General features: G+C 70.9%; 38 protein-coding genes, 6 tRNA genes, 1 rRNA gene and 1 riboswitch (1 of these 46 running past the window's edge). Of the genes, 21 read left to right on the top strand and 24 right to left on the bottom strand.

What is annotated here, in order from left to right; translation table 11 throughout:
* Both ACZ4N5_RS00005 and ACZ4N5_RS00010 read right to left on the bottom strand, forming a co-directional pair.
* Window positions 1–88 (bottom strand): 16S ribosomal RNA (locus tag ACZ4N5_RS00005); the annotation flags it as partial.
* Between the two features lie 657 nt (window positions 89–745).
* Window positions 746–1,294 carry a MarR family winged helix-turn-helix transcriptional regulator gene (locus ACZ4N5_RS00010; RefSeq protein ID WP_467754886.1) on the bottom strand — a complete coding sequence of 183 codons (549 nt, stop codon included), beginning with the start codon at window positions 1,292–1,294 and terminating at the stop codon, window positions 746–748.
* 184 nt (window positions 1,295–1,478) lie between these two features.
* Between ACZ4N5_RS00010 and ACZ4N5_RS00015 the strand changes: the two genes are divergently transcribed.
* Entirely contained in the window at window positions 1,479–2,753 is a 1,275-nt protein-coding gene (locus tag ACZ4N5_RS00015; RefSeq protein ID WP_467754887.1) for an MFS transporter, read from the top strand.
* 98 nt (window positions 2,754–2,851) lie between these two features.
* On the opposite strand, the gene ACZ4N5_RS00020 is transcribed toward ACZ4N5_RS00015, so the two are convergent.
* The 3 genes from ACZ4N5_RS00020 to ACZ4N5_RS00030 all read right to left on the bottom strand — a co-directional run bounded on the left by ACZ4N5_RS00020 (window position 2,852) and on the right by ACZ4N5_RS00030 (window position 6,955).
* The gene (locus ACZ4N5_RS00020) at window positions 2,852–3,667 is read right to left on the bottom strand and encodes a class I SAM-dependent methyltransferase (RefSeq protein WP_467754888.1); all 816 of its coding nucleotides are present in this window, start codon (window positions 3,665–3,667) and stop codon (window positions 2,852–2,854) included.
* Window positions 3,668–3,792: 125 nt separating this feature from the next.
* A complete protein-coding gene (locus ACZ4N5_RS00025) occupies window positions 3,793–5,460 on the bottom strand; it encodes an ATP-binding SpoIIE family protein phosphatase (RefSeq protein ID WP_467754889.1) in 1,668 nt (555 codons plus the stop codon).
* A 130-nt stretch (window positions 5,461–5,590) separates the two neighbouring features.
* The gene (locus ACZ4N5_RS00030; protein WP_467754890.1) at window positions 5,591–6,955 is read right to left on the bottom strand and encodes an NAD(P)/FAD-dependent oxidoreductase; all 1,365 of its coding nucleotides are present in this window, start codon (window positions 6,953–6,955) and stop codon (window positions 5,591–5,593) included.
* A 374-nt stretch (window positions 6,956–7,329) separates the two neighbouring features.
* On the opposite strand from ACZ4N5_RS00030, the gene ACZ4N5_RS00035 reads away from it, so the two are divergent.
* Both ACZ4N5_RS00035 and ACZ4N5_RS00040 read left to right on the top strand, forming a co-directional pair.
* The gene (locus ACZ4N5_RS00035; protein WP_467754891.1) at window positions 7,330–8,109 is read left to right on the top strand and encodes a TetR/AcrR family transcriptional regulator; all 780 of its coding nucleotides are present in this window, start codon (window positions 7,330–7,332) and stop codon (window positions 8,107–8,109) included.
* Window positions 8,110–8,549: 440 nt separating this feature from the next.
* Complete coding sequence (locus ACZ4N5_RS00040; RefSeq protein WP_467754892.1) at window positions 8,550–10,676, top strand: sigma-70 family RNA polymerase sigma factor; 2,127 nt, start codon at window positions 8,550–8,552, stop codon at window positions 10,674–10,676.
* A 3-nt stretch (window positions 10,677–10,679) separates the two neighbouring features.
* Here the strand turns inward: ACZ4N5_RS00040 and ACZ4N5_RS00045 are convergent, their stop codons facing one another.
* The gene (locus ACZ4N5_RS00045; RefSeq protein ID WP_467754893.1) at window positions 10,680–14,417 is read right to left on the bottom strand and encodes an AfsR/SARP family transcriptional regulator; all 3,738 of its coding nucleotides are present in this window, start codon (window positions 14,415–14,417) and stop codon (window positions 10,680–10,682) included.
* Window positions 14,418–14,847: 430 nt separating this feature from the next.
* Entirely contained in the window at window positions 14,848–16,941 is a 2,094-nt protein-coding gene (locus ACZ4N5_RS00050) for an asparagine synthase-related protein (protein WP_467754894.1), read from the bottom strand.
* 1,106 nt (window positions 16,942–18,047) lie between these two features.
* Between ACZ4N5_RS00050 and ACZ4N5_RS00055 the strand changes: the two genes are divergently transcribed.
* The 4 genes from ACZ4N5_RS00055 to ACZ4N5_RS00070 all read left to right on the top strand — a co-directional run bounded on the left by ACZ4N5_RS00055 (window position 18,048) and on the right by ACZ4N5_RS00070 (window position 23,209).
* Window positions 18,048–19,469, top strand: coding sequence for an MFS transporter (locus ACZ4N5_RS00055; protein ID WP_467754895.1), 1,422 nt, complete (start codon window positions 18,048–18,050; stop codon window positions 19,467–19,469).
* 126 nt (window positions 19,470–19,595) lie between these two features.
* The gene (gene lhgO, locus ACZ4N5_RS00060; protein WP_467754896.1) at window positions 19,596–20,801 is read left to right on the top strand and encodes an L-2-hydroxyglutarate oxidase; all 1,206 of its coding nucleotides are present in this window, start codon (window positions 19,596–19,598) and stop codon (window positions 20,799–20,801) included.
* Window positions 20,802–20,935: 134 nt separating this feature from the next.
* On the top strand, window positions 20,936–21,772 hold the full coding sequence (gene trmB, locus ACZ4N5_RS00065) for a tRNA (guanosine(46)-N7)-methyltransferase TrmB (RefSeq protein ID WP_467754897.1): 837 nt from the start codon (window positions 20,936–20,938) through the stop codon (window positions 21,770–21,772).
* Window positions 21,773–21,862: 90 nt separating this feature from the next.
* Window positions 21,863–23,209, top strand: a complete 1,347-nt coding sequence (locus ACZ4N5_RS00070) for a PrsW family intramembrane metalloprotease (protein ID WP_467754898.1) — start codon at window positions 21,863–21,865, stop codon at window positions 23,207–23,209.
* Between the two features lie 112 nt (window positions 23,210–23,321).
* Here ACZ4N5_RS00070 and ACZ4N5_RS00075 read toward each other — a convergent pair whose 3' ends face one another.
* The 5 genes from ACZ4N5_RS00075 to ACZ4N5_RS00095 all read right to left on the bottom strand — a co-directional run bounded on the left by ACZ4N5_RS00075 (window position 23,322) and on the right by ACZ4N5_RS00095 (window position 28,742).
* The gene (locus tag ACZ4N5_RS00075; RefSeq protein ID WP_467754899.1) at window positions 23,322–24,266 is read right to left on the bottom strand and encodes an aldo/keto reductase; all 945 of its coding nucleotides are present in this window, start codon (window positions 24,264–24,266) and stop codon (window positions 23,322–23,324) included.
* A gap of 223 nt (window positions 24,267–24,489) precedes the next feature.
* Window positions 24,490–25,524: a M23 family metallopeptidase gene (locus tag ACZ4N5_RS00080; RefSeq protein WP_467754900.1), complete on the bottom strand. Its 1,035-nt coding sequence runs from the start codon at window positions 25,522–25,524 to the stop codon at window positions 24,490–24,492.
* Between the two features lie 12 nt (window positions 25,525–25,536).
* Window positions 25,537–25,693: riboswitch (cyclic di-AMP (ydaO/yuaA leader) on the bottom strand.
* 305 nt (window positions 25,694–25,998) lie between these two features.
* A complete protein-coding gene (locus tag ACZ4N5_RS00085) occupies window positions 25,999–27,096 on the bottom strand; it encodes a PP2C family protein-serine/threonine phosphatase (RefSeq protein ID WP_467754901.1) in 1,098 nt (365 codons plus the stop codon).
* Between the two features lie 309 nt (window positions 27,097–27,405).
* A tRNA-Met gene (locus tag ACZ4N5_RS00090) sits at window positions 27,406–27,479 on the bottom strand.
* A 123-nt stretch (window positions 27,480–27,602) separates the two neighbouring features.
* Window positions 27,603–28,742: a dihydrofolate reductase family protein gene (locus tag ACZ4N5_RS00095; RefSeq protein ID WP_467754902.1), complete on the bottom strand. Its 1,140-nt coding sequence runs from the start codon at window positions 28,740–28,742 to the stop codon at window positions 27,603–27,605.
* A 79-nt stretch (window positions 28,743–28,821) separates the two neighbouring features.
* Here ACZ4N5_RS00095 and ACZ4N5_RS00100 point away from each other — a divergent pair, with 79 nt between their 5' ends.
* Both ACZ4N5_RS00100 and ACZ4N5_RS00105 read left to right on the top strand, forming a co-directional pair.
* On the top strand, window positions 28,822–29,331 hold the full coding sequence (locus ACZ4N5_RS00100; protein ID WP_467754903.1) for a MarR family winged helix-turn-helix transcriptional regulator: 510 nt from the start codon (window positions 28,822–28,824) through the stop codon (window positions 29,329–29,331).
* Between the two features lie 121 nt (window positions 29,332–29,452).
* A complete protein-coding gene (locus ACZ4N5_RS00105) occupies window positions 29,453–30,106 on the top strand; it encodes a GTP cyclohydrolase II (RefSeq protein WP_467754904.1) in 654 nt (217 codons plus the stop codon).
* Window positions 30,107–30,240: 134 nt separating this feature from the next.
* Here ACZ4N5_RS00105 and ACZ4N5_RS00110 read toward each other — a convergent pair.
* The 5 genes from ACZ4N5_RS00110 to ACZ4N5_RS00130 form a co-directional block, all read right to left on the bottom strand.
* Window positions 30,241–30,313, bottom strand: a tRNA-Lys gene (locus ACZ4N5_RS00110).
* Window positions 30,314–30,434: 121 nt separating this feature from the next.
* Window positions 30,435–31,970: an amino acid permease gene (locus ACZ4N5_RS00115; RefSeq protein ID WP_467754905.1), complete on the bottom strand. Its 1,536-nt coding sequence runs from the start codon at window positions 31,968–31,970 to the stop codon at window positions 30,435–30,437.
* A gap of 248 nt (window positions 31,971–32,218) precedes the next feature.
* Window positions 32,219–34,429: a DEAD/DEAH box helicase gene (locus tag ACZ4N5_RS00120; protein WP_467754906.1), complete on the bottom strand. Its 2,211-nt coding sequence runs from the start codon at window positions 34,427–34,429 to the stop codon at window positions 32,219–32,221.
* Window positions 34,430–34,947: 518 nt separating this feature from the next.
* Window positions 34,948–35,466: a hypothetical protein gene (locus tag ACZ4N5_RS00125; protein ID WP_467754907.1), complete on the bottom strand. Its 519-nt coding sequence runs from the start codon at window positions 35,464–35,466 to the stop codon at window positions 34,948–34,950.
* 192 nt (window positions 35,467–35,658) lie between these two features.
* The gene (locus ACZ4N5_RS00130; RefSeq protein ID WP_467754908.1) at window positions 35,659–36,756 is read right to left on the bottom strand and encodes a serine hydrolase domain-containing protein; all 1,098 of its coding nucleotides are present in this window, start codon (window positions 36,754–36,756) and stop codon (window positions 35,659–35,661) included.
* A gap of 321 nt (window positions 36,757–37,077) precedes the next feature.
* Between ACZ4N5_RS00130 and ACZ4N5_RS00135 the strand changes: the two genes are divergently transcribed.
* From ACZ4N5_RS00135 to ACZ4N5_RS00180, 10 genes are all read left to right on the top strand, one after another.
* On the top strand, window positions 37,078–37,428 hold the full coding sequence (locus ACZ4N5_RS00135; protein ID WP_467754909.1) for a metallopeptidase family protein: 351 nt from the start codon (window positions 37,078–37,080) through the stop codon (window positions 37,426–37,428).
* Window positions 37,429–37,770: 342 nt separating this feature from the next.
* On the top strand, window positions 37,771–39,354 hold the full coding sequence (locus tag ACZ4N5_RS00140; protein WP_467754910.1) for a metallophosphoesterase family protein: 1,584 nt from the start codon (window positions 37,771–37,773) through the stop codon (window positions 39,352–39,354).
* A gap of 80 nt (window positions 39,355–39,434) precedes the next feature.
* Window positions 39,435–39,507: transfer RNA gene (locus ACZ4N5_RS00145), tRNA-Glu, on the top strand.
* A 49-nt stretch (window positions 39,508–39,556) separates the two neighbouring features.
* A tRNA-Asp gene (locus tag ACZ4N5_RS00150) sits at window positions 39,557–39,631 on the top strand.
* 24 nt (window positions 39,632–39,655) lie between these two features.
* Window positions 39,656–39,729 (top strand) — tRNA-Phe (locus ACZ4N5_RS00155).
* 208 nt (window positions 39,730–39,937) lie between these two features.
* Window positions 39,938–40,309, top strand: coding sequence for a hypothetical protein (locus ACZ4N5_RS00160; RefSeq protein ID WP_467754911.1), 372 nt, complete (start codon window positions 39,938–39,940; stop codon window positions 40,307–40,309).
* A gap of 258 nt (window positions 40,310–40,567) precedes the next feature.
* A complete protein-coding gene (locus ACZ4N5_RS00165) occupies window positions 40,568–41,953 on the top strand; it encodes an FG-GAP repeat protein (RefSeq protein ID WP_467754912.1) in 1,386 nt (461 codons plus the stop codon).
* Between the two features lie 93 nt (window positions 41,954–42,046).
* On the top strand, window positions 42,047–46,024 hold the full coding sequence (gene hrpA / locus ACZ4N5_RS00170; RefSeq protein WP_467754913.1) for an ATP-dependent RNA helicase HrpA: 3,978 nt from the start codon (window positions 42,047–42,049) through the stop codon (window positions 46,022–46,024).
* Between the two features lie 95 nt (window positions 46,025–46,119).
* Window positions 46,120–46,194: transfer RNA gene (locus ACZ4N5_RS00175), tRNA-Asp, on the top strand.
* Window positions 46,195–46,534: 340 nt separating this feature from the next.
* Window positions 46,535–46,726: a DUF6274 family protein gene (locus tag ACZ4N5_RS00180; RefSeq protein WP_467754914.1), complete on the top strand. Its 192-nt coding sequence runs from the start codon at window positions 46,535–46,537 to the stop codon at window positions 46,724–46,726.
* Window positions 46,727–47,192: 466 nt separating this feature from the next.
* On the opposite strand, the gene bldC is transcribed toward ACZ4N5_RS00180, so the two are convergent.
* Window positions 47,193–47,399 carry a developmental transcriptional regulator BldC gene (gene bldC, locus ACZ4N5_RS00185; RefSeq protein ID WP_003949541.1) on the bottom strand — a complete coding sequence of 69 codons (207 nt, stop codon included), beginning with the start codon at window positions 47,397–47,399 and terminating at the stop codon, window positions 47,193–47,195.
* A gap of 609 nt (window positions 47,400–48,008) precedes the next feature.
* A complete protein-coding gene (locus ACZ4N5_RS00190; RefSeq protein WP_467754915.1) occupies window positions 48,009–48,857 on the bottom strand; it encodes a DUF8083 family protein in 849 nt (282 codons plus the stop codon).
* Window positions 48,858–49,079: 222 nt separating this feature from the next.
* Between ACZ4N5_RS00190 and ACZ4N5_RS00195 the strand changes: the two genes are divergently transcribed.
* Both ACZ4N5_RS00195 and ACZ4N5_RS00200 read left to right on the top strand, forming a co-directional pair.
* On the top strand, window positions 49,080–50,174 hold the full coding sequence (locus tag ACZ4N5_RS00195) for a Leu/Phe/Val dehydrogenase (protein WP_467754916.1): 1,095 nt from the start codon (window positions 49,080–49,082) through the stop codon (window positions 50,172–50,174).
* A 301-nt stretch (window positions 50,175–50,475) separates the two neighbouring features.
* Entirely contained in the window at window positions 50,476–50,730 is a 255-nt protein-coding gene (locus ACZ4N5_RS00200) for a DUF3073 domain-containing protein (RefSeq protein ID WP_037615441.1), read from the top strand.
* Between the two features lie 180 nt (window positions 50,731–50,910).
* Here the strand turns inward: ACZ4N5_RS00200 and purM are convergent, their stop codons facing one another.
* The 5 genes from purM to purL form a co-directional block, all read right to left on the bottom strand.
* Window positions 50,911–52,011: a phosphoribosylformylglycinamidine cyclo-ligase gene (gene purM / locus ACZ4N5_RS00205; protein WP_467754917.1), complete on the bottom strand. Its 1,101-nt coding sequence runs from the start codon at window positions 52,009–52,011 to the stop codon at window positions 50,911–50,913.
* A 42-nt stretch (window positions 52,012–52,053) separates the two neighbouring features.
* Window positions 52,054–53,580: an amidophosphoribosyltransferase gene (gene purF, locus ACZ4N5_RS00210; protein WP_467754918.1), complete on the bottom strand. Its 1,527-nt coding sequence runs from the start codon at window positions 53,578–53,580 to the stop codon at window positions 52,054–52,056.
* 61 nt (window positions 53,581–53,641) lie between these two features.
* Window positions 53,642–54,433, bottom strand: a complete 792-nt coding sequence (locus tag ACZ4N5_RS00215; protein WP_467754919.1) for an META domain-containing protein — start codon at window positions 54,431–54,433, stop codon at window positions 53,642–53,644.
* Window positions 54,434–54,491: 58 nt separating this feature from the next.
* Entirely contained in the window at window positions 54,492–55,286 is a 795-nt protein-coding gene (locus ACZ4N5_RS00220; RefSeq protein ID WP_467754920.1) for a maleylpyruvate isomerase family mycothiol-dependent enzyme, read from the bottom strand.
* Window positions 55,287–55,726: 440 nt separating this feature from the next.
* On the bottom strand, window positions 55,727–57,671 hold the 3' portion of the coding sequence (gene purL, locus ACZ4N5_RS00225; protein WP_467754921.1) for a phosphoribosylformylglycinamidine synthase subunit PurL. The gene runs 332 nt beyond the window's last position; only the last 1,945 of its 2,277 coding nucleotides appear in the window; its start codon lies beyond the right edge, outside the window; it ends in the stop codon at window positions 55,727–55,729.

Raw genomic sequence — 57,671 nt, forward strand, 5'->3', positions numbered from 1 at the left:
TCCACCCCGAAGGGCTTCATCGTTCGACTTGCATGTGTTAAGCACGCCGCCAGCGTTCGTCCTGAGCCAGGATCAAACTCTCCGTGAATGTTTACCGGTAATCCGGTTTACATCACGAGAGCGGAACAACCGGTCGGAATAGGACCGGTCGTTCACAGCGTCCTCGCTGATGCGCCTGCCGGAACAATGCCCGGCAGGACTTTTTCAAAGGAACCTCGTCCCGACCGATCGGCCGGAGACGGGGTATCAACAAATCTGGCGTTGATTTTTGGCACGCTGTTGAGTTCTCAAGGAACGGACGCTTCCTTTGTACTCACCCTCTCGGGCTTTCCTCCGGGCGCTTCCCTTCGGTCTTGCGTTTCCGACTCTATCAGACCGTTTCCGTATCCGATTTCCTCGGCGCTTTCCAGGTTCCCGCTTCCGCGTTTCCCTTTCCGGCGAGTCCGACTCTATCAGAACCTTTCGGGCCTGACTCCCAGTCAGCGGGGCTTGTCTTCGTGGCTGTTGGGCCGTTCCGACGTCTCAAACTTTAGCGGATCTTCCCGGCAGTTCCTAATCGGGCTGCCGTGCCCGAATCGAATTGAATTCGGGCACGCCGAATTCGCCCCGGTCGGGAGATCGTGCTGGTGGTTTGAATGCCGCATCAGCGGCGGAGGTGTCGTCGCAGAACCGTTCCGGCCCCGTGGCAACTCGAAGAACCTTACGGATCCGCCAGGGCAGTGTCAACCTCCCCTGTCAAGATCTTTTAATCGAGGTCGCTGAGCCGGCCACCAGCGTCCGGCTGGGCGTCCTCCACCCGGCGCAGCAGGCGGGTCAGGACCTCGCCGAGGACACCCCTGTCCTCGGCGGAGAGGTCCTGGAGCAGGTCCTCCTCGAAGACCGTGGCGAGGCGCATCGCCTCCAGCCACTTCTCGCGGCCCTCGGCGGTCAGCTCGACGATGACCCGCACACGGTTCGACTCGTCGCGCTCCCGGGTGACCAGCCCCTCCGCGAGCATGCGGTCGATGCGGTGGGTCATGGCGGCCGGGGTGAGGCCGAGGCGCTTGGCGAGCTCGCTCGGGCCGAGGCGGTACGGGGCGCCGGCGAGGACCAGTGCCTTGAGGACCTCCCATTCGGCGTTGCTGATGCCGAGTGCGGCTGTCTGGCGGCCGTAGGCGACGTTCATCCGCCGGTTGAGGCGGGACAGCGCCGAGACGATCTTCTCGACCTGGGGGTCGAGGTCCTGGAACTCGCGCTGGTAGGCGGCGATCTGTTCTTCGAGTGCCGGCTCACTGACGCCGGGAGTGTCGCCCATGGCCCGAGTATCGCATGACGCCGCTTGGTGTCGAAGTCCTTCGAGGTGTAGAGTTCAAGCTCTAACTTTAGCTTCGAAGTCTTCAAGCTTGCATCCATGCGCAGGGAACGTGTCACGGACACGGGCCCGGCACGGACGGGCCGGCACGGCTTCACGACCAAGGCAGGTGAAAGTGACCAGGGCGATGGGCGCAGCGATGCGCCGGATCCACGTGGGCAACGCACTCAGCGCGTTCGGGCTCGGCTTTACCGTCCCCTTCCTCTACGTCTATGTGGCGCAGGTGCGGGGACTCGGCTCCATGACGGCGAGCATCGTGCTCGCCGTCTTCGCCGTGGCCGCTCTCGTCGTGCTGCCGCTCGCCGGGCGGGCGATCGTCCGGCGCGGCCCGCTGCCGGTTCTGCTCGCCGCCCTGGTGACCGCCGCCCTCGGTGCGCTGAGCCTCGGTCTGGCGAACAGCGCGACGACCGTGGTGCTGTCGGCGGCGGCGCTCGGTGCCGGTCAGGCCGTGATGCAGCCGTCGCTCGCGACGATGATCGTGGACTGCTCCTCGGCCGACACCCGGTCGCGCGCCTTCGCGACCCAGTTCTTCCTGCAGAACCTGGGCCTCGGTGTCGGCGGTCTCATCGGCGGTCACATCGTCGACCCCGACCGGGCGAGCTCCTTCACGCTGCTGTTCGCGATCGAGGCGGCGATGTTCCTCGTGCTCGTCGTGATCATGGCGACCGTGCGGATGCCGCACGCGCCGCGGATCAAGGGGGACACTCCGCAGTCCAGGGGCGGCGGCTGGAAGCAGCTCCTCGGCAACCGGGCCATGGTGCAGCTGTCCGTGCTGGGCTTCGTGCTGTTCTTCGCCTGCTACGGGCAGTTCGAGTCGGGGCTGTCCGCGTACGGCGTCGAGGCGGCCGGGATCTCCACGTCCGCGCTCGGTACGGCGATGGCGGCGAACACGGCGATGATCGTGGTCGCGCAGTTCGCGGTGCTGAAGTTCGTCGAGCGCCGCAAGCGGTCCCGGGTGATCGCCGCGGTCGGACTCATCTGGGCCGTCGCCTGGCTGACGGCCGGGTACGCGGGCCTCGGGCACGGCAGCCAGACCATGGCAACGGCGGCCTTCGTCTCGACGTACGCGCTCTTCGGGCTGGGTGAGGCGATGCTGTCGCCGACGGTGGCTCCGCTGGTCGCCGATCTGGCGCCGACGGGCATGGCGGGTCAGTACAACTCCGCCTTCGCCCTGGTGAAGCAGCTCGCGCTGGCGATCGGTCCTGCGGTGGGCGGTCCGATGGGGGCCTCGCTGCACGGCCCGTACATCGCGACGTTCCTGTTCTTCTCGCTCGGCATCACCGTCCTGGCCGTGCGGCTCGGGCGGCAGCTCACCCCCGTACAGAATCAGCCGTCGCTCGCGCGGAGCCGGGTGGTCGCGCAGGGCGGGGCTGCGGCGGAGCCGGTGTCGGCGAGCGCCTGACGGTCGGGCGGACAGGCACGGAACACGGACGGACGGACGACGGCCGCCATCACGTCGCGACGTGGGGGCGGCCGTTTCGTGTGGGCGGTCGCGGGGTGTCAGCGGATGCCGGTCAGCACGTTGGCGGTGAAGGGGAGGGTCGCGCTGCCGTCGGGGGCGGTGCGGTCGGCGAGGCGGCTGTGGACGGCCCGGCCCGCGCGAAGGAGGGCGTCCTCGCCCGCGGTGCCGACGATCGCCTGTCCCCAGGATGTGGACGAGAGCTGACCGGGGGCGTACGCGGCGAGGGGCGGGAAGGCGATGCCGAAGCCGACCTGGCGGACGGCGACGTCGTGGAAGCCGGCGCCGCGCAGGGCGGCGGAGAGACGTTCGGGGGTGCCGGAGAAGGCGCCCTCGTAGTCCGTGGCGATCTCCGGGCCGCCGTATTCCGCGACGGCCTCGTACTGGGCGACGAAGTACGGGATCAGTTCCCGGTCGACCCACGCGGTGGCGGCGAAGCGGCCGCCGGGGCGGGTCACGCGGGCCGTCTCGGCGAAGGCCGTGTCCAGGTCGGAGAAGAACTGGACGCCCTGCTGGCAGACGACCGCGTCGAAGGTCGCGTCGTCGTAGGGGAGCTTGTCCGCCGGGGCCACGGTGAAGTCGATGTCCGGATACATGCGGGGCGCGCGCTCCATGGCCACCTTGATCATGCCCGCGTTGACGTCCGCCCCCGAGACCCGGCCCGCCGGGCCGACCCGGGCCGCCGCCGCGCGGGCCGCGAACCCGGTGCCGCAGGCCAGGTCGAGCACCTTGGCGCCGGGGAACAGATCGACTGCGTCCAGGATCGCGTCCACGAAGGGCGTCATGAACGGCGCGGCGTACCGCTCGTAGCGCTCGGGGGCACTTCCTTTGAGCTGAAAGCCCGATTCGTCTGCCATGGGGAGCTCTTAGCACCGGGCGGCGCGCTCGGCCAGGGGACGCGCGGAGTGCGGCCAGGAGACACCCGGGGTCCGGGGTCCGGGGCCCGGCCGCATGAGGCCCGGAGGCGGGGCGTCGCCCGGAGTCAGCTCCCCGCGCGCGGGAGCGCGAACTCGCACCACACCGCCTTGCCGCCGCCCGGTGTGCGGCGGGAGCCCCAGTTCGAGGCGATCGTGGCCACGATCGCGATGCCGCGGCCGGCTTCGTCGCCGGGTTCGGCGCGGCGGCGGCGCGGGAGGTGGTCGTCGCCGTCGGTGACCTCGATGATCAGGCGGCGGTCGGTGCGGCGCAGGCGCAGCCGCATCGGCGGGATGCCGTGCTGGAGGGAGTTGGCGACGAGTTCGCTGGCGGCCAGGACACCGAGGTCGTGCAGATCGCCGGGGAAGCGCCAGCTGGCCAGTACGCCGGAGGCGAAGGCACGCGCGCGTGGGGCCGCCTCCATGCCGCCGAGCAGTTCCAGGGCCGCGTTGCGGAAGAGCTCGCCCTCGGGGCCCGTACGGGAAGGGTGCTGGATGACCAGGACGGCGACGTCGTCGTCGTGGTCGGCGGTGACGCCGGCCGCGCGGACCAGTCGGTCGCAGATCACCTGGGGGCTGCCCGTGGCGCCTGCCAGGGCGCGCTCCAGGGAGGCGATGCCCTCGTCGAGGTCCTCGTCGCGGCGCTCGACCAGACCGTCCGTGTACAGGACGGCGGTGGAGCCGGGGCCCAGGGGCACCGAGCCGGAGGCGTGCAGCCAGCCGCCGGTGCCGAGCGGCGGCCCGGTCGGCTCGTCGGCGCGGTGGATGATGCCGTTCTCGTCGCGGACCAGGATGGGCAGGTGGCCGGCGGAGGCGTACACCAGCCGGCCCTCGTTCGGGTCGTGGATGGCGTACACGCAGGTGGCGATCTGGTTGGCGTCGATCTCGGTGGCGAGGCCGTCGAGCAGTTGCAGGACCTCGTGCGGCGGCAGGTCGAGACGGGCGTACGCGCGAACGGCCGTGCGCAGCTGGCCCATGACGGCCGCCGCGCGGACCCCGCGGCCCATCACGTCGCCGATGACGAGCGCGGTGCGTCCGCCGCCGAGGGTGATGACGTCGTACCAGTCGCCGCCGACCGCCGCCTCCGTGCCGCCGGGCAGGTAGGTGGCGGCGATGCGCAGGTCGTCGGGCTCCTCCAACTCCTGCGGGAGCAGGGAGCGCTGGAGCGTGACGGCGGTCTCGCGCTGGCGGCGCTCGCTGGCGCGCAGCCGTTCGGCGGCCTCGGCGTGGTCGGTGACGTCGGTGGCGAAGACGAGCACGCCGCGGCCGTCGCCCTCCGGGGAGGTGTCGACGGGGGTGCAGGTGAACGTGTAGGAGCGGCCGGTCGACACCTTGCGGGACTTGACGGTGCGGGGCTTGGCGCTGCGCAGGACCTGGTCGAGGAGCGGCAGTAGGCCGAGTTCGTCCAGTTCGGGCAGCGCCTCGCGCGCCGGCTCGCCGAAGGGGCGGACGCCGAAGGCCGCCGTGTAGGCGTCGTTGACGTACGAGACGCGGTGCTCGGGGCCGTGCACGAGCGCGACGAGCGCGGGGACGCGGTCGAGGACCGCGCGCACCGGGAGTTCGTCGACGGCGAGCCCGGGCGGGGCGTCGTCGGTCAGCTGCTCGACGCGGGCCGCCGGCACGGAGCCTTCCCCGCGCCGGTCCGGGGCGGCCGCGTGCGCGGCCGTGTGCTCGGTCCGCGCTGCGGCGCGACGCTGCGTTCCGGGGAGCCGGGCGCTCCAGCGCGTGAAGTTCACAGTGGGAAAAGCCTCGTGTTAGAAGGGCGAGCGGTTCACCCGCCCAAAGTCGTGGACCTGTCTGGCAGTCTGACCGACCGGGCCGACATCCTTCAGACGCCGTCCCTGCCGGTGGAGTTCCTCGGTCCGGTCAGGACGACCCCTTCGGGTCGGTCGGAGGCTTTCCCCCGGCCGCAAGTTCGAACTCCGCACGGGGATGTTCGAGCGAGCCGAGGGACACGATCTCCCGCTTGAAGAGTCCCGCCAGGGTCCATTCGGCGAGCACACGGGCCTTGCGGTTGAAGGTCGGCACCCTGCTGAGGTGGTAGACGCGGTGCATGAACCAGGCAGGATAGCCCCTCAGCTTGCGCCCGTAGACGTGTGCGACTCCCTTGTGGAGTCCGAGGGACGCGACCGAGCCGACGTACTTGTGGGAGTACGTCTCCAGGGGCTCGCCGCGCAGGGTGTGCGCGAGGTTGTCGCCGAGGACCTTCGCCTGGCGCACGGCGTGCTGGGCGTTGGGCGCGGTCTCCTTGCCGGGCTCCGCGGTCACGTCGGGGACGGCCGCGGCGTCCCCCGCGGCCCACGCGTGCGCGGCGCCGTCGACGGCGAGCTGGGGAGTGCACTTGAGCCGCCCGCGCTCGTTCAGGGGGAGGTCGGTCGCGGCGAGGATCGGGTGCGGTTTCACGCCGGCCGTCCACACGACGGTGCGCGTCGGGAAGCGCGCGCCGTCGCTGAGGACGGCGACCCGGTCCGCGCAGGAGTTGAGGCGGGTCTCCAGGCGTACCTCGATGTTGCGACGACGCAACTGGGTGACCGTGTACCGGCCCATCTCCTCGCCGACCTCGGGCAGGATGCGGTCCGAGGCCTCGACGAGGATCCATTTCATGTCCTCGGGCTTGAGGTTGTGGTAGTACCGCGCGGTGTAGCGGGCCATGTCCTCCAGCTCGCCGAGCGCCTCGACGCCGGCGTATCCGCCTCCTACGAAGACGAAGGTCAGGGCCGCGTCACGGATCGCGGGGTCGCGGGTGGAGGAGGCGATGTCCATCTGCTCGATGACGTGGTTGCGTAGGCCGATGGCCTCTTCGACCGTCTTGAAGCCGATGGCGTACTCGGCGAGCCCGGGGATCGGCAGGGTGCGCGAGATGGCTCCGGGGGCGAGCACGAGTTCGTCGTACGTGATCTGTTCCGCGCCCGCGCCCTCCTCCTCGGTGGCGAGCGTGGTGAGCGTCGCGGTGCGTTTGGCGTGGTCGATCGACCGGACCTCGCCGATGACGATCCGGCACCGGCCTAGGACCCGGCGCAGCGGAACGACCACGTGACGCGGCGAGATCGAGCCTGCGGCGGCCTCGGGAAGGAACGGCTGATACGTCATATAAGGGTCGGGCGAGGCGACCGTGATCTCGACCTCGCCCCGCTTCAGTTCGGGCTTCAGCTTCCGCTGGAGGCGCAGAGCGGTGTACATCCCGACGTAGCCACCGCCGACAATGAGAATGCGCGCACGTTCCTTCACCATCCCATGACGCACCCCGCTCCGGAGTTTGTCCACAGCCCCGACAATTTGTGTGACCGGTCGCCGACAACGTGCAGAGTTGGCCGATTTGCCGGAGTCCAGGGAAAAGTCGCAGGTCAGGGTGGGCGAGGGGGGTACTCGGAGGGGGCGCAACCGGGACGTACCCGGCCCGTACTCCGATCGGGGGGCGCTCTGTGCGGAACCTGCCCCTTCTGAATTGACCCCCTCTCAACTATGTTCGTGTGTCGACGGGGTGTAGGGGGATGCGCTCGGCGAGTCCGTACGACGGGCTCGTGAACAAGCTTGTTCCACGCGCTCCGGTCTGTCGATGGCGGGGAGAGTCTCCGGGGGGAGACGTCATTACCGGGGGAACACTTATGCACATTCAGGACTCTCATTGGTCTTCCGCGTCAGCCATCGCACCGGGTGGTGCGATCGGCGCGGCGACGAGCGGCAACGGCCGCGGTCCGACGGACGGATCGCGCACAACGCCGCTGCGTGTGGACGCACAGCGCAATCTGGAACATGTACTGCGCGCGGCGCGCGAGGTCTTCGGCGAGCTGGGGTACGGCGCGCCGATGGAGGACGTCGCCCGACGCGCGAGGGTCGGTGTCGGCACGGTGTACCGGCGCTTCCCGAGCAAGGACGTCCTGGTGCGCCGGATAGCCGAGGAGGAGACCTCCCGGCTGACCGACCAGGCCCGCGCCGCGCTCGGCCAGGAGGACGAGCCGTGGTCGGCGCTCTCGCGCTTCCTGCGGACGTCGGTGGCCTCGGGCGCCGGACGGCTGCTGCCGCCGCAGGTGCTGCGGGTCGGCGTCGCGGAGGACGAGCCCGAGGCGGACGAGGCACGGGTGCCGCAGCAGCGGTCCCAGCTCGCGCCCGAGTTGCGGCTCGTCGAGCAGCGGCCCGCTCTTGAGGACGAGCCGGTGATCGCCGCGGTGGACGACGCCGGCGCTGCGGCACTGCTCGAAGTGGTGGGCCGACTCGTCGACCGGGCGCGCGCGGCGGGCGAGTTGCGCGCCGATGTCACCGTGGCGGACGTACTGCTGGTCATCGCGACGGCGGCACCTTCGCTGCCGGACGCGGCGCAGCAGGCGGCGGCCTCGGCCCGGCTCCTCGACATCCTGTTGGAGGGCCTGCGCTCGCGTCCGGCGTGAATCGGACCGAAGGCCGGCCCTTTCGGTCCGGATGAGTTCCGGCCGCGAAAGAGTTCCGGGGCGCGAAGAAGCTCCAGGGAACGAAGGAGTTCCAGGGACCGAAGGCGCTGCGAGTGCGCGGGTGTTATGAGTACGCGGGTGTTTCCGAGTAGGTGGCTCCCGGGCGCGAGAGGGACGTCACTCGTGCCCGGGAGCCTCGCTCGTTCATGCCGCCGTGCGCCGACGCGGGTCACCGCGTCACTCCGGCGTGGAAGGGCAACTTCCGTGCATGCGGCGACTGTTGACCGTTGACCATTCCCCGAACAAGTGACAGTTAGTACTGCTGAGCGATAAATCCCCCCGGACGAGTGGTTGGTCCGTACGAGGAGGCTTCGCCGGGGGAGCCTGTGACACTCTGTCCCGGTATTCGGGTCCGAGTGTGCAGGCGGGGGCTTTCCGCGATGAGCGTTGACGGGCGGGACGAGTCACCCGGTGACGGTGGCGCCGACGGCGGCACGGAAACCGGCGGCTCACCGTCGCGGCAGGTACCGAGCCAGGGCGGCCCGCACGCTGGAAACCCCCACAGTGGGAACCCGCAGAGTGGAAATCCGCAGAGCGAAACCCCGGACAGCGGCAGCCCGAGAGCCGCTCCGCCCGGAGCCCCGTCCGGCGAGGCGCCCGCTTCCGGCACCGGCCTCTCCGCGGACACAGGTTCCATCCCGGGCACCGGCCCCGCACCCGACACCGGCACCGCCGACCCAGGCGTGCCTTCGCAGCGCGACCGGTGGGACCGGCGCGGGGGCAGCGTTCTGCCGCCCCCGCCGGACCTGGTGCCCCCGGTGGACGTGCCGCCCCCCGACGCCGGTCTGATCGAGCGGATGCGCGCGGGCGACGACACGGCGTACGAGGAGCTTTACCGCCGGCATGCCGAGGCCGTCCGCCGCTATGCCCGTACCTGCTGCCGCGACTCGCACACCGCCGACGACCTCACGGCCGAGGTGTTCGCCCGCATGCTCCAGGCCGTACGCGGCGGCGGCGGCCCCGAGCACGCCGTGCGCGCGTATCTCCTCACCACCGTCCGCCGGGTCGCCGCGAACTGGACGAAGACGGCCAGACGCGAGCAACTGGTCGACGACTTCGCGGTGTTCGCGGCACAGGCCGTCCGTGGATCCGAGGTCTCCGACGGCGACACCCTCGACCTCGGCGCGGACGTACGCGCCATGCACGAGGCCGAGCAGTCCATGGCCATGCGGGCCTTCCGCTCGCTGCCGGAACGCTGGCAGGCCGTGCTGTGGCACACCGAGGTCGAGGACGAGTCCCCGAGCGAGGTCGCCACGCTCTTCGGCCTCGACGCCAACGGCACCCGTGTGCTCGCCAGCCGCGCCCGCGAAGGCCTCAAGCAGGCCTACCTCCAGGCGCACGTCAGCACCACGCTCACCATGGACGAGGAGTGCGCGCGCTACGCCGACCGGCTCGGCGCCTACGCCCGGGGCGGCCTGCGCACCCGTGCCGAACGGGGGCTGCGCAAGCATCTGGAGGAGTGCGCCAGGTGCCGCCTGGCCGCGGGCCAGATCAAGGAAGTGGCCGGCGGGATCCCCGCGGTCGTGCCGGTCGCGGTCATCGGCTGGTTCGGTGCCGCCGGATACGCGAAGGCCGTCGCGCTCATCGCCGGTGGCGCCGGAGCGGGAGCCGCGGGCGCGGCAGCCGCGGCGGGCGGCGGCTCGGGTGGGGCGGGCGCCGGAGGCGGCGCCGCGGTCTCCGAGGGGATCGGCGCGCCGGTCAAAGCCGGTATCGCGGCGGGTGTCGTCGCGGTGGCCGCGGCGGCGGTGGTGCTCGCCCTGGTCGGCAACGAGAGCCCGGCCCGGCGGCCCGAGGCAGGACCGGCCGCCTCACCCGCCGTCGAAGCGCCGGTGCCGCCGCCACCTCCCCGCAGCACTTCCCCCGCGCCGAATCCACCGGCGGTGGTTCGCGGGCCGGCGCCGACCCCACCCCCCGGGCCGGGTCCGAAGCCCACCCCGAAGCCGACACCCAGGACGACCCCGAGCCCGCCCCCCACACCGGCTCCGGCTCCGACTCCCGCTCCGCAGCCGAAACCCACCCCGACGAAGGCCGGCCCGAAGCCCACGCCGGCCCCGCCGCCTCCCCCGCCCGCCCCGGTCGTCTATCGGTGGAGCGAGCTGGAGTACGACGTCATCGGCGACCACACCAAGCCGGAGATGACGCTGGGTGAGAGCAGCTGGGTCTGGCAGCGCGACGGAATGAAGATCGCGGACACCCGGTACGCGCACGGAGTGACCGTCCACGGCCGGTCCTCCGTCACCATCGAGCTCAACCGCAGTTGCAACTCGTACGACGCGATGGTCGGTGTCGACGACCTGATGCTGGGCCTGGGCAAGGTGCGGTTCTCCGTCTACGCGGACGGGTCCCCCCTGTGGCAGTCACCGTTGATCGAGGGCGGCGACCGGGCGGTTCCCGTCCATGTGAACCTCACCGGCCATCGGACGATCCGGCTCGTCGTCGAACCCCACAGCCCGTTCGACTCGGCGTCGCTGGGGGATTGGGCGGAGTCGAAGTTCCTGTGCCGATGACACCTACTCGGCGGGGAACTCCTTGAGCGCCTCGGTCAAGTCGCTCAGGGCCTCCTCCTGCGTATGGCGGGAACCCCGGGCGCGCTCGGACTCGTAGCGGTCCGGGCCGAGCGCCGCGATGGCCGCGGCTTCGGTGCGCCGGGCATCGGCGCTCTCACGGGCGGGACGCAGATCCCCGCCGCGCCAGCGGGTGCCGGCGGCGAGCAGCCGGGTCGCCACCGCGTGGGCGCCCACCTCGGTGAGGAGACAGGCCGCGACCTCGACGATGCCCGACGCCACCACGTCGGCACACCGCCCGTCCATAGCGTCCCGCAGCGCGGCGTTCAGCTTCCGCAGCCCCCGCACAGGGCCGGACTCGGCGGCCGTGACAATGGCGTCGACCCAGTCCAGCGCCGCCATGAACTGCGGCGGCGGGGTGCCCCGGCGACTCTCCTCACGCGCTCTCTCGCACAGTTCGCGCGCGAGGGCGACCTCCCCGTCGTCCAGGACCACTTGGGCGCGCAGCAGATGGACGAACGCCCGGGAATCCATCACCCCGTACAGGTCGGCCGCGGCGCTCGCCTCGTCCAGGGTGGCCAGGGCCACGGACCGCTCGCCCGCGCGATAGGCGATCTCGGCCAGCCGCGCCATCAGGAACGGCACCTCGGCGTACGCCCCCACCTCGTAGGCGAGCCGCAGCGACTCCTCGTACTCGCCCTCAGCCTCGCCGAACCGGCTGCGCGCCATCGCCGCCTCACCGGCCGCGCTGCACACCTGGGCCCGCATCCAGCGGTCCCCCACCCGTCGGCTGAGCCCGCGCAGTTCCGCCAGATCCTCGTCCACCCCGGGCATACCGCCCGGGGCGTCGACGGCCACGTGCGCACGGAACATCAGGGCGACACCGATCTCCCATTCGCCGCCGTACTCACGGCAGTTGGCGACCGCCTTGTCCATCGCGGGCCGTGCGTCGTCCGGATTGCCCAGGAAGTGCGAGGCCATCGGCCAGATGATCCCCGGCATGCGCGCCGCGTCCGGACCGCCCTTCTCGAAGGCGGCCCGCACCCGCTCCACGTACTCCCGCAACCGCACATCCCCCCACTCGTCCAGCGGGACGACGTCCACCTTCATGAACAGGTGGAGCATGCGCAGCCGCATCCGCATGGCGCGCAACGGGTGCCGCTCGTCGCGCTCGGGATGATCGAGAAGTGCGCCGACCGGATCGACGCCCTCGAGCTCGGAAAAAAGACTCTCACCGGCGGCGGACGCGACACCGACGGCAGTCTCCGTGCCGAGGACGGTCGACGCGCCACCGCTCGCGGCATGAAGCCCGCTGTCACCACGGCCACCGCTGCGACTGCCGTTTCGGTCACCGCTGCCGATCCCGCTGCCGCTGTCCGAGTCGCCGCCGGTCGCCGCCGCGCGGCCGTCGGCAGTCGTCGCGCAGTCGCTGGTCGGCGCGTCGAGCAGCGCGCCCAGTCTCAGGACGAGTTCCGTCCATTCGGCGCCCTCGCGATGGAAGTTGCGCAGCCACCAGAACCAGCCCATGTCGAGGACCAGGGCACCCGCCTCCTCCTCGTCTTGAGCGGCGAGCGTGCGGTGGAGGGCCGCCCGGATGTTGTCGAGCTCGGTCTCCAGGCGCCGGATCCAGGGTAGTTGGCCGGCCGAGCGCAGCTGGGGCTCGGCCTCCTCCGTCAGGGCGCGCACCCACGCGCGGTGGCGCCGCTCGGCAGCGGCGCGCAGTTCGGGAACCTCGGCGGCGCGCTCAGTGGCGTACTCGTGGATGGTTTCCAGCATGCGATAGCGCATCCCGCCACCGGCAGCGCCCTCAAGGGCTCTCGCCCTCCCGGCAACCCCGGTGCCACCGCCACCTTCCCCACGGCCCTCGCTCCGACCGCCGCCCTCTTCGCCGCGCCTGCCACGGCCGCCGTGTTCGGCGTGCTCGGCGTGTTCGGCGTACCCGTCGCCGTATCCGCCGCCGCCGGTTCCAGCCGTACCGTCCATGCCCACCGTGCCCGCCATGGCGTCCGTGCCGTCCGGGGTGGCGACGAGGAGGGACTTGTCGACGAGGGCGCCGATGAGGTCGGCCGCGGGACCGGTGCACACGGCCTCCGCGGCCGCCAGGTCCCAGCCGCCCGCGAACACCGACGCCTCGCACAACACGGTCCGCTCCCGCTCCTCGAGCAGATCCCAGGACCAGTCGACGACGGCACGCAGGGTCTGCTGGCGGGGCAGCACCGTACGGCTTCCGGAGGTGAGCAGCCGGAAACGGTCGTCGAGCCGGTCGGCGATCTGCCGCGGGGTGAGCAGCCGCAGCCGGGCGGCGGCCAGCTCGATGGCCAGCGGCAGGCCGTCGAGCCGTCGGCAGATCTCGTCCACGGCGGCGGAGTCGTGGAGCGCGGTCCCGGCGTCGGGGCGCACGACCGAGGCCCGCTCCATGAAGAGGCGGCGCGCGGAATCGGGCAGGAGCGGCTCGACCGGACGCACCAACTCGCCGGGTACGCCGAGGGGTTCACGACTGGTGGCGAGGATCGTGAGCCCCGGGCAGCGGGTCAGCAGCATCTCGGCGAGTTCGGCCGCCGCGTCGATGACATGCTCGCAGTTGTCAAGGATCAGGAACTGGCTGCGCGGGGCGCAGTACTCGACGAGCAGGGCGACCGGATCGTCCTGCGGAACCGCCATCTCGTTGGTGATCAGCGCGGTTTCACGCAGACCGAGGGCGCTGACCACCGCGCCCGGGACCGCCTCGGGCCGGTCGAGCGGGGCCAGCTCGACCAGCCACGCCTGCGAAAGCCCGGCGGCGGCTTCCTCGGCGAGGCGGGTCTTTCCCGAACCACCTGGTCCGGTCAGCGTGACCAGGCGGGCCCTCTGCACATCCGAACGGATGGCCCCGAGCTCGCGTTCCCGCCCGACGAACGAGTTCAAACGGGGACGAATGTTCCCGGTTCGCTGAGCGCGGGAGGGATCCCCGGAACCGAGACCGGTGGTCGGCCCGGACTGCGCGGCCGCGCCAATGCCGGATCGGGGCCCCTGCGGTCCGCGAACATCCGACGGGTCGAGCAACGCGGCGTGCAGAGCACGGAGTTCGGACCCGGGATCCGCGCCGAGACCGTCCATCAGCCCACGGCGCACGTCCTCGTACGCGGCCAGCGCGTCGGCACCGCGTCCCGTCTCGCGCAGGGCGCGGATGAGCAGAACGTGCAGCGCCTCGTCGTACGGGTGGGCCGTCGTCAGTTCCTTCAACTCCGGTACGACGTCGGAGGCGCGGCCGAGTCGCAGGTCCGCCTCGACGCGGCTGCGCGTGGCCTCCAGGCGCAGGGCCTCCGGGCGGGTCGCGGCGGTGCGGTCGGGGAGGTCCACGAGGGCGGGGCCGCGCCACAGGGCGAGGGCTTCGCGCAGTCGGGCGGCGGCGGTACGGGCGTCGTCGTGGTCGAGCGCGGTCCTGCCCTCCGTGACGAGCCGTTCGAACACGAACAGGTCCACGTCGTCCTTGGCGGCCCGGAGCCGGTAGCCGCCGGCCTCCGAGGTGACCGCGTCCTTCCCGATGGCCCGGCGGAGGCGGCCGACCAGTGCCTGCAGCGCGGCCGGTGCGTCCTGGGGAGGATCGTCCGCCCACACCTCGTCGATCAGGGTGTCCGGGGTGATCGTGCGGGCGGGGTGGCAGGCCAGGGCCGTGAGCAGCGCGCGTACCCGGGGGCCGCCCACAGTGATCAGGGCCCCCCGGTCGTCCTCCGCCTGGGCAACCCCCAGAATCCTGTACCGCACGCCCCTATTCTCACCGCCTCGCCCCGGCGAGGACACCGCGTTGCCCGGGCGCGCCCACCACGACTGCCCTCACTCTCCCGAGTCCCCCTGCCCCCGGCACAGCCACAACCTTCTTTCGCCCCCTCCGCCCCTACCCGTCCCGTACCTGGGGCTCCGCCCCAGACCCCGCTCCTCAAACGCCGGAGGGGCTGAAGGTCGAGACTGCGCACCCACGGCGGCAGACTCGCCGGAGGGGCTGAATCTCTCCACAACGGAACCACGACGGTCGGCCCGCCGCAGAGGCCGAATCTCCCCACAACGCACCCACGACGGCCGGCCCGCCGAAGAGGCCGAATCTCGACGCGGCGCACCCGCGGCAGACGCTTCCCCGAAGAGGCCGAATCCCCCCAGCACACCCGGAACCGGAGTCGGAGCCGGACGCCCGCAGGGCTCAGCCCCGCTGGGCCCCCGCTCCCAGCGCCCTCCCCTGCGGGACGATCCCCGCAGGAACGGCCCGCTGCCGCGCCGGTGTCCCCGTCCAGCACGTTCCGCGCCGAGCCAGCAACCGCCGCAGCCACAGTTCGAGCGAGACGAGATCGGCCAGCCCGTCGAGGGGCAGCGGTGCCCCCTCCGCGGCCGCGCGCAGGGCCTTGCGGACGACTCGCGCCTCGACCAGTCCCGCCTGCGCGAGCAACGGCGTGTCGAACAGGGAGATCAGGGAATCGGCCGCCACCCGCAGCCCCGTACGGGCCGCCGCCGCGGAGGACGCGTGGGACGGCGCCCCCCACCCGGGGGGCAGATCGGCCACCCCGGCCCCCTCCAGCACCGTACGCAGAATCGCCCCGCGCGCCCCCGGCTGCACCCGCAGCGCCTCCGGCAGCGCACGGCACGCCCGGACGACCTGGTTGTCCAGGAACGGCGTGTGCAGCCGCTGGAAGCGGATTTCGGCGGCCTGCTCCAGGACACGTACGTCCGCCGCGTGGCGGGCCAGCGCGGCGCGCGCGCGGAAGTCCCCCGGCCGTTGCCCGGGACCGACGTTCGGCCGCCCTCCGGCCGCCTGGAGGCGAACCGATACTTCAGCCAGCGCCTCTCCGGTCAGCCAGCGCGCCGCAGGCCCGGGTCCGGCCCAGCTGAGCGCGGCCAGCGAGGCGCCCACCGCACCTCCGGGGTCCTCGAAGCGCCGTTGCAGCAACTGCTCGGCGAAGACGTCGACTCCGGTGCGGTACGGCGTACGGGCGAGCTTGCGCGCCGCGCCGTACACGCGCGCGGGGACCATCACCGACCCGTCGGCCTTCGTCAACGCGGCGACGGGCCGCACCAGATGGCGCCGCTTGCGGTCCATGAGCAGGTCGGCGAGGCGGGCCGGATGGGCGTCCAGCACCTGCCGCGCGCCGTAGCCCGTGAAGTGGTCCGCGCTGCCGGAGGCGAGCCGCGCGCGGTGGCGTGCCGCCGTCACCAGGGACGGCCCCGGCTCGTCGGTCAGCGGTCCCTCCAAGTCGGCGTAGGGAAGGGTCTCTTCGCCTCCGGTGACGACCACGTGGTGCAGCCGGGGATTCGCGGCCAGCGTCCCGGCCCGCTCCAGTTCCGCCTCGCGTCCCCGCACGGCGAGGTCGTTGAAGGTCACCGCCAGGAGCCGTTCCCCGGCGCCGGTGCCGTGTCCGAGGACCGTGCCGGGCGCTCCGGGAAGGCCGGCGGCGAGCAGTGCGAGGGTCCCCGAAGCCGGTCCTCCGGAGACGTCGGCTCCGATGCCCGGCACCGGTGTCCCGCGCGCGGCGCGCCGCTCGGCGGGTCCCATACCGGGCACGGGCCCGGGGTCCACATCGGCTCCCGGCACATGGCGGGGAGCGGACAGGCGGGCGCGGACGGCCTCCACGAGGGCGTCCCGTACGGCGTCCACGGCGATCGTGGGATCGGCGGTGGGCGCGGCGACGGCGAGGGAGGCGACGGGCTCGTACCCGGCGATCTCGCGCGCCCCGGCCCGCAGGATGAGCGTGTGTCCCGGCGGAATGCGGCGCACGCCTTCGTACGGGGTGGAGTCGTGCACCGCGGCCGGTACGTCGGGGGCGGCGAGCATCGCGGCCAGGTGCCCGAAGTCGAGGTTGGCCTCGATGAGGTCGGCGAGCGGGAGCGCGGCGGTGGCGTAGGCCGTGCCGCCCGCCCAGGGGGTGTAGAACACGGGCCGAGCGCCGGCGAGATCACCGCAGACGGTCACCCGGCGGCCGACCTGGACGACCGCGGTGTAGCTGCCGGACCAGTTGGTGAGGTGGCGAAGTGCTCCGCCGCGCGCGGCGAACAGCCCGACCCGCAGTTCTTCGTCGGAGGCGCCGCAGATGCCGAGGACGGCGATGCGGTTCTGCGCGTCGGCCTTCACCACGCGGACCTCGTCGGGGCGCCAGTCGCCGACGGCCCACAGCGGATCGGGATCGCCCCACAGGAGTTGGGAACCCACCGGGTGCACGGTCTCGCCGTCGTTCCCGGTGGCGCCCGCCGAGCCCATCGCGGACGCTCTGGCGACGGTGCTGCTCCACCCCACCAACCATCGCATCGCCGCCTCCACAGGCTGTGGACAACCAGTGCACCGTACGAACTCGGCACCATGCTGCCACGAAGGAGGCGTGTGGGAGGGTTCCTGCGGCGGCTTGCGCTCCCCGAAGTGCGCCCCCGTGCGGACGTCCGCGCCGCCGCGAGACGGCCGCGCAACCGGCAAATGCCTTTCAGGCAAGGCCTGTTGGGGCACCCGGGCACCGCCGCACGCACCCACGGGGAATCACCCCCGAACGGCCCAGGAACCGCCGCCGATCCGCCGCCGAACACCCCCCGAGCCGCAGCCGATCGGCCGCCGCGCACTCCCCGAACCCTCCCCCGCACGGCAGTTGGCCCGGCGCCCGACGGAACAGCGCGACCGCGACACCGCCGACACCCGCCCCGGCGCGGCGTGCGAAGCGATCGGATGCGACGCGAGGCAATGAGACATCCACTCGACCGCCGAGAAGGCGCCCGGCACCCCGCGACACCCACCGTCGGCGCGACCGGCGGCCGGTCCGGCACCCGGGCCGACAACGCGGCCGCCGCGGCCGCCGACACCCGGCCGGAGTGCCTACACCCCCCGCGACCACCTCTCCCGCACCACCCGACCCCCGACGGGTCGACGCGAATGCGCCCCCGATACGCTCCCTCAGGACGCCCTTAGCGCCCTCAACTGACGTGGTGGGAGCCCTGATCACCCTCAGGGGTGACCATCGATTTTCGGCCAAATCGGTGATGGACGGACAAGCGCGGACACGCTCCGTACAGGCCTTGCGCACCGCTTCGGCAACGCACAGTCCGGGAGGCGGAGTTCGCCCCCCGGACCGGTCCGCCGCCCGCGGGGATGTAGGCGGCGGTGTCCCCCAGCCCACTGGATCCAGTACAGCGGGCCGACCCACGCACGTTCCATGGAAGCCCTCCCCCCTGTGGCCGGAGAAGAGCGCACGGACGGGCGCACGGCCACACAACCGGAGCACGCCGCGACAGTCCGTACAGTCGTACGGACCACAATCCCGCCAACCGGACGTACGCCCCTTAACGCTGGGGATCGGGCGAACTACGCTGGGTTTACGAATGCCGCGCGGTTATGCCACCGCGGCAGCCGTCTGTGTCGAGGGGTGGCGCATGTCCAGGGAGCAACGCGGGCCGAACGAAAAACTCGGCGCCGTTCTCGCCCTCGCGGGAATCAGCAACGCAGGACTCGCGCGTCGCGTCAACGACCTTGGCGCTCAACGCGGGTTGACTCTTCGCTACGACAAGACGTCGGTGGCGCGCTGGGTGTCGAAGGGCATGGTGCCTCAGGGCGCCGCGCCGCACCTCATCGCGGCCGCCATCGGCCAGAAGCTCGGCCGTCCGGTGCCGCTCCACGAGATCGGGCTGGCGGACGCGGACCCCGCGCCGGAAGTGGGCCTCGCCTTCCCCCGTGACGTCGGGCAGGCGGTGCGGTCGGCGACGGAGCTGTACCGCCTCGACCTCGCCGGGCGCCGCGCCGGTGGCGGCATCTGGCAGTCGCTGGCCGGCTCCTTCGCCGTGAGCGCCTACGCGACTCCCGCCTCACGCTGGCTGATAACCCCGGCCGACAGTTCGGTGGCGCGCGAGGTGAGCCCCGGTGAGGGCTCCGGAGCACCACTGAAGGTCGGCCACAGCGATGTGCTGAAACTCCGCGAGGCGGCGGAGGACGCCAGGCGCTGGGACTCCAAGTACGGGGGCGGTGACTGGCGTTCGTCCATGGTGCCCGAGTGCCTGCGGGTCGAGGCGGCCCCTCTGCTGCTCGGCTCCTACTCCGACGAGGTCGGCAGAGCGCTGTTCGGCGCGTCGGCGGAGCTCACCCGTCTGGCGGGCTGGATGGCCTTCGACACGGGCCAGCAGGAGGCCGCGCAGCGCTACTACATCCAGGCTCTGCGGCTCGCCCGTGCCGCCGCCGACGTGCCCCTCGGGGGCTACGTCCTGGCCTCCATGTCCCTCCAGGCGACCTATCGGGGCTTCGGCGACGAGGGCGTCGACCTCGCCCAGGCCGCCCTGGAGCGCAACCGCGGTCTCGCCACGGCCCGCACCATGAGCTTCTTCCGACTCGTCGAGGCACGTGCCCACGCGCGCGCGGGTGACGCCCAGGCGGCCGGCGCGGCGCTGAAGGCCGCCGAGGGCTGGCTGGAGCGGGCCCGCGACGGCGATCACGACCCGTCCTGGCTCGGCTTCTACTCGTACGACCGCTTCGCGGCCGACGCCGCCGAGTGCTACCGCGACCTGAAGGCGCCGCGCCAGGTGCGCCGCTTCACCGAACAGGCGCTGTCGAAGCCGACGGAGGAATTCGTGCGGTCGCACGGGCTGCGGCTGGTGGTGTCGGCGGTCGCCGAGCTGGAATCGGGCAATCTGGACGCGGCGTGCGAGCAGGGAGTACGAGCGGTGGAGGTCGCGGGGCGCATCTCCTCCGCGCGCACCACCGAGTACGTGAAGGACCTGCTGCACCGCCTGGAGCCGTACGGCGACGAACCGCGCGTGGTGGAGCTGCGGGAGCGGGCGCGTCCGCTGCTGATGGCCCCGGCGTAGAACCGACGGCTCCGGCGTAGACAGGGCACCACGGCTCCGCGGCGCAAAAAACCGCGGGGTGCGGTTCTCGGGTTTGAGGGCATTGTCAGTGGCGCAGTGCACTATCGAAGCCGGGAGGTGGTGCAGATGCGGAGCGCGTACGACTGCGATGTGCTGGTGATCGGCGGCGGGATCGTCGGCCTGTCGACGGCGTATGCCATCACGCGCGCGGCGCCGGGCACCCGGGTGACGGTGCTGGAGAAGGAGCGGGGGCCCGCCCGGCACCAGACCGGGCGCAACAGCGGGGTGATCCACAGCGGGATCTACTACCGCCCCGGCTCCCTGAAGGCGCGGTACGCGGTGCGGGGCGCCGCCGAGATGGTCAAGTTCTGCGCGGAGTACGACATCGCACACGCCGTCACCGGCAAGCTGATCGTCGCGACGGAGAAGTCGGAGCTCCCCCGGCTGCACAGCCTGGTGCAGCGCGGCAGGGAGAACGGCATTCCGGTCAAGGAGCTGGGCCCCGCCCAGCTCGCCGAGCACGAGCCCGAGGTCCGCGGCCTCGCCGCCATCCACGTCGGCACCACAGGCGTCTGCGACTTCGTGGCGGTGGCGCGCAGGCTCGCGGAGGCCTCCGGGGCGGAGATCCGGTACGGGGCGGACGTGGTGCGCGCCGATCGCCGCCCCCGCCTCGGTGTCGCCGTGCGCACGGCCGACGGGACGATCGTCCGCGGACGGGTGCTCGTCAACTGCGCCGGACTGCACTGCGACGAGACGGCCCGGCTCATGGGGGACGACCCCGGCATGCGGATCGTCCCCTTCCGCGGCGAGTACTACACCCTGGCGCGGCCGGAGCTGGTGCGGGGCCTCGTGTACCCGGTTCCGGACCCCGCGTTCCCGTTCCTCGGCGTCCATCTCACCCGGGGCATCGACGGCGGCGTCCACATCGGCCCCAACGCGGTGCCCGCGCTCGCCCGGGAGGGGTACGGGTGGGGGGTCGTCCGGCCCCGGGAGCTGGGCGCCACCCTGTCCTGGCCGGGTTCCTGGCGGATGGCGCGACGGCACTGGCGCTACGGAGCCGGGGAGCTGCGCCGGTCGGTGTCCAAGGCCGCGTTCACGGAGGCGGTGCGGCGGCTGCTGCCCGCGGTGACCCCGGAGGACCTGCTTCCCGCCGCCGCCGGGGTCCGCGCCCAGGCGGTCCTGCGCGACGGCACCCTCGTCGACGACTTCCTGATCAAGGAGGGCCCGCGGACGGTGCACGTACTGAACGCGCCGTCCCCCGCGGCCACGGCCTCCCTGCCGATCGGCCGGGAGGTCGCCCGCCGTGCCCTGGCAGCCCTGGCAGCGGCCTGAGCGACCACCCGCCACCACGCCGGACCACCCCTTGCCCCCGGCGCCACGACGGACCGCCCGACGGAACGACGGGGCAGCACCCCGCACCACGCCGGACCACCCCCACCGTGGGCGCCCGTAAAATCGACCCCACTGTGTCTGACTTCCTCGACTCCACCGAAGAGACCCGGCCCGCCTCCACCGAGGACGGCTCGCCGCGTCACCACCGCGCCAAGGGCGAGCCCCGCTTCCCCGACGGTCCACAGGCCGATCCCGCCGGCTCGCACTTCGAGCGGCGCATCCGGAGTTTCCAGCCGCGGCGGAGCCGGGTGACGACCGGACAGGCGGACGCGTTGCAGCGGCTGTGGCCCAAATGGGGCCTGGACATCGACGGACAGCGGACGCTCGACCTGGCGGAACTGTTCGGGACGGACGGCCCCGTCGTGCTGGAGATCGGCTTCGGCATGGGAGAGGCCACCGCGCAGATGGCGGCCGAGGACCAGGAGACCGGAATCCTCGCCGTGGACGTGCACACCCCGGGTCAGGGCAACCTGCTCAACCTCGCCGAGCGGAGCGGCCTGACCAACGTCCGGGTCGCGAACGGCGACGCGATCATCCTGCTCCGCGAGATGCTCCCGCCCGCGTCCCTGAACGGCCTGCGCGTCTACTTCCCCGACCCCTGGCCCAAGAAGCGGCACCACAAGCGGCGGCTGATCCAGCCGGAGTTCCTGGATCTCGCGGCGACCCGTCTCAAGCCGGGCGCGCTCGTGCACTGCGCGACGGACTGGGAGCCGTACGCCGAACAGATGCTCGAAGTGCTGAGCGCGCACCCCGACTTCGAGAACACGCGGCCGGACGGCGGTTTCGCGCCCCGTCCGGAGTTCCGGCCCCTCACCCGTTTCGAGGGCCAGGGACTGGACAAGGGTCATGTGGTGAACGACCTCCTGTTCCGGCGCGTACAGCATCGAGACCAGCACACCCAGGGCGACTGACCCGCACACCCCCCTCCGGCGACTCACGGGAATTCCCGTGGACTCCGGTTACCCTCGCGGGCCACGCCCTCCCTCGTTAGGGTCAATGCCGTGGCCATCCATCCTCCGTACCCGACACAGCCCGGCGGCCCCGCCGGACCTGCGCCGATACATCCGCACTGGTGGCAGCGCAGATGGGTCCGGTACGGAGCGCTGATCACCCTGCTCTCGATGTCGGGTCTGGTGATCCTCGCCCTCGTCCGCGAACAGACCGGAACCGAGGGCTTCCTGGTCGGCCTCGGACTGGCCGTGTTCCCCGTGCCGCTGCTCATAGCCGCCTTCCGGTGGCTGGACCGGGTCGAACCGGGCCCCTGGCGCAACCTGCTCTTCTCCTTCGCCTGGGGCGCCTGCGCGGCCGCGCTCATCGCGATCGTCGCCAACAGTTTCGCGACCCGGTGGATAGCGATGGCGACCGCGGATCCGTCCAGCGCCGACACGCTCGGCGCCACCGTCATAGCGCCCGTGGTCGAGGAGTCGGCGAAGGCCGCGGCCGTCCTGCTGGTCTTCCTCTTCCGCAGACGGGACTTCACCGGGATCGTCGACGGTGTCGTCATCGCCGGGATCACCGCCACCGGCTTCGCGTTCACCGAGAACATCCTCTACCTCGGCACCGCCTTCGGCTCCGACCAGCTCAGCGGGGAGAGCGGGCTCACCTCCGTCACCGCCGCGACCTTCTTCGTCCGCGTGGTGATGTCGCCCTTCGCGCATCCGCTGTTCACCGTGCTGACCGGCATCGGGTTCGGCGTCGCGGCGCTGTCCGCCGAGCGCCAGCATGTACGCCGTGTGCTGCTCCCCCTCGCCGGACTGCTGCTCGCGATGGGCATGCACGCGATCTGGAACAGCTCGTCGGACTTCGGCGAGTTCGGGTTCTTCGGGGTGTACGCCGCGTTCATGGTGCCCGCGTTCGGGCTGCTGACCTGGCTGGTCGTCTGGACCCGGCAGCGCGAGCTGCACACCGTGCGCACGGAGCTGCCCGCGTACACCGTCGCCGGGTGGCTGGGCGCGACCGAGCCGTGGGCCCTCGGCTCGATGCGGGCACGGCGGCTCGCCCGCGAGTACGCCGGTCACCACTTCGGGAAGACCGCGGCACGCTCGGTGGCGGAGTACGAGGCGTACGCGACCTCGCTCGCGTTCCTGCGCCACCGGGGCCGCCGGGGCCGAGCCGGCGCCGATTTCGTCGTACGGGAGCGCGAGTTGCTCGACGAGCTGTGGCGCCGCCGGGAGATCGCCCGCCCGGCCCTCGCCTACGCGGCCCGCGCGACGACACCGCTGCCCGCGCCACCGCCCTGGCCGGCCCATGGATACGGGTACGCCGCCCCGCCCGCGCAGCCCTACGGACCACCGGCACAGGCGTCGGCGCCGGCTCCGTATCCCGCGTACAACCCGTACCGCACATAGGCGCGGAACAGCCCTGGCACGCCCGGAATCCGTCACCCCGGGAACACGACGCTCCCGGCACGCGGCACAACCGGTCGACACCGGCGGTGCCGCGCCGACGCTCGGCCCCTGCTTACGCCGAGGCCTTCGACAACAGCGTCAGTTCCTCGTCCGTCAGCACCAGGTCCGCGACCCCCAGCAGCGCCGGAAGCTGCTCCACCGTGCGCGCGGAGGCGATCGGCGCGGCGACCGTCGGCTGTGCGGCCAGCCAGGCGAGGGCGACCGTCGGCACCGCGACGCCGTGGGCCCCGGCGATCTCGTCGAGGGCGGCGAGGACCCGCGGCCCGCGTTCCGTGCCGAGGTGCTTGGCCGCGCCCGCCGCCCGGGGCGAGTCGACGGTCGTTCCCGGGCGGTACTTGCCGGTGAGGAAACCGGCGGCGAGTCCGAAGTAGGGGACGGCGGCCAGACCGGCCCGGGAGGCGACGTCCCGCAGGGCGCCCTCGTAGGTGTCGCGCGAGACCAGGTTGTACTGCGGCTGGAGCGCGACGTAGCGCGCGAGGCCCTCGCGGTCGGAGAACTCCAGGGACTCCCGGAGCCGCTCCGGCGAGATGTTGGAGGCGGCGATGTGCCGCACCTTGCCGGCCCTCACCAGTTCGTCGAGGGCGCCGATGATCTCGTCGACCGGCACCTCCGGCTTGTCGAAGTGCGTGTAGTAGAGGTCGATGTGGTCGGTGCCCAGACGGCGCAGCGACGCGTCGGCCGCGGCCTTGATGTTGGCACCGGACAGCCCGGGGTACGCGGGGTGCTGGCTGACCTTGGTGGCGACCACGATCTCCGCACGGTTGCCGCGGGTCTTCAGCCACTTGCCGATGATGGTCTCGGACTCGCCGCCCTCGTTGCCCTCGACCCACGCCGAGTAGGAGTCGGCGGTGTCGAGGAAGTTGCCGCCGGCGGCCGCGTAGGCGTCGAGCACGGCGAAGGACCGGGTCTCGTCGGCCGTCCAGCCGAAGACGTTGCCGCCGAGGGAGAGCGGGAAGACCTCGAGGTCGGACGAACCGAGCTTGCGAAGAGAAGTCATGTACGACGTCAACACCCGTGCCGGATGCATGTATTCCGCGCTCACTCCGGACGGGCCGGTGCGCGCAGGCGTCCGTATCCGCCTGACCGGCGGTCCTGACGTCGGGGGGGATGACGTCAGGGCCGCCGGAGATCGGGGAGGACATGCGTACGGCACGCGTCAGGGGTCACACCCGCCCGCGTCGGACGCCGTACGGCTCGTACGGCTCAGGAGCCCGTACGGATCAGGGGTTGAGGCCCTTGCTCTGGAGCCACGCCATCGGGTCGATGCCGGTGGCGGCGCCGCCGGGGTGCACTTCGAGGTGCAGGTGCGGCCCGGTGACGTTGCCCGTCGCGCCCACGCGTCCGATGACATCACCCGTGGCGACCTTCTGGCCCACGCTGACGCTGATCGACGACTGGTGGCAGAACCACAGCTCCGTACCGTCGTCGAGGGTGAGGATCGTGCGGTAGCCGTACGAACCCGCCCAGCCGGCCTCGGTGATGGTGCCGCTGTGGATCGCCTTGATGAGCGTGCCGGTGGGCGCCGCGAAGTCGAGGCCGGTGTGGTAGCCGGAGGACCACATGGAGCCGGCCTCGCCGAAGCGCGAGGTCAGGGTGTACGAGGAGGTCGGCAGCGAGTAGCTCTTGGCGAGCTCGGCGAGTCGCTCGGTCTCGGCCTTCGCCTTGGCCTCCTCCTCCGCCTTCTGCTTCGCGGCGGCGGCCTTGGCCTCCGCGTCGTCCTGTTGCTTGGCGGCGAGCGCGACGGCCTTCTTCGCGGCGGCGGCCTGGGCTGCCTGCTGCGTGGCGGTGTCGGCCTGGTTCTGCTGCGACTGGGCCTGCTGCATGATGCGGGAGCGCAGCGCCTCACCCGCGTCCGTGGCACCCTGCGCCGCGTCGGCGCTGGTCAGACCGGCATTGGTGAGCGGAGTCGTGGAGCCCTTGGGGGCGCTGGATCCACCGTCCGATATCAGGGCCTTGGCGGACTGGGTGACCGACGACAGGTCGGGCAGCGAGATCGAGACGGGCGGCTTGCCCGGCGCGGCGCTGGCGATGCCACCCGCGCCGACGGCGGCTATGACGCCTACGCCGAGAACCGTGGAGCTGCGGGCGAGTCCTCCGCCGCGCTGCTTGCCCGTGCGGTGCCGGCCGCGGACGGGAAGAACGGAATCCTCGGTGGGGTTCCACTCCTCCCAGGGGCCCTCGTCCTTGCCGTAGCCGAAGGTATGTGTGTCATTCGGCGCGAACGAGGTCGGCTGAGCGGGCCGGTCGGATGCCACGTGGGCGCACTCCTTTGCTTCCTTGCCGCCTACCGGGTTAGCTGACGGGTTCGGAGCAGGAAGGTCTCCTACGCGCGTATAGCCACCGTGTTCCCACGGCGGAATACGCTCGATTCACCCCAAGTTGATGGTTCCCCGGTTCCCTTGCGGGATTCGGCACGTGCGCACGGAGCCACCTCTTGTGACGGCTGTAACGACCGCGCTGCGTTATCGAACGTTAATAGACTCAGGCACCGAATTCCAAGCTGTTCGGGCTGATCATTAACGGCTTTTGGCCTGGACTTTGAGGTCATGAGCGGTGAAAAACGGGCGAGTTGACCCTATCCCGTCGACACGGATTCCCTTGACGGTATGTCAGATGTTATGCGGAGGGGAACGGTCCGATCACCGTTCGTGACCATGCCTGAAATGGCCGTACGTGTGGCACGCGAAGGACCTCCCGAGCTCTGCGGAGATCCCCTCAGCGAGCACCCGTCAAAAGCGCCGGACGGCGAGCAGCGCCATGTCGTCCGTCAAAGCGCCGCCCGTATGCCGGCGGACCGCCTCGGAGAGGGCGGTCAACAGCGCGTCGGGGCCGGGAAAGACCCGTCCGGCCAGCCACGCGGCCGGATCGTAGAACGTCCCGCGTGAATCGCGGGCCTCGGACAGCCCGTCCGTGTGCAGGAGCAGCATCGCCCCGCGCGCAAAGCGGCTCTGTACCGCCCGGTCGGGCCAGGTTCCCAGCTCGCTCATCCCGAGCGGCAGCGCGAAGGGCTCGGCGCCGAGCGTGACGAGCGTGCCGTCGGGATGCAGGAGCAGGGGCGGCGGATGGCCGCGGTTGACGATGCGGACGACGTCCTCGTCGCGCGGGATCTCCGCGAGGACGGCGGTGGTGAACTCCTCGAACGCGTCAGGGCTCTCGTGCAGGGTGCCCGGGCGCGTCAGCGCCCGCTCCAGGCGCCGTGCGACCGCCTCCAGTGTCGGCTCCTGCTCGGCCGCCTCCCGGAACGCGCCGACCACCACGGCGACGGCGGCCACCGCGGTCATCCCCTTCCCCCGTACGTCCCCGACGACCAGCCGCACGCCGTACGGGGAGTCCTGCACCGCGTACAGGTCACCGCCGATGAACGCGTCCTCCTGAGCCGCCTCGTAGCGGGCCGCGACATCGAGGCCGTCGATCCGCTCCGCGGGCTCGGGCAGCACGGCGCGCTGCGCGAACTCGGCGATCTCCCGGACGGAGGCGAGCCGTTCGTCACCGCGCCGGACGACGATGTTGAGGAGGACGGCGAGAATGGCGGCCGTCGCCACGGTGACCGTCTCGGTGACCGCGTCGACCTGAAGGACGATGCCGAGCAGAGAGTGGACCAGGAACACCGCGCCGACGGCGCCGACGCCGGCGAGGACGGTGCCACGCAGCGAGTAGAGGGGCGCGGCGACCAGGGGTGCGGCCGTGAAGAGGGGGGCCGCGGTGTAGTCACCCGGGGTGAAGTAGTCGTAGAAGATCCCGGCGACGACGAGCAGCGCGGGCAGGGTCCGGACGAAGGCGCGCGCGAAGGAGATCCTGCGGGAACCCGCTGCCGCCGGAGCGGGCAACGGGGCGTTCCTGGGCCCGCGGCCGCCGGACGACGGCCCGTCGGCCCGGTCATGGAGTTCTCCGGTCCGCTGCTCACCTCCTGGCTGCCCCACCCGTCCAGAAGACCCGGAGCTCCGACGGCGGGCGACCGGTGTGGCCCGACCGGGGGATGCCGCCGACTGCCGGAGGGAACCTCCCGGGAGAAGGGGCTGAGAGAAGGACCCAGCAGAAAGGGCCGGGTGGGAGGACGATCCCGGGAGAGAACCGGCCCCGGGACAAACACCAAGGGCCGGAACTCGTGAATCCGAGTTCCGGCCCTTGGCCTTGAGTAGCGGGGACAGGATTTGAACCTGCGACCTCTGGGTTATGAGCCCAGCGAGCTACCGAGCTGCTCCACCCCGCGTCGTTAGGACCAGTGTACGCCATCCGCGGGACCCGAAGCACACACGTTCAGACGCACCCCTTCGGCGGCGTCGGCGGGCATTCGCCGACGCCGTTGCGCACGACACCCGGGGCCGAGCGAGGCCTAGTCGGGCAGATGTCCGTTGGGCGCCTTGGCCCGGTCCGCGTACTCGGGGAGGACGACGACGTCGGCACCCGCGGCGGCGAGGAGCCCGTTCCCGTCGGCGTCCGTGACGAAGGTGTCGGGCTCGCGCCAGGCGGTGACGACCCGGCGCACCCCGGCGTCGAGGATGAGCCGGGCGCACGGCGCGGGCCGGGAGGCGCGGTGGGCGCACGGTTCCAGGCTGCTGTAGACGGTGGCGGCGGCCAGTCGCGGATCGGCGGGGCCGATCTTGGCGAGGGCGGCCTCCTCGGCGTGCACGACGGGGTCGTCGCCCTCGCGGGAGTGGCCCCGGGCCAGCTCGGTCCCGTCGGCCGCGACCACCACGGCGCCGACGCTGAACGCGGTCTTCGAGGGCGGGCACAGCGCCGCCAGCTCGCAGGCGAGCTCCAGCCAGCGCCGGTCCGCCGCGGACGCGAGGGGGCCGGTGCCGGGCGCGGTGGGGACGTACCGGATGAGCACGACGTCCCCGACGGGCCGTGTCTCCACCAGCCGCAGCCGGCCCAGGGGATACGCGCCGGGCCCGAACAGCCGCGGCGCGTCCGGCTGCCCGACGAAGAGGGGGGCGACGGCGAGCTGCAGTTCGTCGGCGAGTCCCTCGCGCACGAGCTGGGTGTGGACCTTCCCGCCCCCTTCGACCATGAGGCGGCGCACCCCGCGTACGTCGTGAAGGTGTTCCAGCAGCACACGCCAGTCGAGGTCGGGCCCGGTCGGGACGACGTCGACGCCGACGAGGCCGTGCAGCAGGGCGGCCGCCCGCAGCGCGCCCTTGTCCGTCGTGTAGACGACCTTCTCGCCGCCCGTGTGCCAGAACTGCGCCTGCGGGTCGAGATCACCGGAACCGCTGACGGTGACCTTCAGCGGGTACTCGGGACGGCCGCCGGCGACACGGGCCGCACGTCGTTCGGCGGAGTTGACCAGGAGCCGCGGGTTGTCCGTGCGCAGCGTGCCGGCACCCACCAGGATCGCGTCGCTGGACGCCCGCACCTCGTCGACCCGGTCGAAGTCGGCCGGGCCGGAGAGCAGCAGCCGCTCGGGGCCGGTGTCGTCCAGGAAGCCGTCGAGGGAGACGGCGGCGGACAGCAGGACGTAGGGACGGGGCATCGGGACGCATCCTCCGGTCACACGCGCACAGTGGTTCAAGTCAGTGGTTCAAGTTTTAAACAATACCTAGACTGGTCTCATGACGACCCGCTGGCTCTCCGCCGCCGAACAGCGCGCCTGGCGCTCGTACCTCTCCGCGACCTCCCTGCTGGAGGACGCCATCGACCGCCGGCTGCAGGCCGAGGCGGGGATGCCCCACCTTTACTACTCCATCCTGGCCAAGTTGTCCGAGGCGCCGGACCGGCGACTGCGGATGACCGACCTCGCCGAGGCCCAGAAGATCACCCGCAGCCGTCTGACCTACGCGGTGACCCGTCTGGAGAAGGACGGCACCGTACGCCGGGAGGGCTGCCCCACCGACAAGCGCGGGCACATGGCCGTCCTCACCGACGCGGGCATGGCCCTCCTGGAGCGGGTCGCGCCGGGACACGTCGAGACGGTGCGAACGGCGATCTTCGACCATCTGACGCCTGAGCAGGTGGAACAGCTGGATGAGATCTGCGGAACCATCACACGGGCGATCCAGGACGGGAATTCCGGGGCGGCCGGGGAAGATCTGCCGTGGCGGCGGCGTTCCTGCTCCTCGTGAAGGACGCGAGGGGAACGAACCCCATTGCTTGAAGTTTGAAGCAGATGTAGGGTCTCCTCCCGAGACAGTGCTTCAAATCTGAAGCACCATCTCGTACGGACCCGCTGGACGGAGAGACAAGATGCGCGACCACCCCACCGCCACCGTGCGCACCCGCGTCCGCGTGCCCCTGCGCTTCGGCGACGGCTACTCCGTCGACGCGGAACTCGTGACCTTCCACGGCCTCGAGGACGGCAAGGAGCATCTGGCCGTCGTCCTCGGCGAGCCGGGCGAGAACCCGCTGGTGCGGCTGCACTCCGAGTGCCTGACCGGCGATGTCTTCGGCTCGGCCCGCTGCGACTGCGGACCCCAGCTGCGCGAGGCAGTGGAGCAGATCGCGGACCGGGGCGGCGTCCTGCTGTACCTGCGCCAGGAGGGCCGCGGCATCGGCCTCTACAACAAGCTCGACGCGTACGCCCTCCAGGACCAGGGGCTCGACACCTACGCGGCCAACGCGGCCCTCGGCCTGCCCGAGGACGACCGCGACTACACGGCGGCCGCCCAGATGCTCCGGGCCCTCGGCATCGGCTCCCTCGACCTGCTCTCCAACAACCCGGACAAGGCCGAGCAGCTCCGCGACCTCGGCATCACGGTCTCCCACCGAGTCCCGACGGGCGTGTTCACCACCGCCCACAACGTCCGCTACCTGCGCGCCAAGGTCCTCCAGACGCAGCACACGCTCCCGCTGCCGGAACTCACGGAGATCACGGAGCTCACGGGACTCTCGGCGGGCTGACGCCCCCGCGCCCCAACTCGTGGGTCTGCGCCACACGTTCCCTCGGGCCGGCGGCGGGCCGGTGGGACGGCGTGAGACCCCCGAGAAGAAACAAGCCCCCAGCTCAGATGTCCTCTGAGCCGGGGGCTTTTCCGTAGACCCTGTGGGACTCGAACCCACAACCAATGGATTAAAAGTCCACTGCTCTGCCAATTGAGCTAAGGGTCCCCGCACCGGACAACACCGACACGGCGCACCGGCCGGCGCCGATGCATCCCCGAGCATAGCGGGACGTGGCCGGGACTCCGATCGGGTATCGGGGACCCGGCCGCGCCAAAAGCGCACAAGGTCAGGGATCGACCGGTTCGGGCGCACCCTTGCGGGCGGCTTCACGGGCGATCGTGCGCTGGTGGTCGGGGTTGAGGAACCAGTGCCGGGCCGAGGCCAGCCACCAGGCCGCGGCGAAGCCGAGGACGACGAGGACGGCGATCGGGGCGTAGTTGAACGTCTCCCAGGTGACCGGGGAGACCTGGGGCAGCATGAACAGGATCGTGATGACGACCACCCAGCCGACCGCGATCACCCCCACGGGCCGGGACCAGCGACCCAGATGCCAGGGTCCGCGCTCGAAGGCGTCACCCTTGCGCACCCGCAGCAGCGTCGGGATGACGTACGCGACATAGAGGCCGATCACCGCGATCGACGTCACGGCCGCGTAGGCCGCGTAGTTGATCAGGTACGGCAGGCCGAGCAGCAGGGCGCCCAGCGCGGCCAGCCAGACCGCCGCCACGGGGGTCCGCGTGCGCGGATTCACCGTGTGCCACACCTTCGAGAACGGCAGCGCGCCGTCGCGTGAAAAGGCGTAGATCATGCGGCTGTTGGCCGTCACCGATGCCATGCCGCAGAAGAGCTGGGCGCCGATCACGACCAGCAGCAGGAGCTTCCCGGTCGTCGCGCCGAGAGCGTCCAGCAGGATCTGCGCCGGGGGCGCGCCCGTCGCCGAGCCCAGCTCCTTGTCGTACGACTGGATGGCGAAGTTGAAGCCGAGCAGCAGGACGAATCCGGCGATCCACGAGGTCCAGATGGACTGCACGATGCCCTTCGGGCCGGCCGTGGAGGCGTCGTGGGTCTCCTCCGTCATATGGGCGGAGGCGTCGTACCCGGTGAACGTGTACTGGGCCATGAGGAGTCCGATGAGGACGACGTAGACCCCGCTGCCCCAGCCCGTGTTGTTCACGAACTTCGTGAACACGAATTCCGCCGACTGGTGGTGGTCCGGTACGAAGGTCAGCGCGCCGACGATGACGGCGACACCGATGACGTGCCACCACACGCTGATGCTGTTGAGGAGGGCGACGATCCCCACGCCGAAGGTGTTGAGCAGGCCGTGCAGGATCAGGATTCCGGCGAACAGGAGGACCGTGCGGCCCGGCGTCACCACGAAGTCGAACTGGAGGTTCAGATAGGCGCCGAGGAAGGACGCGGCGCCGAAGTCGATGCCGGCGGTCACCGCGACCTGGCCGAGGACGTTGAACCAGCCCGTGAACCACGCCCAGGCGGCCGCGCTGCGCTCAGGGGCGAGCCGGTGCGCCCAGAAGTACAGCCCGGCGGACGTCGGGTAGGCCGAACAGATCTCGGCCATCGCGAGCCCGACGAACAGCGTCATCAGGCCGACCGCGACCCAGCCCCAGGTGATCACGGCGGGACCGCCGGTGTTCATGCCGAACAGATACAGCGTCAGACAGCCCGACAGGACCGAGATGATCGTGAAGGAGACCGCGTAGTTGGAGAACGCCGACATGCGGCGGGCGAGAACCTGCGTATAGCCGAGCTGGGCAAGCCGTTCTTCGTCCGACAGCCCACTCGCCATGGCGTCATCTTTCATGCCCCCAGCGATTCCCTCGCCGCGGGCATGACATGCGCTGAAACTGGCAGCACATTGGCCGGAAAAGGGTCGTGCGGGCCTGCTCGGCCCCTCTCGATCTTCACCCGCGGCCGGTGACCTCTTCCGCGAAGGCGCCCTTCCCGTGGCCCTGCCGGGAGGTCAGCGGGCCGATCGGGCTGATCGGGGCAACGCGAAGGGCCCGTACGACCGGAGTCGTACGGGCCCTCGATGGTTCACGTCAGGCTGGATCAGCCGTTGCGCTTCCAGCGCGGCTTCTCGTCACGGCGGAACGTGCCGGTGCCGGTGCCGGTGCCCGTCGTGCGGTGGTCGTCACGACGGCCGGTCGGGCGGTCGTGGCCGGAGCGGAAGCTGCCGCCCGCGGGACGGTCGCCCTGACGGTCACGGTTGAAGGGACGGTCGCTGCCCCGGTGGCCGCCACGGTTGTCGTCACGACGCTCGAAAGAACGGCCGCCACGGTCGTCACGGTTGAAGCCGCCACCACGGTTGTCGTCACGACGCTCGAAAGAACGGCCGCCACGGTCATCGCGGTTGAAGCCGCCACCACGGTTGTCGTCACGACGCTCGAAAGAACGGCCGCCACGGTCGTCACGGTTGAAGCCGCCACCGCTGCGGTTGTCGCGGTTGAAGCCACCGCCACGGTTGTCGTCACGACGCTCGAAGGAACGGCCGCCACGGTCGTCACGGTTGAAGCCGCCACCGCTGCGGTTGTCGCGGTTGAAGCCACCGCCACGGTTGTCGTCACGGCGCTCGGAGGAACGGCCACCGCGGTCGTCACGGTTGAAGCCGCCACCACGGTTGTCGTCACGGCGGAAGCCGCCACGGTCGTTGTCACGGCGCTCGTAGTTGCCCCGCTCGTCGCGGCGCTGACGCGGCTCGTACGCGGGACGCTCGGTCTGCTCGGCGACAACGGCCTCGGCGGCCGAGGTCTCGACGACGACCTGCTCGGCAACGGCCTCGGCGGCAGCGGCGACGGCCACCTCCGGGTCCTCGCCCCGCTCACGCGCGGCACGCGCGACCAGACGGTCGGCCTCACCGCGCAGCTCCGCGGCACGACGCTGCGCGCGCTCCAGCTCCTTGGTGAGCTGGGTGACCTCACGCTCGGCCTGCTGGGCGGCGTCGCCCGCGGACTGGGCCTGGACCTCGGTCATCGACCGGGCGCCGGTGATCTCGGCGACCTCGGGCTCGAAGGCCGTGCCCGAGTTGATGATGTGACGCGCGGCGTCGACGCCCGCGTCCTCCATCAGCCGGAAGATCTGGCGGCGCTGGTGCGGCAGCGACAGCGAGACGACGGTGCCGGAGCGGCCCGCGCGAGCGGTACGGCCGGAGCGGTGCAGGTAGTCCTTGTGGTCGCCGGCCGGGTCCACGTTCAGGACCAGGTCGATGCCGTCGACGTGGATACCGCGGGCGGCGACGTCGGTCGCGACGAGCGCGTTGACGTAACCGTCCTTGAAGTCGGCCAGCGTCCGGGTCCGCGCGCCCTGCGTCATGCCGCCGTGCAGCGCGTCGGCCTTCACACCGGCGTCGCGCAGCTGCTCGGCGATGCGGTCGGCGCCCAGCTGGGTGCGGACGAAGATGATCGTGCGGCCCTTGCGGGAGGCGATCGCGGCGGTGACCGGCGCCTTGTCCTTGGGCTTCACGATGAGGATGTGGTGCGACATGGTCGTGACGTTGCCCTGGGCGCTGTCGACCTCGTGCGTCACCGGGTTCGTCAGGTAGCGCTTGACCAGCGTGGAGATCTCGTTCTCCATCGTGGCCGAGAACAGCATGCGCTGGCCGCCGGCCGGGATCTGGTCGAGCAGCTCGGTGACCTCGGGCAGGAAGCCCAGGTCCGACATCTGGTCGGCCTCGTCGAGGACGGCGATCTGGGTGTTCTCCAGCGAGCAGGCGCCGCGGTTGATGATGTCGCGCAGACGGCCCGGGGTGGCGACGAGGACGTCGACGCCGCGCTCCAGGGCGTAGATCTGGTTGCCCATCGACGTACCGCCGCAGACGACCTTCATCTTCAGGCCGAGGACGTCGCCGTAGGGCTGCAGCGCGTCGGCGACCTGCATGGCCAGCTCACGGGTCGGCGTGAGGATGACGGCGCGCGGCTTCTTCTTCTCGGTGTGACCGCCGGCGAGCTGCGCGAGGGTCGGCAGACCGAAGGAGAGGGTCTTGCCGGAGCCGGTGCGGCCACGGCCGAGGATGTCCTTGCCGGCCAGGGCGTCCGGGATGGTCGCGGCCTGGATCGGGAAGGGGCTGGTCACACCGTTCTGCGCGAGCTTGCGGACGATGCCCTCGGGGAGACCGAGGTCCTCGAAGGTCATCTCGGGGGCGGTCTCGACGGCCTCGACGGACTCGATGACCTCGACGGCCTCGAGGGTCTCGATGACCTCAGCGGCCTCGACCGCGTCGTTGTTCTCGGGCACGACGACGTGATCAGTACTGGAAACAGACATGCGAAATGCGAACCTTCCGGAGTTCTTCGGCACGCGCCCAAACTCCGTGAAGTCGCAAACGACCGCCTCTATGCGGTCCGGCCACGGCAAGGGAGAGTACGCGCCACGCGGCGCTCTCTGCGGCGGCGCCGGGCAAATGGGATCAAACGATCTACTACCATACGCACCCTTCCCCCATGAAGGCAAACTGAGCCCCATACGACCAGGTGAGGATGCGTTCTTAGCCACCCGCTCGCATCAACAAAGCTACCTCGGCCGCGCCGACCGCGCTGTTGAACGGGCCACATCCACGGCCCCGATCCCCGTGAACCCCGCCACATCCGGCACGTCCACCACATCCACGAGGCCCGGCACGGCGGCCCCGCGACTGCCCTACGACGCCCACAGCGCCCGGCACCAGCGGCTCAGGGCATCCACAGCGGCCGACGGCGGCCGACACCGACAGCCCACGACGTCCGTGCGCCCGACGCCGACGCCCCCCGTGCGGCACCTGTCCCCGCCTCGGCCCCCCGCCCCCGCTACACGGGTGAGCCCGCCTCGGGTGCCGGCTCCCGCTGGACCAGTTGCGTCACCGGCTGCTCGTGCGCCGACGACGAGGGCTCCGCCGTACCGGGATCGGGCGCCGACGGCGACGAGGCGGGCGGGGGCTCGGGGGTCGGCTCCGCCGTCGTCCGCGTGGGACTCGGCTCGTCGCCCGGCGGCACGGGGTCCGTGGACGGCCCCCCGCCCTTCTGCGGCACCTTCGCGGACGGCTTCGCACCCGGGGACGCCGACTCCGACGCGCCGTCGGACGCGGACTCCCCCGGCTTGGGCGAGGCCTTGTCGCCCTTGGCGCCCTGTCGGCTCTTCCCGCCGTACGACCCGACGCCGCCGCCTCCCGCCACGGTCCCACCACCAGGTGCCTCGCCGGCCCGTCGCCCGGCCGAGTGCGAGGGCCCCGGACGCCCCGCGTCGTCGCCGACGCTCATGCAACCGGCGGCGGCGGCAACGGCCATGACCGTGGCGGCCAGACGGACGGGTACGTACAAGGCGCGCACGGGCGGCCACCTCCGAATGGGGTGTCCCCCGCTCGAGAGGAACCGGGAGCGTGGGGAGAAACGGGAGTTCCCTCTGTCCAACTCCCGCCGCCCGCAGGAGGACACGCGCCCCCCGGGCCCAACCGGGCCCGAGGGGCGTACGGGAAGCTCGTGCTTCCCGCGCGGCGAGTGCGATCCGGGAGGTGCCGCGGGTCAGCCGATCGCCAGCGGGGCCTCCGGGGCCAGCGCGGCCGCGATGCGCTGGGCGACCACTTCGGCCATGTTGCCGTCGGGCGTGTCCTTGGCCTTGGTGGCGCTGATCGCGATGGCGAGACGGTCGGACGGGAGATACGCCTGGATCGCCGCGTAGCCCGAGAACGACGGGTTCTGCAGGACCCATCCGTTGATCACGATGACACCGAGCCCGAAGTGCTTGGCCCTGGTCTGCTCCAGGCAGACCGTGGCGGGACAGGTGGCGGTCGCGTGACCGAGGCCGACCGTCCCCGGGTTGAGCAGGGTGCGGTAGGAGCGGTGCGAGAGGAGTTCGCCGCTGCCGATGGCCTGCGCCGAGCGGGCCAGGTCACAGATGTGCGTGGTGATGACCGCGCCGGGCGCGGTGGTCCACGAGGGGTTCCAGAAGGTGGACTCCTCGTACAGGCCGCGCTCGGACGTGAAGGCGTGCAGGACCGGACGCGGGATGTCGGGGGTGAAGTTGTTCCGGGTGTTGTCGAGACCCAGCGGACCCGTGACCCGCTCCCTCAGGAACCTGTCGATCCGGGTGCCGGTGATCTTCTCCAGAGCCTGGATCAGCAGCACGTAATTGGCGTGGGAATAGCTCCAGTTGGTGCCCGGCTTGTACCAGAACGGGTGGCTGTAGGGATACGCGAGCAGCTGCTTAGGGGTCCACTGGCGGAACGGGTGGGCCTCCAGCTCGGCCAGGAAGGCCGGGTCGGTGACGTAGTCGTGCAGCCCGGTGGTGTTGGTGGCCAGCATCCGCAGGGTGATCTGGTTCGCCTTGGGCAGAGTGGGCAGCCAGCGCTCCACGGTGTCGTCGAGGCGGACCTTCCCCTCCTCGACCAGCTGGAGGAGGGCCGTGCCGACGTAGGAGAAGGCCACGGAACCGGCACGGAAGTGCATGTCCGGCTGGGCCGGGACACCGGTCATGGACTCGCCGAGCGCGTCGGTGAGGACCTCGCGCCCGTCGCTGGTGACCTTCAGCTCCACGGACTTCAGATGGAGTTCGGCCTTCGCCCTGCGGGTGATGTCGAGAACCTCACGGGCCTCGCCGTCGAGAGGTCTCTCGGTCCTCACACAGTCGCTTCTGTCAGAACGTCCGGGCCCCCCGGCGGACGCCGGTGCGGCGGCGGTGGCCTGGACCGTGACGGCGAGGAGAGCGGCGCAGAGGAGGGCCCTGCGGGCAGCGCGCGCACGGGTCCGCGGTCGCGTCGGGATAGGGATGCGGGTCATGCCCGCACTATGTCCGGACGATTGATGTCAATTCGACAGAACACTCCGGAACTGGTATGAGACACCCCATGTGGGGCAGACGACCGGCTCCCCCTCAACCGGATCAGGCCCTCCGGAGTCTCCGTCGTACGCCGCCGGTGGCGCGCCGTCCCCGACAATGGCCTTGTGCTGGAGATGACGCGCGAAACCTTCGAAGAGCTCGTGAGCCAGGCGCTCGACCGGATCCCGCCCGAGCTGACCCGGGTCATGGACAACGTCGCCGTGTTCGTCGAGGACGAGCCTCCAGCGGACGACCCCGAACTGCTGGGCCTCTACGAGGGCACCCCGCTGACCGACCGCGGCGAGTGGTACGCCGGGGTGCTCCCCGACCGCATCTCGATCTACATGGGCCCCACGCTGCGCATGTGCGAGACCTCGGACGCCGTGGTCCACGAGGTCGCGGTGACCGTGATCCACGAGATCGCCCACCACTTCGGCATCGACGACGAGCGGCTGCACGAGCTGGGCTGGGGCTGACCGAAGCACGAACGGGCCCGCGGCCGAGCGCAGCCCACCTCCCCGCACGGACCCGGCCCGCCCCCGACCTCGGGCCAGGCCCGCCACAACCACGACCTCGGACCAAGACCCGGCACGACCCCAGCCTCAGACTCGGCCCAGGACCGCCCGACCTCAGACCCAGACGCAGACCGCCCCCACCAGCCTCAGACCCGGACCGGCACGACCACGGCCTCAGACCCGGCGCCGGACCGCCCCGGCCTCGGACCCAGACCCGGCACGACCGCGGGCGCCCGCACACCCGTCCCGCAAGGGTGAAGGAACTCCCGCATACCCGCCCCAACCCTTGGGCATACGGGACCAATGGCCCGCGTCCGCGTTGCCGCAACCGCCACCGTCCGCCGCACGACCGACCGCGCCCGCCGGGCGCTGCACGCGCTCACCCGCCGCCGCCACGGCCGCCGCAAGGGCCCGGTGCTCGAACTCGCCGCCCGGCCGAACCCGTACGCCCGCGCCCTCGGACTTCTCTGCGTGGTGCTGCTCGGCGCCTGGCTCGGACTGCTGGTCGTGGGCGACGTCCGCGTCCCGGTCGGCCCCATGAACACCACCATGACCCTGCGCCCCTCCCTCACCGGCGGCACGAAGATCAACATCTCACCGCTCGGCGCACTGGAACTGCGCAGCCACGAGGCCCCGCTGCGCCTCGACGTGGACGTGGACCGGCTCGACCCGGAGCGCTCCCAGGCCCTCGTCGACCACCCGGAGCGCCTCGCCGGACTCCAGGACGAAGTCGTGCGGGACGTCGAGCACGGCACCCTCGACCTGGCCGTCCGCTCCTGCATAGCGGTGGTCGCCGGCGCCTCCGCCCTCGGCCTCGCGGTCTACCGCCGCCCGCGCCGGGCCCTCACCGCCGGCGGCCTCGCCCTCGCCCTGCTGACCGCCTCGGGAGCGACCGCCTTCGCCACCTGGAACCCCGAGTCGGTCCTGGAGCCGAAGTACTCCGGACTCCTCGCCTCCGCACCCTCACTGGTCGGCGACGCCCGCAGCATCGTGAGCGAATTCGACGTCTACCAGAAGGAGTTGGCGCGTCTGGTGACGAACGTGACGAAGCTGTACGACGTCACCTCCACCCTCCCCGTCTACGAGCCCGACCCGACCACGATCCGGGTCCTGCACGTCTCCGACATCCATCTGAACCCGGCGAGCTGGAAGATCATCGCCTCGCTCGTGACGCAGTACTCCATCAACGTGATCGTCGACTCCGGCGACACCATGGACCATGGATCGGCGGCCGAGAACGGCTTCCTGGACCCGATCCGGGACCTGGGCGCGCCGTACGTCTGGGTCCGCGGCAACCACGACTCGCGCGAGACACAGCGCTACCTGGAACGCATGAAGAACGTGCACGTCCTCGACAACGGCCGCGCGGTCACCGTCGCCGGCCTGCGCTTCGCCGGCATCGGCGACCCCCAGTTCACCCCGGACCGCGCGGTCGCGCCGGGCGGCGACGCGGCGGAGGATCTCGCGGGCGCCCGGCTGGCCTCGGCCCTGAGCGACCAGCTCGCCGCGGGCACCCCGGTGGACATCGCCGTCGCCCACGAACCGTCGGCCGCCCGCGGGACGGACGGCCAGGTGCCCCTGGCGCTGGCCGGTCATCTGCACCACGAAGGGATGGAGGTCATGCAGTACGGCACTCGGCTGCGCGTCGAGGGCTCGACGGGCGGCAGCGGGCTGCGCGCGGTCGAGGGCGCTTACCCCGACCCGATCGAGGCCTCCGTCCTTTACTTCGACCGGGACACCCACCGGCTCCAGGCCTGGGACGAGATCAAACTGGGCGGGCTGGGTCTGACGACGGCCGAGGTCAGCCGCCATCTCGTGAAGGAGAACCAGCCCGGAGCCACCTCGTCGCCGACGCCCTCTCCGAACCCCTCCGGGACCTCCCCGTAAACCGTTTTGGCGATACCCGCCGCCATCCCATATGCTCATGACGTCCCCGACGCGCTGGAAAGCGCGCAGGCGGGCCGATAGCCCTCATCGTCTAGCGGCCTAGGACGCCGCCCTTTCAAGGCGGTAGCACGGGTTCGAATCCCGTTGGGGGCACGTAACACCGTGTGCGACACTTGCTTCGCTTGTTCGCACACAACAGCTTGGTCCTGTGGAGCAGTTTGGAGTGCTCGCCACCCTGTCAAGGTGGAGGCCGCGGGTTCAAATCCCGTCAGGACCGCTGAGGTTTCCTCGGAAACCTCGTGGCTGGGTAGCTCAGTTGGTACGAGCGATCGCCTGAAAAGCGATAGGTCGCCGGTTCGACCCCGGCCCCAGCCACAGCAAAGGCCTCGATCTTCGGATCGGGGCCTTTTTTCGTATGCCCCAGAGCTGTCCGGCTCACTCGCCACCGGTGTCCCGCCCGGCCCGTCCTCGACTTGGCATGCCTCACGCATGGCGCTACGTTCTGGCCCGCGGACGCGACGGCGCGGACGCCATGTCTCGGACGGGGGAACGAATGGTGTCGAACGGTGACAGGTCGAGACCGGTGCGCGAGCTGGATCTGGAGCGCTACCGCGCCCGCTACGGGCTGACGGCGGTCGTCATGAGCAACCTCGCGGTCGTCGGCGTCGCGGTCTTCGGGGTCTGGCAGCTCCACGGCAACGATGCGGTGAGCGTCGGCGTGCTGACCGCCGCCTTCACCGCGGTGAGCGGCACGACCACGGCCTACCTGGGCATCAAGGCGGTCTCGAATACGGCCAGGGCCATGGCGCAACCGCAGGCCCCCGCCCCAGCAGCAGTCCCGGGAGCGGCAGCAGCCTCGGAAAAGGTCCCGGGATCAGCCGCGACCTCAGCGGCAGTCCCGGCGCCGGCGGCGTCCCCGGACGCGGCCCGGGAACAGCCGCAACTCCAGGAGTAGCCCCGGAGCCGACGGCCACCAGGACTCGCGCGTGCCGCGGCCGGGGCGGCCGGACCGGGTTCCGCACCACGACGCCGCTCCGCCGTGCTCGCCGAGATCGGTGCGCAGGTCACCAAGGGCGAAGCCCGGACGGCCGAGCGCGTACCCGGTGTCCATCCGTACAACCTTCCGCCGTACAACCTTTCGCCCCACTGACCGATCTTGCGTGGCGGGACGTGGGGTGAATCCGCCGACACGCCCAGGGGAGAGGGAGTGGGTATGCGGAGAACCCGGTTGGCGATCGGGCTGGTCGCGTCACTGGTCGCCGGGATCACCGCCGTCGGCGTGGGCGATCCGACCGAGGCCGTCGCCGCACCGGTGGCGGCGCCGCGGGTCGATTTCAACGGCGACGGCTACGGGGACATGGTGGTCACCGGAGGCGGCGCGGCGTCCGTGCTCTACGGAGGGCCGGGCGGACTCAGCACCGCGCGAAAGGCCAGGATCACCAAGGACTCCCCCGGCATCCCCGCCTCGGTGGCCACGGCGACGGGTTTCGCCGGGGACGTCACCCCGGGTGACCTGGACGGCGACGGCTACGACGACCTCGTGATCATGGTCTACGGCCGGGCGCCCGTCGTGGTGTGGGGCGGCCCGCGCGGTCTGTCCGGCGGCACCCTCCTGGCCGACGGCACTGCGGACGACGGGATGGTCGCCGGGGACTTCGACGGGGACGGGCACGAGGACCTCGCGGTCCCGGGCAACTACGCCGGGTTCCACATCGACAGGGGCCCGTTCTCCCGGGCCGGCGAACCGGCCGCGGTCGACGCGTACTCGTACCAGGACATCGACGCCGACTTCGGGGGCCAGCACATGGTCGCGGGCGAGGTGAACGGCGACGGCGCGACCGACCTCATCATGCTCGGTTCGATCCACCGGACGCCTCCGAAGGAGGGGTACTACGCCGGTGCGGTCCTGCTGCTCGGTTCGCCCGGCGGGCTGCACAGCCCGCGTCGGCTCTCGGGTCTGGGCGCGAGCGCGGCGATCGGCGACGTGGACGGGGACGGCTTCGGCGACGTGATCCTGGGCGGATACCTGGAGGGCTACAACCCCGCTGGCGTGGTGGGCGGTTCCATCATCGTCAACTACGGCAGCGCCACCGGCCTGAGCACCACCCGTCCGGCGGTGCGGATCAGCCAGGACACGCCGGGCGTCCCGGGCACGGGCGAGAAGTACGACCGCTTCGGCTTCGCCCTCGCCACCGGTGACATCAACCACGACGGTTACGCGGACGTCGCGGTCAGCTCCCAGCAGGAGAGCATCTCCGGAGTCTCGACGACCGGCGGGGTGACGGTGCTGCGCGGCTCCGCGAAGGGCCTGACCGCCACCGGCGCCATCGCCTACAACCAGAACTCCCCCGGCGTGCCGGGCGCGAACGAGTACTACGACAGGTGGGGGAGCACTCTGCTGCTCACCGACATGAACCGGGACGGCCGCAGCGAACTCGTGGTGGGTACGGAGTTCGAGAACCAGGACGTCGGCAACGTCTGGTACTTCCCGTCCGGCGGTTCGGCCCCCACCACCAAGGGCCTGGTGTCCTTCAGCTACCGCACCCTCGGCGGCACGGACAAGAGGAACACTTATTTCTCCTTTGTCATGGTCTCCTGACGGACCGGCCTCGCACGGCACCGTGCGGCCGCGAGGGGGCGGGCCCAAAAGGGTTCGCCCCTTCTTTGCCCGAGGTGAGATCCTGGACCGCGTATGTCTACGCACCCTGCCCCCGCCCTCGGCGATCTCGCCGCACGTCTGGCCCAGCTGTCCCTGCGCGACGCGCACCGGCTCGGGCGCAGGCTCGAAGGCGCGCGCAAGATCCACAAGCCCGAGGCCCGCTCCGCCGTGTTCGCCGAGATCGAGGCGGAGGTCAACAAGGGCGAGCTCCGTATGGCCGAGCGCCGCGCCCGCGTGCCCGCCATCACGTATCCCGAGCAGCTGCCGGTCAGCCAGAAGAAGGACGTGATCGCGGAGGCCATCCGCGACAACCAGGTGGTGATCGTCGCCGGTGAGACCGGGTCCGGCAAGACCACCCAGATCCCGAAGATCTGCATGGAGCTGGGCCGTGGCGTCCGCGGCATGATCGGGCACACCCAGCCCCGTCGTATCGCCGCGCGTACCGTCGCCGAGCGGGTCGCGGACGAGCTGGACACGCCTCTCGGCGAGGCAGTCGGCTGGAAGGTCCGCTTCACCGACCAGGTGAACCCGGACGCCACCTTCGTCAAGCTCATGACGGACGGCATCCTCCTCGCGGAGATCCAGACGGACCGCGAGCTGCGCGCGTACGACACGATCATCATCGACGAGGCCCACGAGCGGTCCCTCAACATCGACTTCCTGCTCGGCTACCTCGCCCAGCTGCTGCCCAAGCGCCCCGACCTCAAGGTCGTGATCACCTCCGCGACCATCGACCCGGAGCGTTTCTCCCGGCACTTCGGCGAGGCCCCGATCGTCGAGGTGAGCGGCCGGACGTATCCCGTGGAGGTGCGCTACCGCCCGCTCCTGGAGGAGGACTCCGAGGACGCGGACCGCGACCAGATCACCGCGATCTGCGACGCCGTCGAGGAGCTCCAGGCCGAGGGCAAGGGCGACATCCTCGTCTTCCTGTCGGGAGAGCGCGAGATCCGCGACACGGCCGACGCGTTGACGAAGAAGAACTACCGCTTCACTGAGGTCCTGCCCCTGTACGCCCGGCTGTCGCACGCCGAGCAGCACCGCGTCTTCCAGGCGCACACCGGGCGCAGGATCGTTCTGGCGACCAACGTCGCCGAGACCTCCCTGACCGTCCCGGGCATCAAGTACGTCATCGACCCGGGCACCGCGCGCATCTCCCGGTACAGCCACCGCACGAAGGTGCAGCGGCTGCCCATCGAGCCGGTCTCGCAGGCCAGCGCTAACCAGCGCAAGGGCCGCTGCGGCCGTACGTCCGACGGCATCTGCATCCGGCTGTACTCCGAGGACGACTTCGTCGCCCGGCCGGAGTTCACCGACGCCGAGATCCTCCGTACGAACCTCGCCTCCGTCATCCTCCAGATGACCGCGGCCGGCCTCGGCGACATCGAGAAGTTCCCGTTCATCGACCCGCCGGACCACCGCAACATCCGCGACGGCGTCCAGCTCCTCCAGGAGCTGAACGCGCTGGACCCGGCGGAGAAGGACGCACGCAAGCGGCTCACGCCGACCGGCCGCAAGCTCGCCCAGCTGCCCGTCGACCCCCGGCTCGCCCGGATGGTCCTGGAGGCCGACAAGAACGGCTGTGCCCGCGAGGTCATGGTGATCGCGGCCGCGCTCTCCATCCAGGACCCGCGCGAGCGGCCGTCGGAGAAGCAGGCGCAGGCCGACCAGCAGCATGCCCGCTTCAAGGACGAGACGTCCGACTTCCTCGCCTTCCTGAACCTGTGGCGCTACGTCCGCGAGCAGCAGAAGGAGCGCGGCTCGTCCGCGTTCCGCCGCATGTGCAAGCAGGAGTACCTGAACTTCCTGCGCATCCGCGAGTGGCAGGACATCTACAGCCAGCTCCGGACGGTCGCCAAGCAGATGGGCATCCATCTGAACGAGGAGGACGCGCCCGAGCAGAGCGTCCATGTCTCCCTGCTCGCCGGTCTGCTCTCGCACGTCGGCATGAAGGACGTGAAGGAGACCGGCGGGGAGAGCGGGAAGAGCACGGGGAAGAACGAGTACCTGGGCGCGCGCAACGCCAAGTTCGCGATCTTCCCGGGTTCGGCGCTCTTCAAGAAGCCCCCGCGTTTCGTGATGTCCGCCGAGCTCGTCGAGACCTCGCGGCTGTGGGCGCGCGTCAACGCCCGCATAGAGCCGGAGTGGGTCGAGCCGCTGGCCGGCCATCTCCTCAAGCGGACGTACAGCGAACCGCACTGGGAGAAGGACCAGGCCGCCGTGATGGCGTACGAGAAGGTCACGCTGTACGGCGTGCCGATCGTCGCGCAGCGGAAGGTGAACTACGGGCGGATCGACCCGGAGGCCAGCCGCGAGCTGTTCATCCGCAACGCGCTCGTCGAGGGCGACTGGCGTACGCACCACAAGTTCTTCGCCGACAACCGCAAGCTCCTCACCGAGGTCGAGGAGCTGGAACACCGGGCCCGCCGCCGGGACATCCTGGTCGACGACGAGACCCTGTACGACTTCTACGACCAGCGGGTGCCCGAACACGTCGTGTCCGGGGCGCACTTCGACTCCTGGTGGAAGCACAAGCGCCACGAGGAGCCCGAGCTCCTCGACTTCGAGCGCTCGATGCTCATCAACGACCGGGCCGGGGCGGTCTCCAAGGACGACTACCCCGACTCCTGGCTCCAGGGACGGCTGAAGTTCCGGGTGACCTACCAGTTCGAGCCGGGCGCGGACGCGGACGGCGTGACCGTCCACATCCCGCTCCAGGTCCTGAACCAGGTCACGGACGAGGGCTTCGACTGGCAGATCCCGGGCCTGCGGGAGGAAGTGGTGACGGAGCTGATCCGTTCCCTCCCGAAGCCGATCCGGCGGAACTACGTTCCCGCCCCGAACTTCGCCCAGAAGTTCCTGGAGCGGGCCGTACCGCTCCAGGAACCGCTGACGCTGACCATGGCGCGCGAGCTCAAGCGCATGGTCGGAGTACCTCTGACGGCCGACGACTTCGACTGGTCCCGGCTCCCCGACCATCTGAGGATCACGTTCCGGATCGTCGACGAGCGGCGCCGCAAGCTCGCCGAGGACAAGGACCTGGAGGCCCTGAAGCTCCGGCTGAAGCCGAAGGCGCGCCAGGCGATCTCGCAGGCCGCCGCGGCGACGGCGGAGCGCGAGGGCGGCGAGTCCCTGGAACGCACGGGGCTGACGGACTGGACGATCGGCTCGCTCAGCCGCCTCTTCGAGACGCGCCGGGCGGGCCAGCCGGTGAAGGCGTACCCGGCCCTGGTCGACGACGGACCCGCGGCGAACACCGTCTCCGTACGGCTCTTCGACACGGAGGCCGAGCAGGCCGAGGCCATGTGGAGGGGCACCCGCCGGCTGATCCTGCGGAACATCCCGGTCAACCCGGGCAAGTTCGCCTCGGACAAGCTGACCAACGCCCAGAAGCTCGCCCTGTCCGCGAACCCGCACGGCTCGGTCCAGGCCCTCTTCGACGACTGCGCGATGGCCGCCGCGGACAAGCTGATCGCGGACTTCGGCGGCCCGGCCTGGGACGAGGAGTCCTACCGGAAGCTGTACGACAAAGTGCGCGCCGAGATCGTCGACACGACCGTGCGCACCGTCGGGCAGGTGCAGCAGGTGCTCGCCGCCTGGCAGGCCTGTGAGCGCCGCCTGAAGGGCGTCAGGAGCCCGGCGCTGCTCGCGAACCTCACGGACGTACGCAAGCAGCTGGACGCCCTTGTGAAGCCCGGTTTCGTCACGGCGACGGGACTGCGGCGGCTGCCGGACCTGATGCGCTATCTGGTCGCCGCGGACCGCCGTCTCCAGCAGATGCCGACCGGCGTCCAGCGGGACACCAGCCGCATGGAGAAGGTCCACGAGATGCAGGACGAGTACGCCTGGCTCCTGGAACAGCTGCCGCAGGGCCGGCCGGTGCCCTCGTCGGTCCTGGACATCCGCTGGATGATCGAGGAGCTCCGGGTCAGCTATTTCGCCCACGCGCTCGGCACGGCGTACCCCGTCTCCGACAAGCGGATCGTGAAGGCGATCGACGCCGCCGTCCCGTAACGGCGCCTGTACGTGTGGTGAGTTCGACCCCGGGCCCGCCCTCCTGTACAGTCTCTTTTCGCAGCACAGCGCAAGAACAAGTCGCTGCGAAACCAGGTCCTGTGGAGCAGTTTGGAGTGCTCGCCACCCTGTCAAGGTGGAGGCCGCGGGTTCAAATCCCGTCAGGACCGCATGAAGAAAGGCCCGGAGCTTCGGCTCCGGGCCTTTTCGCATGTCCGCTCCCGGCCGCTTTTGCAGATGCGGCGCGGCCCGCGGCCCGGGACCGCGCGTGCACGGTCTTCGGCCTGTCCGGGGCGCGGGGGCCGGTTCGTTCGGTCGTTCGCGTCCGCGCATCCGTCCGCGTCGCCGTCCGCGCGTCCGCCCCCGTTCGCGTGCGCGCACCGGTCCGCGCACTGCCGCCAGTGCCTCCGGGGGCGCCCCTGCGGCGCGTTCGCGTCCCTTGACGGCGTCACATTCCGCCGGTACCCCGGAATCCAGGGCCCTCGCCCTGCCGGCCCTCTGGAGGTGCGTATGGCGGTGTCCGCTCGGCACGAGACACGGGCTCTGCTCCGAGCCCATCTGGCGGCCGCCTCCGGGTACCGCCACCTGACGCGGCACTGCCCGATCTGCCACCAGCTCGCGCGGCTGGCCATGGAACCGACTCCGCACGACGAGCAGGACCCCGAGAGCACCCCGGAGGACGAGAGTCCCTCAACGGCGTGACCGAGGACCGGTGCCACGACCATCACGCGGTGCGCGCCCCTGTGCGGGCACCCCCTCGCGGCCCCAACTCCCCTAGCGCAGAAGGCTCGCAGGCGACAAGGACTGTGGCATGTGACAGGAGTCACCGCATATGTTTTCAGAAGTGTGGAACTTACCCCTCTCATACAACCAGTCAATTTAATATGTGCAATTGCACCCCTCGTCGAGGACATCCACGGCCGATCCGACACCCGCCCCCAGACTCCGACAAGGCCGCTCACGGGTCGGCCGCCGAGGCGTGCGGACCGCACAAAAAAGATCGCGCTGGACTCGGCGGAGTCCAGCGCGATCTACGACGCACCCTGTTCAAGTGGCAATAAAGCTTGGGCGTGAGCTCTGTTGGGGCAGAACCCGCGTCGCTTGGAGCTGTGGTGTGGACGCCTCGACGGGTTGGGGGATCCGTTGACTTGTCCGGTTATGCGATGGTTCAGGCTTCGCTGCGCTGCTGCGGGATACCCGCAAGCAGTGCGCGGACCTCAGCCTCGCGGTAACGGCGGTGCCCGCCGAGCGTGCGGATGGACGTAAGCTTGCCGGCCTTCGCCCACCGTGTGACCGTCTTGGGGTCGACGCGGAACATCGTGGCGACCTCAGCCGGGGTCAGCAGCGGCTCGGCATCAGGGGTGCGAGCGGTCATGAGCGGCCTCCTCGGGAGAACCGAACCTTCTCGGTTCTTTCCTCTAAATTCTGCACCTTGACCCGCGTTGCCCGAAATGGCGGACGCGAGTCGAGTCGGTTATAGGACGAACGGCTTGTCCTCGGCACTACAACTACACCATCCGTCCAGCCGCGTCGGCCAAACCGATGGAATTGCCCTCCCAGGTGTTCATCAGCGACGGAAGCCGATGGACCATGCCATAGCGGACAGTCACACCGCTGTGACGATCAGTCACAGGGCGATCAGGAGTCACCAGACCCCCCAAAGCGTGCAATGCCGAGATTCCCCCCCAAACGTGGGCGGAGGGAGCCCTCCCCCGGGCTCCTTGTCCTATTTTGACACGAGGAGGGGGAAGCGATGCAAGAGCCGGGTAAGTGCCGTCCGTCACGCTTGACACCCGTTGACGTATAAGCCCGGATCGGGACCTACGTCCTGGAGTGAGGGTTCTTCAGCGTGTCAGGACCATACGCGAGTTCGACAGAAACCTGTGAGAAGCAGATCACACCGAACAAGGGGCTCAGGCCCCCCTCCCGCCCCACGCGACCCACTGGCACAGCCCGCGCCGGTCCCGCCCGCCCGCGGCGCGCCTCAGTTCGACGAACGCCGGTCCCTGACCGACCGCCAGCGCTCCACCAGCCGGCCGTACGCCTCGCCCGCCTTCGCCCCGTCCCCGGTGCGCAGCGCCTCGATGCCCTCGGCGACGTCCGCGGCGGAGTGGTCGTCCTCCAGCTGCCCGGCCGGCAGTGTGTGCACGAGCCCGCCGTAGTCCAGCTCGACCAGCGAGCGCGGATGGAACTCCTCCAGCCAGCGCCCCACGTCCACCAGGCCCTCGATGAGCGGTCCTTCGTCCAGCGCGTCCCTGAGCGTCCGCAGAGCCCGCGCCGTGCGCCGCCGCGCCTGCACCATCGGCGTCCGGTAGCGCAGCAGCGGCGCGGCTCCGCCGGGGCCCGTCCCCTTCTCGTACTCCCGCTCCTCGTCGGTGACGAGAACGAACCAGTTCAGCGGCACCTGCCAGGTCGAGGTGCGGATCCACGGGCGGGCGTCGGGATTGCGCACCAGCCAGCGCTCGTAGTCCAGCGCGGCCTGCCGGCGCACCAGCGGTGGCAGCACCGCGTCCAGCACGGACGCCGGGAGCTCCTCGCCCAGCTCGTCCAGGGCCTGCCAGCCGCGCAGCCGGGTGCGCCAGGGGCAGACGCACACCACACCGTCAACCTCGGCGACGAACGCGTCGCCGCTCTCGTGCACCGGCACGGGGACCGGCGGGGTGGGCAGCAAGTCGGCCAGCGAGCGGCGCAGTTCGTCCTGGTACGAGGGGCGCTCGGCGCGCCTGGCGTAGCGCGTCCAGTGGGCGCGCTCGGACTCGGGGAACGCGGCCAGTGGCTCGTACACCCGCAGATACGACGTGTACGGGACGATCACCGCGGACACCTTGGGCACGCCTGCTCCCTCCCCCGTCGACCACCGGGAAAACCAGCGAAAACCGCTCAGAACCTGAATTGAAATCTATGCAAATCGAACCATGGCCGTACCCCGCCCGTAGGTGATCCTGAACACTGCGCCGAGGGCGGGTCGGCACAGGCTCTAGTCTCATTCCCACGGAGCCCGCCATCCGCACGGGCCTCGCACCCAACCGCCGTTTTTTACCTGGGAGTCACCACAGTGACCGACGTAACCGGCGCGCCTGCTGATGTACTGCACACCCTTTTCCGTTCGGATCAGGGGGGTCATGAGCAAGTCGTGCTCTGCCAGGACCGCGCCAGCGGCCTCAAGGCCGTCATCGCCATCCACTCCACCGCCCTGGGCCCGGCCCTCGGCGGCACGCGCTTCTACCCGTACGCGAGCGAGCAGGAGGCCGTCGCCGACGCCCTCAACCTCGCGCGCGGGATGTCGTACAAGAACGCCATGGCCGGTCTCGACCACGGCGGCGGCAAGGCCGTCATCATCGGCGACCCCGAGCAGATCAAGTCCGAGGAGCTGCTCCTCGCGTACGGCCGGTTCGTCGCCTCGCTCGGCGGCCGGTACGTCACCGCGTGCGACGTCGGCACCTACGTTGCCGACATGGACGTCGTGGCGCGCGAGTGCCGGTGGACGACCGGCCGCTCCCCGGAGAACGGCGGCGCGGGCGACTCGTCGGTCCTGACCGCCTTCGGTGTCTTCCAGGGCATGCGGGCCTCCGCCCAGCACCTGTGGGGCGACCCGACGCTGCGCGGCCGCAAGGTCGGCGTCGCCGGCGTCGGCAAGGTGGGCCACCACCTGGTCGAGCACCTGCGCGCGGACGGCGCCGAGGTCGTGATCACGGACGTGCGGGCCGACTCCGTACAGCGGATCCTGGACCGGCACCCCTCCGGCGTCACGGCCGTCGCGGACACCGAGGCGCTCATCCGCACCGAGGGCCTCGACATCTACGCGCCCTGTGCGCTGGGCGGGGCGCTCAACGACGACTCCGTTCCGGCGCTCACGGCCCGGATCGTGTGCGGTGCGGCCAACAACCAGCTGGCGCACCCGGGCGTGGAGAAGGACCTCGCGGACCGCGGGATCCTGTACGCGCCCGACTACGTCGTGAACGCGGGCGGTGTCATCCAGGTCGCCGACGAGCTGCACGGCTTCGACTTCGACCGGTGCAAGGCCAAGGCGTCGAAGATCTTCGACACCACGCTGGCCATATTCGCACGTGCGAAGCAGGACGGGATTCCGCCGGCCGCGGCGGCCGACCGGATCGCCGAGCAGCGGATGGCGGAGGCACGGCGGCACTGACGCCTTCCGGGGCCATAGGCGCTTGTCAGGGACCCGTCGGCGGCCGGTTGGGAGAGAACTCTCACGTCTGTCGGCGGGTCGTGCGCCAAGAAGAGGTTAAAATCGCGGTTGACCAGCGAGGACAGGGCACCTCGCGGGTTCTGGGCGAAGGCGCGTGCTGCGGGCGACGTACCGTATGGGCGCGGGCTCAGGTACCGTGGAAGCCCTACGGACCGGTCTCTCCACGGAGAGTCCGTTCCAGATCATGAACGCGTGTCAAGACTCTGGGGCCGTCGAGCCCCGTATCCGAGGGGGTCGAGCCATGGGGCGCGGCCGGGCAAAGGCCAAGCAGACGAAGGTCGCCCGCCAGCTGAAGTACAGCAGCGGCGGGACTGACCTCTCGCGTCTGGCCAATGAGCTGGGCGCTTCGACTTCGAGCCAGCCGCCGAATGGCGAGCCGTTCGAAGACGACGACGAGGAAGACGACCCGTACGCACAGTACGCGGATCTCTACAACGACGACGATGAGGACGAGGACGACCAGTCCGGTCCCCAGTCGCAACGTCGAGGCGCTTGACGCAACAGCGTCCCTCGCAGTTTCCGCGATCTCTTCTCGTAGCGGATCTCCTGGCGTGGGTTTCTGGTAGATCTCGCCTGGCGGATTTCTCGTAGCGACTGCACTTCACCCGGTCCGGGGCCTCAGCGCCGGACCGGGTTTCGTGCTGCTCGGGGGCCTCGGCCCCCGTGGTCGCCGGCGTCAGCTCGCGTAGTCGCCGATGAGCGCCGCGCCCGTGGTGTGCTCCCCGCGCTCGGTGATCTCACCGGCGATCCAGGCGTCCACTCCGCGGTCCGCGAGGACGGCGAGGGCGACCTCGGCGGACTCCTCGGGCACGATCGCCATCATGCCGACGCCCATGTTCAGCGTCTTCTCCAGCTCCAGGCGCTCGACGCCACCGGTCCGGCCGACCAGGTCGAAGACCGGGGCCGGAGTCCAGGTCTCGCGGTCGACCACGGCGTGCAGACCGTCCGGGATGACACGGGCCAGGTTGGCCGCCAGACCGCCGCCGGTGATGTGGCTGAAGGCGTGCACCTCGGCGCTCTTCGTCAGCGTCAGACAGTCCAGCGAGTAGATCTTGGTGGGCTCCAGGAGCTCCTCGCCGAGCGTGCGGCCGAATTCCTCGATGTGCTGGTCCAGGCGCAGGTTCGCCCGGTCGAAGAGGACGTGCCGGACGAGCGAGTACCCGTTCGAGTGAAGACCGGAGGCCGCCATGGCGATCACCGCGTCACCCGTACGGATGCGATCCGGGCCGAGCAGCTGGTCGGCCTCGACCACGCCCGTACCGGCGCCCGCGACGTCGAAGTCGTCCGGACCGAGCAGACCGGGGTGTTCGGCCGTCTCACCGCCCACCAGGGCGCAGCCCGCGAGGACACAGCCCTCGGCGATGCCCTTCACGATGGCCGCGACCCGCTCCGGGTGGACCTTGCCCACACAGATGTAGTCGGTCATGAAGAGCGGCTCGGCGCCGCACACCACGATGTCGTCCATGACCATCGCGACGAGGTCGTGGCCGATGGTGTCGTACACGCCCAGCTGCCGGGCGATGTCGACCTTGGTGCCCACACCGTCGGTGGCGGAGGCGAGCAGCGGACGCTCGAAACGCTTCAGGGCGGAGGCGTCGAAGAGGCCGGCGAAGCCGCCGAGGCCACCGAGGACCTCGGGACGCTGCGTCTTCTTCACCCACTCCTTCATCAGCTCTACGGCGCGGTCGCCCGCCTCGATGTCGACTCCGGCAGCCGCGTAGGACGCACCGGAGGTACTGCCCGTCGCCGGAGGGGACTGATCAGACACAGAAGACATTGCCTGGGATCTTTCGGGTTGGTGAAACGGGGCTCTGCGGCACTACGGGCGACGGATGGCGTCAGCCGCGGCCGTGGCTGCGGGACCCGCGGCCAGCTCGGTCTCCAGGAGCTGCTTGCCGAGCAGTTCGGGGTCCGGAAGCTCCATCGGGTACTCGCCGTCGAAGCAGGCGCGGCACAGATTCGGCTTGTCGATCGTCGTGGCCTCGATCATCCCGTCGAGGGAGATGTACGAGAGGGAGTCGGCGCCGAGCGAGGTGCCGATCTCCTCGATCGTCATGCCGTTCGCGATCAGCTCGGCGCGGGTCGCGAAGTCGATGCCGAAGAAGCACGGCCACTTCACGGGCGGGGAGGAGATCCGGATGTGGACCTCGGCCGCACCGGCCTCGCGCAGCATCCGGACCAGGGCGCGCTGGGTGTTGCCGCGCACGATCGAGTCGTCGACGACGACCAGGCGCTTGCCCTTGATGACTTCCTTGAGCGGATTCAGCTTCAGGCGGATTCCGAGCTGGCGGATCGTCTGCGAGGGCTGGATGAAGGTCCGGCCGACATAGGCGTTCTTGACCAGGCCGGCGCCGAACGGGATGCCGGAGGCCTCCGCGTAACCGATCGCGGCGGGTGTCCCGGACTCCGGGGTCGCTATCACCAGGTCGGCCTCCACAGGGGCTTCCTTGGCGAGTTTGCGGCCCATCTCGACGCGCGAGAGGTACACGTTCCGACCGGCAATGTCCGTGTCGGGGCGGGCCAGATAGACGTACTCGAAGATGCAGCCCTTGGGCTTCGCTTCCGCGAATCGCGAGGTCCGCAGACCGTTCTCGTCGATGGCGACGAACTCGCCCGGCTCGATCTCGCGCACATAGCTGGCGCCGCAGATGTCGAGGGCCGCGGACTCGGAGGCCACCACCCAGCCGCGCTCCAGGCGACCGAGGACCAGCGGGCGGATGCCCTGCGGGTCACGGGCCGCGTAAAGCGTGTGCTCGTTCATGAAGACGAGCGAGAAGGCGCCCTTGACCAGGGGCAGGATCTTGGCGGAAGCCTCTTCTATGGTCAGCGGCTTGCCGTCGTCGTCGACCTGGGCCGCGAGGAGCGCGGTGAGCAGGTCGGTGTCGTTGGTGGCCGCCACACGAGTGGTGCGGCCTTCCTGCTTGGGCAGGTCGGCGACCATCTCGGCGAGCTGCGCCGTGTTGACCAGGTTGCCGTTGTGACCGAGCGCGATGGAACCGTGCGCGGTGGCACGGAACGTCGGCTGGGCGTTCTCCCACACGGAGGCACCAGTGGTCGAGTAGCGGGCGTGACCGACCGCGATATGACCTTGGAGCGAACCGAGCGAGGTCTCGTCGAAGACCTGGGACACGAGGCCCATGTCCTTGAAGACGAGGATCTGGGAGCCATTACTGACCGCGATTCCCGCGGATTCCTGACCCCGATGCTGGAGGGCGTAGAGCCCGAAGTAAGTGAGCTTGGCGACCTCTTCGCCCGGAGCCCAGACACCGAAGACGCCACAAGCGTCCTGGGGGCCTTTCTCACCGGGGAGCAGATCATGATTGAGTCGACCGTCACCACGTGGCACGGCACCGAGTGTAGGCGAGATCGACCACTGGTCCGAATTGGGGATACGGGCCCTCAATGGATCATTCGTCGGCCACGGCGCTGACCACAGTGCCGTTCGTGCTGGTCAGCGCGATGCCGCGATGATCCAACGTGTAGTCGACCTTGCCGTCGAAGAGCCCCAGCAGCGTCTTCTCGGTCCTCATGAGTGAGTCTTGGCACATCATGCGGGTGATCCTGGCCGGGCCGAGGGTGATATGTCCGTCGCCGACGGTGGCCTGGGCGGACGCGTGGTTGCAGCCGAGCCGGCCGTCGAAGGTGCCGTCCGCGCGGAGGACGAAGTACGCGTTCGCCCCCTTCGGGAGCGGCTGGGAGACGTTCTTGTCACCCAGTGCCGTGACCGTCCACTTCGTCCCCCGCAGGGGTGCGTCCTTCTCCTTGGTGAGGCCGATCCGGTCGCCGCCCTCGGCGGTGAGCGTCAGCCGGTCGCCGTCGGCCTTCGTCGTGAACGCGCCCTTGTCCGCCAAGGTCCGGCCCAGGCTCCGCTCGAAGGTCATCGCGCCCTTCTCGCAGGCCATGTCGGTCGTCCACATCCCGCCGAACTCGACATGGTCACCCTTGAGAGTGGCCTTCGAGCCGAACCCGTTGCAGCCGAGGTTGCCGCTGACGCGACCGTCGTCCCCGATCCTCAGATACGCGCCGGAGGGCGCCCGCACGGTCCTCCCGCCCACGGTGAGGCTGTCGACCGTCCAGTGGACGCCGGTCACGGGCGCCGTTTCCGTCCCGGCGGAACCGCTCCCCGCCGTCTGCGTACCGCACGCGGCGGCCAGGGGAAGCAGGGTCAGGACACCGAGGGTCATTCGCTGCTTGTCCATGCCGATGTGACGGGAGAGGTGGGGTGGCCGGTTCCCCTCGGAGGCGGTGCGCGTGGGCTCAGCCCATCAGCGGCAGCAGTCCCGCGAGGTCGGCGCGCTCGCCGCTCGCGCTGACCTTCGCGTCGTCCAGCGCCGCCTTCCACTCCGTACGTCCCGTCGCGAGCCGGATCCAGGTCAGCGGGTCCGTCTCGACGACGTTCGGCGGAGTGCCGCGGGTGTGCCGGGGTCCTGCCACGCACTGCACGACGGCGTACGGCGGGATCCGGACCTCCGTCGACGCGCCGGGCGCCTTCACGGCGAGCGTGTCGGCGAGCAGCCGGGTGCAGGCGGCGAGGGCCTGGCGGTCGAAGGGGATGTCGGTACCGGCGGCGCGGTTCAGGTCGTCGGTGTGCACGACGAGTTCGACGGTGCGGGTGACGAGGTAGTCGGCGAGGGTCATCGCCCCGGCGCGCACGGCGAGCAGCCGGTCGTCGGAGGCCGTGGCCAGGCGCTCGGTGATCCGCTGTCCGGCGCCGGCGTAGAGCGCGTCGAGGTCGGGATGGCCGGCGGCGAGCGCGCGCGTGCCGTCGGCGATGTCCCCGGCGCGGGCCGCCGTCCCGAACGGCCAGTCGAGCAGCGCGAGTTCCTTCGCGGCGGGCGCGGGCAGGTCGAGGTGCCGGCTCACCGTCTCGACGGCCATCGTGATGTGCGCGGCCAACTCCCGCACGCTCCAGTCCCCGAGCTGCGCTGGGCGCGCCAACTGCTCCTCGCTCAGGGCGCGTACACCGTCCCGTACGTTCCCGAACTGCGCGAGCACCGCCGCACGGATCTTGGCGGAGTCATAGGTACGCGCGCGTCTCCCGGCTGAGGTCATACGGCGAGCCTAGGGCCTGTCCGGCCCTTGCCGCCGGGCCCGCGGCGCCTGGCACAGCACCTCGCCGCGGTCCGGTCCGGTCCGACGCGAAGGGCCGGACCGGCCCCGGTCTTCCGGGGCAGGAGACCAGGGCGCGCAGCGAGCGCCGGTACGGACCCACGGCCGTACGGGCGCAGGGTCTGCGGGCGTAGTCCGCGAGTCCGTGTTCCACCAGCGCGAAGGCCCATCGGCGAGCCGGGACGCGTCGGCCGCGACGGCGTCCATGCTCTCGCCGGCGTCGGCCCGGCGGTGGTGCTCCTGCCCAGGTCCGGCGCGCGAAGGACCCCTCGGCCCCGCCCCGGGAGACCGAGCCGGTCCCGGCGTGACGGCGTGACGAAGGCGACGAGAAGACGAAGGTCCCGCCCGTCGAAACGGGCGGGACCTTCGCGGAGACCGACGGGTTACGCCAGCAGCGCCGGGATCGTGCCCTCGTGTGCGGTGCGCAGCTCGGCCAGGGAGAGCACGAACTCGCCCTGGACGTCGACCACGGCGGTCGCGTCGGACTCGATGCCGTCGACGACCCCGATGCGGGTGACGGGCAGACCCCGGGCACCGCACATGTCGTTGAAGCGGAGCTCCTCCGAGCGCGGGACGGCGACGACCGCGCGGCCCGCCGACTCCGAGAAGAGGAACGTGAACGCGTCGAGACCGTCGGGGACGATCAGCCGCGCGCCCTTGCCGCCCTGCAGCGCCGACTCGACCACGGCCTGGATGAGGCCGCCGTCGGACAGGTCGTGCGCGGAGTCGATCATGCCGTCGCGGGAGGCCGAGATGAGGATCTCGGCGAGCAGCCGCTCGCGCTCCAGGTCGACCTTCGGCGGCAGACCACCGAGGTGGTCGTGGACGACCTGCGACCAGGCCGAACCGCCGAACTCCTCGCGGGTGTCGCCGAGCAGGTAGAGGAGCTGGCCCTCTTCCTGGAAGGCGACCGGGGTGCGGCGGGCGACGTCGTCGATGACGCCCAGCACGGCCACGACCGGAGTCGGGTGGATGGCGACGTCACCGGTCTGGTTGTACAGCGAGACGTTGCCGCCGGTCACGGGGGTGCCCAACTGCTGGCAGGCGTCGGCCAGCCCACGGATCGCCTCGGCGAACTGCCACATGACGGCCGGGTCCTCGGGCGAGCCGAAGTTCAGGCAGTCGGAGACGGCGAGCGGCTTGGCACCGGTCGTCGCGACGTTGCGGTAGGCCTCGGCGAGGGCCAGCTGCGCGCCCGTGTACGGGTCGAGCTTGGCGTAGCGGCCGTTGCCGTCCGTCGCGATGGCGACGCCGAGCCCGGTCTCCTCGTCGATGCGGATCATGCCCGAGTCCTCGGGCTGGGCCAGCACCGTGTTGCCCTGCACGAAGTGGTCGTACTGGGAGGTGATCCAGGACTTGGAGGCCTGGTTCGGGGAGGAGACCAGTCGGAGGACCTGGTCCTTCAGCTCCTCGCTCGTCGCCGGGCGGGGCAGCTTGTTCGCGTCGTCCGCCTGGAGCGCGTCCTGCCAGGACGGGCGGGCGTAGGGGCGCTCGTAGACCGGGCCGTCGTGGGCGACCGTGCGCGGGTCGACGTCGACGATCTTGCCGCCGTGCCAGAAGATCTCCAGGCGGTCGCCGTCGGTGACCTCACCGATGACGGTGGCGATGACGTCCCACTTGTCGCAGATCTCCAGGAACCGGTCGACCTTCTCCGGCTCGACGACCGCGCACATGCGTTCCTGCGACTCGCTCATGAGGATTTCCTCGGGCGAGAGCGTGGAGTCGCGCAGCGGTACGTCGTCCAGGGTGACGCGCATGCCGCCGGAGCCGTTGGACGCGAGCTCGCTGGTGGCGCAGGACAGACCGGCCGCGCCGAGGTCCTGGATGCCGACGACCAGCTTCTCGGCGAAGGCCTCCAGGGTGCACTCGATGAGGAGCTTCTCCTGGAAGGGGTCACCGACCTGGACGGCGGGACGCTTCGACGGCTTGGCGTCGTCGAAGGTCTCCGAGGCGAGGATCGACGCGCCGCCGATGCCGTCACCGCCCGTGCGGGCCCCGTACAGGATGACCTTGTTGCCCGTGCCGGACGCCTTCGCGAGGTGGATGTCCTCGTGCCGCATGACGCCGATGGCGCCGGCGTTGACCAGCGGGTTGCCCTGGTAGCAGGCGTCGAAGACGACCTCGCCGCCGATGTTGGGCAGGCCCAGACAGTTGCCGTAGCCGCCGATGCCCGCGACGACGCCCGGCAGGACGCGCTTGGTGTCGGGGTGGTCGGCCGCGCCGAAGCGCAGCGGGTCGACGACCGCGACCGGCCGGGCGCCCATGGCGATGATGTCGCGCACGATGCCGCCGACGCCGGTGGCCGCGCCCTGGTAGGGCTCGACGTAC

The organism is Streptomyces sp. NPDC026500, from assembly GCF_055567635.1.

What these genes read in the sequence shown, in the direction of transcription:
- ACZ4N5_RS00010 (WP_467754886.1), bottom strand. Translation starts at nt 1,294, where the DNA reads ATGGGCGACACTCCCGGCGTCAGTGAGCCGGCACTCGAAGAACAGATC.
- ACZ4N5_RS00015 (WP_467754887.1), top strand. Translation starts at nt 1,479, where the DNA reads ATGGGCGCAGCGATGCGCCGGATCCACGTGGGCAACGCACTCAGCGCG.
- ACZ4N5_RS00020 (WP_467754888.1), bottom strand. Translation starts at nt 3,667, where the DNA reads ATGGCAGACGAATCGGGCTTTCAGCTCAAAGGAAGTGCCCCCGAGCGC.
- ACZ4N5_RS00030 (WP_467754890.1), bottom strand. Translation starts at nt 6,955, where the DNA reads ATGGTGAAGGAACGTGCGCGCATTCTCATTGTCGGCGGTGGCTACGTC.
- ACZ4N5_RS00035 (WP_467754891.1), top strand. Translation starts at nt 7,330, where the DNA reads ATGCACATTCAGGACTCTCATTGGTCTTCCGCGTCAGCCATCGCACCG.
- ACZ4N5_RS00040 (WP_467754892.1), top strand. Translation starts at nt 8,550, where the DNA reads ATGAGCGTTGACGGGCGGGACGAGTCACCCGGTGACGGTGGCGCCGAC.
- ACZ4N5_RS00050 (WP_467754894.1), bottom strand. Translation starts at nt 16,941, where the DNA reads ATGCGATGGTTGGTGGGGTGGAGCAGCACCGTCGCCAGAGCGTCCGCG.
- ACZ4N5_RS00055 (WP_467754895.1), top strand. Translation starts at nt 18,048, where the DNA reads ATGTCCAGGGAGCAACGCGGGCCGAACGAAAAACTCGGCGCCGTTCTC.
- lhgO (WP_467754896.1), top strand. Translation starts at nt 19,596, where the DNA reads ATGCGGAGCGCGTACGACTGCGATGTGCTGGTGATCGGCGGCGGGATC.
- ACZ4N5_RS00075 (WP_467754899.1), bottom strand. Translation starts at nt 24,266, where the DNA reads ATGACTTCTCTTCGCAAGCTCGGTTCGTCCGACCTCGAGGTCTTCCCG.
- ACZ4N5_RS00095 (WP_467754902.1), bottom strand. Translation starts at nt 28,742, where the DNA reads ATGCCCCGTCCCTACGTCCTGCTGTCCGCCGCCGTCTCCCTCGACGGC.
- ACZ4N5_RS00100 (WP_467754903.1), top strand. Translation starts at nt 28,822, where the DNA reads ATGACGACCCGCTGGCTCTCCGCCGCCGAACAGCGCGCCTGGCGCTCG.
- ACZ4N5_RS00105 (WP_467754904.1), top strand. Translation starts at nt 29,453, where the DNA reads ATGCGCGACCACCCCACCGCCACCGTGCGCACCCGCGTCCGCGTGCCC.
- ACZ4N5_RS00115 (WP_467754905.1), bottom strand. Translation starts at nt 31,970, where the DNA reads ATGAAAGATGACGCCATGGCGAGTGGGCTGTCGGACGAAGAACGGCTT.
- ACZ4N5_RS00120 (WP_467754906.1), bottom strand. Translation starts at nt 34,429, where the DNA reads ATGTCTGTTTCCAGTACTGATCACGTCGTCGTGCCCGAGAACAACGAC.
- ACZ4N5_RS00140 (WP_467754910.1), top strand. Translation starts at nt 37,771, where the DNA reads ATGGCCCGCGTCCGCGTTGCCGCAACCGCCACCGTCCGCCGCACGACC.
- ACZ4N5_RS00165 (WP_467754912.1), top strand. Translation starts at nt 40,568, where the DNA reads ATGCGGAGAACCCGGTTGGCGATCGGGCTGGTCGCGTCACTGGTCGCC.
- hrpA (WP_467754913.1), top strand. Translation starts at nt 42,047, where the DNA reads ATGTCTACGCACCCTGCCCCCGCCCTCGGCGATCTCGCCGCACGTCTG.
- ACZ4N5_RS00180 (WP_467754914.1), top strand. Translation starts at nt 46,535, where the DNA reads ATGGCGGTGTCCGCTCGGCACGAGACACGGGCTCTGCTCCGAGCCCAT.
- bldC (WP_003949541.1), bottom strand. Translation starts at nt 47,399, where the DNA reads ATGACCGCTCGCACCCCTGATGCCGAGCCGCTGCTGACCCCGGCTGAG.
- ACZ4N5_RS00200 (WP_037615441.1), top strand. Translation starts at nt 50,476, where the DNA reads ATGGGGCGCGGCCGGGCAAAGGCCAAGCAGACGAAGGTCGCCCGCCAG.
- purM (WP_467754917.1), bottom strand. Translation starts at nt 52,011, where the DNA reads ATGTCTTCTGTGTCTGATCAGTCCCCTCCGGCGACGGGCAGTACCTCC.
- ACZ4N5_RS00215 (WP_467754919.1), bottom strand. Translation starts at nt 54,433, where the DNA reads ATGGACAAGCAGCGAATGACCCTCGGTGTCCTGACCCTGCTTCCCCTG.
- ACZ4N5_RS00220 (WP_467754920.1), bottom strand. Translation starts at nt 55,286, where the DNA reads ATGACCTCAGCCGGGAGACGCGCGCGTACCTATGACTCCGCCAAGATC.